At 63.6% G+C, this 57671-nt stretch carries 45 protein-coding genes and 5 tRNA genes (1 of these 50 only partly in view); 43 read left to right on the plus strand and 7 right to left on the minus strand.

The genetic code is table 11. The features are described 5' to 3' along the window. Window positions 1-135 precede the first annotated feature (135 nt). The gene (locus UCMB321_RS01590) at window positions 136-1560 is read right to left on the minus strand and encodes an aldehyde dehydrogenase family protein (protein ID WP_040063342.1); all 1425 of its coding nucleotides are present in this window, start codon (window positions 1558-1560) and stop codon (window positions 136-138) included. A gap of 103 nt (window positions 1561-1663) precedes the next feature. Here UCMB321_RS01590 and UCMB321_RS01595 point away from each other — a divergent pair, with 103 nt between their 5' ends. Next, window positions 1664-2563 (plus strand): LysR family transcriptional regulator, encoded by a 900-nt coding sequence (locus tag UCMB321_RS01595; RefSeq protein ID WP_040063343.1) that lies wholly within the window; start codon window positions 1664-1666, stop codon window positions 2561-2563. A gap of 31 nt (window positions 2564-2594) precedes the next feature. Here the strand turns inward: UCMB321_RS01595 and UCMB321_RS01600 are convergent, their stop codons facing one another. Both UCMB321_RS01600 and UCMB321_RS01605 read right to left on the minus strand, forming a co-directional pair. Then, window positions 2595-4145, minus strand: coding sequence for an MDR family MFS transporter (locus tag UCMB321_RS01600; RefSeq protein WP_040063345.1), 1551 nt, complete (start codon window positions 4143-4145; stop codon window positions 2595-2597). Further along, entirely contained in the window at window positions 4135-5181 is a 1047-nt protein-coding gene (locus UCMB321_RS01605; RefSeq protein WP_040063346.1) for an HlyD family secretion protein, read from the minus strand. The genes UCMB321_RS01600 and UCMB321_RS01605 overlap by 11 nt, the downstream gene beginning before the upstream one ends. 242 nt (window positions 5182-5423) lie before the next feature. On the opposite strand from UCMB321_RS01605, the gene gltX reads away from it, so the two are divergent. From gltX to UCMB321_RS01640, 7 genes are all read left to right on the plus strand, one after another. Then, window positions 5424-6905, plus strand: coding sequence for a glutamate--tRNA ligase (gltX, locus tag UCMB321_RS01610; RefSeq protein WP_040063347.1), 1482 nt, complete (start codon window positions 5424-5426; stop codon window positions 6903-6905). A gap of 250 nt (window positions 6906-7155) precedes the next feature. Continuing rightward, window positions 7156-7231, plus strand: a tRNA-Ala gene (locus tag UCMB321_RS01615). A 79-nt stretch (window positions 7232-7310) separates the two neighbouring features. Then, a tRNA-Glu gene (locus UCMB321_RS01620) sits at window positions 7311-7386 on the plus strand. 220 nt (window positions 7387-7606) lie between these two features. Next, the gene (locus UCMB321_RS01625) at window positions 7607-8146 is read left to right on the plus strand and encodes a TetR/AcrR family transcriptional regulator (RefSeq protein WP_040063348.1); all 540 of its coding nucleotides are present in this window, start codon (window positions 7607-7609) and stop codon (window positions 8144-8146) included. A 50-nt stretch (window positions 8147-8196) separates the two neighbouring features. Continuing rightward, entirely contained in the window at window positions 8197-8631 is a 435-nt protein-coding gene (locus UCMB321_RS01630; RefSeq protein WP_040063349.1) for an acyl-CoA thioesterase, read from the plus strand. Window positions 8632-8723: 92 nt separating this feature from the next. Continuing rightward, window positions 8724-9683, plus strand: coding sequence for a tRNA dihydrouridine synthase (locus tag UCMB321_RS01635; protein WP_040063350.1), 960 nt, complete (start codon window positions 8724-8726; stop codon window positions 9681-9683). Between the two features lie 111 nt (window positions 9684-9794). Further along, window positions 9795-10244 (plus strand): Hsp20 family protein, encoded by a 450-nt coding sequence (locus tag UCMB321_RS01640; RefSeq protein WP_040063351.1) that lies wholly within the window; start codon window positions 9795-9797, stop codon window positions 10242-10244. Window positions 10245-10318: 74 nt separating this feature from the next. On the opposite strand, the gene UCMB321_RS01645 is transcribed toward UCMB321_RS01640, so the two are convergent. After that, entirely contained in the window at window positions 10319-13594 is a 3276-nt protein-coding gene (locus tag UCMB321_RS01645; RefSeq protein ID WP_040063352.1) for a PAS domain S-box protein, read from the minus strand. A gap of 69 nt (window positions 13595-13663) precedes the next feature. Next, window positions 13664-14554, minus strand: coding sequence for a LysR family transcriptional regulator (locus tag UCMB321_RS01650; RefSeq protein ID WP_040063353.1), 891 nt, complete (start codon window positions 14552-14554; stop codon window positions 13664-13666). Between the two features lie 167 nt (window positions 14555-14721). On the opposite strand from UCMB321_RS01650, the gene leuC reads away from it, so the two are divergent. The 34 genes from leuC (at window position 14722) to UCMB321_RS01825 (ending at window position 51838) form a co-directional block, all read left to right on the plus strand. Beyond that, on the plus strand, window positions 14722-16140 hold the full coding sequence (gene leuC / locus UCMB321_RS01655) for a 3-isopropylmalate dehydratase large subunit (RefSeq protein ID WP_040063356.1): 1419 nt from the start codon (window positions 14722-14724) through the stop codon (window positions 16138-16140). A gap of 10 nt (window positions 16141-16150) precedes the next feature. After that, window positions 16151-16795 (plus strand): 3-isopropylmalate dehydratase small subunit, encoded by a 645-nt coding sequence (leuD, locus tag UCMB321_RS01660; RefSeq protein WP_040063357.1) that lies wholly within the window; start codon window positions 16151-16153, stop codon window positions 16793-16795. 175 nt (window positions 16796-16970) lie between these two features. Next, on the plus strand, window positions 16971-17735 hold the full coding sequence (locus tag UCMB321_RS01665) for a class I SAM-dependent methyltransferase (protein WP_040063358.1): 765 nt from the start codon (window positions 16971-16973) through the stop codon (window positions 17733-17735). Between the two features lie 57 nt (window positions 17736-17792). Further along, window positions 17793-18875, plus strand: a complete 1083-nt coding sequence (leuB, locus tag UCMB321_RS01670; protein WP_040063359.1) for a 3-isopropylmalate dehydrogenase — start codon at window positions 17793-17795, stop codon at window positions 18873-18875. A 68-nt stretch (window positions 18876-18943) separates the two neighbouring features. After that, entirely contained in the window at window positions 18944-20056 is a 1113-nt protein-coding gene (gene asd, locus UCMB321_RS01675; RefSeq protein WP_040063360.1) for an aspartate-semialdehyde dehydrogenase, read from the plus strand. A 144-nt stretch (window positions 20057-20200) separates the two neighbouring features. Next, window positions 20201-21199 (plus strand): aspartate-semialdehyde dehydrogenase, encoded by a 999-nt coding sequence (locus UCMB321_RS01680; protein ID WP_040063361.1) that lies wholly within the window; start codon window positions 20201-20203, stop codon window positions 21197-21199. A 208-nt stretch (window positions 21200-21407) separates the two neighbouring features. Continuing rightward, on the plus strand, window positions 21408-24062 hold the full coding sequence (locus tag UCMB321_RS01685) for a motility hub landmark protein FimV (RefSeq protein ID WP_040063362.1): 2655 nt from the start codon (window positions 21408-21410) through the stop codon (window positions 24060-24062). A 168-nt stretch (window positions 24063-24230) separates the two neighbouring features. Next, complete coding sequence (gene truA / locus UCMB321_RS01690; RefSeq protein WP_040063363.1) at window positions 24231-25055, plus strand: tRNA pseudouridine(38-40) synthase TruA; 825 nt, start codon at window positions 24231-24233, stop codon at window positions 25053-25055. A 64-nt stretch (window positions 25056-25119) separates the two neighbouring features. After that, window positions 25120-25752, plus strand: coding sequence for a phosphoribosylanthranilate isomerase (locus UCMB321_RS01695; protein ID WP_040063365.1), 633 nt, complete (start codon window positions 25120-25122; stop codon window positions 25750-25752). A gap of 94 nt (window positions 25753-25846) precedes the next feature. Then, window positions 25847-26767, plus strand: a complete 921-nt coding sequence (gene accD / locus UCMB321_RS01700; protein ID WP_040063367.1) for an acetyl-CoA carboxylase, carboxyltransferase subunit beta — start codon at window positions 25847-25849, stop codon at window positions 26765-26767. Then, window positions 26764-28071 (plus strand): bifunctional tetrahydrofolate synthase/dihydrofolate synthase, encoded by a 1308-nt coding sequence (gene folC, locus UCMB321_RS01705; protein WP_040063368.1) that lies wholly within the window; start codon window positions 26764-26766, stop codon window positions 28069-28071. The genes accD and folC overlap by 4 nt, the downstream gene beginning before the upstream one ends. Then, complete coding sequence (locus tag UCMB321_RS01710; protein ID WP_040063369.1) at window positions 28055-28729, plus strand: SPOR domain-containing protein; 675 nt, start codon at window positions 28055-28057, stop codon at window positions 28727-28729. The genes folC and UCMB321_RS01710 overlap by 17 nt, the downstream gene beginning before the upstream one ends. Window positions 28730-28825: 96 nt before the next feature. Beyond that, window positions 28826-29383: a CvpA family protein gene (locus tag UCMB321_RS01715; RefSeq protein WP_040063371.1), complete on the plus strand. Its 558-nt coding sequence runs from the start codon at window positions 28826-28828 to the stop codon at window positions 29381-29383. 41 nt (window positions 29384-29424) lie between these two features. Then, on the plus strand, window positions 29425-30930 hold the full coding sequence (gene purF / locus UCMB321_RS01720) for an amidophosphoribosyltransferase (protein ID WP_040063374.1): 1506 nt from the start codon (window positions 29425-29427) through the stop codon (window positions 30928-30930). 157 nt (window positions 30931-31087) lie between these two features. Beyond that, entirely contained in the window at window positions 31088-32299 is a 1212-nt protein-coding gene (locus UCMB321_RS01725) for an O-succinylhomoserine sulfhydrylase (RefSeq protein WP_040063376.1), read from the plus strand. Between the two features lie 11 nt (window positions 32300-32310). Then, a complete protein-coding gene (locus UCMB321_RS01730) occupies window positions 32311-33075 on the plus strand; it encodes an SDR family oxidoreductase (RefSeq protein ID WP_425338517.1) in 765 nt (254 codons plus the stop codon). 121 nt (window positions 33076-33196) lie between these two features. Next, window positions 33197-33272 (plus strand) — tRNA-Val (locus UCMB321_RS01735). A 57-nt stretch (window positions 33273-33329) separates the two neighbouring features. After that, window positions 33330-33406: transfer RNA gene (locus UCMB321_RS01740), tRNA-Asp, on the plus strand. Window positions 33407-33505: 99 nt separating this feature from the next. Next, window positions 33506-33582 (plus strand) — tRNA-Asp (locus UCMB321_RS01745). Window positions 33583-33992: 410 nt separating this feature from the next. Next, entirely contained in the window at window positions 33993-35009 is a 1017-nt protein-coding gene (gene tssA / locus UCMB321_RS01750) for a type VI secretion system protein TssA (protein WP_040063381.1), read from the plus strand. Between the two features lie 29 nt (window positions 35010-35038). Next, window positions 35039-35554, plus strand: a complete 516-nt coding sequence (gene tssB, locus UCMB321_RS01755) for a type VI secretion system contractile sheath small subunit (protein WP_040063384.1) — start codon at window positions 35039-35041, stop codon at window positions 35552-35554. Window positions 35555-35592: 38 nt separating this feature from the next. Continuing rightward, a complete protein-coding gene (gene tssC / locus UCMB321_RS01760) occupies window positions 35593-37083 on the plus strand; it encodes a type VI secretion system contractile sheath large subunit (RefSeq protein WP_084614752.1) in 1491 nt (496 codons plus the stop codon). A gap of 76 nt (window positions 37084-37159) precedes the next feature. After that, window positions 37160-37636, plus strand: coding sequence for an Hcp family type VI secretion system effector (locus tag UCMB321_RS01765; RefSeq protein WP_052451038.1), 477 nt, complete (start codon window positions 37160-37162; stop codon window positions 37634-37636). A 69-nt stretch (window positions 37637-37705) separates the two neighbouring features. Next, window positions 37706-38200, plus strand: coding sequence for a type VI secretion system baseplate subunit TssE (locus UCMB321_RS29385; protein WP_052451039.1), 495 nt, complete (start codon window positions 37706-37708; stop codon window positions 38198-38200). Beyond that, the gene (gene tssF, locus UCMB321_RS01775) at window positions 38193-40058 is read left to right on the plus strand and encodes a type VI secretion system baseplate subunit TssF (RefSeq protein WP_040063559.1); all 1866 of its coding nucleotides are present in this window, start codon (window positions 38193-38195) and stop codon (window positions 40056-40058) included. The genes UCMB321_RS29385 and tssF overlap by 8 nt, the downstream gene beginning before the upstream one ends. Next, window positions 40043-41020 (plus strand): type VI secretion system baseplate subunit TssG, encoded by a 978-nt coding sequence (tssG, locus tag UCMB321_RS01780; protein WP_157015835.1) that lies wholly within the window; start codon window positions 40043-40045, stop codon window positions 41018-41020. Before tssF ends, tssG begins: the two co-directional genes overlap by 16 nt. Window positions 41021-41112: 92 nt before the next feature. Beyond that, window positions 41113-41502 (plus strand): DUF4280 domain-containing protein, encoded by a 390-nt coding sequence (locus tag UCMB321_RS01785; RefSeq protein WP_040063388.1) that lies wholly within the window; start codon window positions 41113-41115, stop codon window positions 41500-41502. A gap of 16 nt (window positions 41503-41518) precedes the next feature. Further along, a complete protein-coding gene (locus UCMB321_RS01790) occupies window positions 41519-43456 on the plus strand; it encodes a type VI secretion system Vgr family protein (protein WP_040063390.1) in 1938 nt (645 codons plus the stop codon). Further along, the gene (tssJ, locus tag UCMB321_RS01795; RefSeq protein WP_052451040.1) at window positions 43443-43952 is read left to right on the plus strand and encodes a type VI secretion system lipoprotein TssJ; all 510 of its coding nucleotides are present in this window, start codon (window positions 43443-43445) and stop codon (window positions 43950-43952) included. Before UCMB321_RS01790 ends, tssJ begins: the two co-directional genes overlap by 14 nt. Continuing rightward, window positions 43945-45282 (plus strand): type VI secretion system baseplate subunit TssK, encoded by a 1338-nt coding sequence (tssK, locus tag UCMB321_RS01800; protein ID WP_040063391.1) that lies wholly within the window; start codon window positions 43945-43947, stop codon window positions 45280-45282. Before tssJ ends, tssK begins: the two co-directional genes overlap by 8 nt. Further along, window positions 45282-46487: a type IVB secretion system protein IcmH/DotU gene (gene icmH / locus UCMB321_RS01805; RefSeq protein WP_052451041.1), complete on the plus strand. Its 1206-nt coding sequence runs from the start codon at window positions 45282-45284 to the stop codon at window positions 46485-46487. Before tssK ends, icmH begins: the two co-directional genes overlap by 1 nt. Before the next feature lie 39 nt (window positions 46488-46526). Next, window positions 46527-49793, plus strand: coding sequence for an ImcF-related family protein (locus tag UCMB321_RS01815; RefSeq protein WP_052451042.1), 3267 nt, complete (start codon window positions 46527-46529; stop codon window positions 49791-49793). Between the two features lie 314 nt (window positions 49794-50107). Then, window positions 50108-50803 carry a response regulator gene (locus UCMB321_RS01820; RefSeq protein ID WP_040063396.1) on the plus strand — a complete coding sequence of 232 codons (696 nt, stop codon included), beginning with the start codon at window positions 50108-50110 and terminating at the stop codon, window positions 50801-50803. Window positions 50804-50908: 105 nt separating this feature from the next. Next, on the plus strand, window positions 50909-51838 hold the full coding sequence (locus UCMB321_RS01825; RefSeq protein WP_040063397.1) for a DUF2242 domain-containing protein: 930 nt from the start codon (window positions 50909-50911) through the stop codon (window positions 51836-51838). Between the two features lie 364 nt (window positions 51839-52202). On the opposite strand, the gene UCMB321_RS01830 is transcribed toward UCMB321_RS01825, so the two are convergent. Both UCMB321_RS01830 and UCMB321_RS01835 read right to left on the minus strand, forming a co-directional pair. Continuing rightward, on the minus strand, window positions 52203-53243 hold the full coding sequence (locus tag UCMB321_RS01830) for an AraC family transcriptional regulator (protein WP_040063398.1): 1041 nt from the start codon (window positions 53241-53243) through the stop codon (window positions 52203-52205). Further along, window positions 53240-54379, minus strand: a complete 1140-nt coding sequence (locus UCMB321_RS01835) for a nitrilase-related carbon-nitrogen hydrolase (protein ID WP_040063399.1) — start codon at window positions 54377-54379, stop codon at window positions 53240-53242. Before UCMB321_RS01835 ends, UCMB321_RS01830 begins: the two co-directional genes overlap by 4 nt. 638 nt (window positions 54380-55017) lie before the next feature. Between UCMB321_RS01835 and UCMB321_RS29390 the strand changes: the two genes are divergently transcribed. Continuing rightward, window positions 55018-57671: the 5' portion of an SDR family NAD(P)-dependent oxidoreductase gene (locus UCMB321_RS29390; RefSeq protein WP_167337408.1), read on the plus strand. Its footprint extends 4054 nt past the window's final position; the window shows 2654 of its 6708 coding nt (coding positions 1-2654); the start codon lies at window positions 55018-55020; its stop codon lies beyond the right edge, outside the window.

Here is a 57671-nt window from a genome sequence, read left to right on the forward strand (position 1 = left end):
GATCCTCCTTTGTGGGAGCCGGCTTGCTGGCGATGGCGGTCGTATAGTCGATGCAAGTCTTACGGGCCTCATCGCTGCGATGCGGCGTCCCGACAAGCCAGCTCCTACAGGGATCGGGTGTGCCGATATTGCCGGTTATCGAGCGCCGCCCAGGATCGATTTCGGCTCCAGGAACGCCTCCAGCCCGAAGGTCCCGTATTCCCGGCCGATGCCCGACTGCTTGAAGCCGCCGAAGGGCGCCGCCGGCTCGTGGGCCAGGGTGTTGATCAGCACGCGGCCGGCCTCGAGGCGGTCGGCGACCTGGCGGGCCCGCTCGGTATCGGCGGACAGCACATAGGCCTGCAGGCCATAGGGCGTGTCATTGGCGATGCGGATCGCTTCTTCCTGATCGCGGTAGCTGATGATCGACAGCACCGGACCGAAGATTTCCTCGCGGGCGATGGTCATGTCGTTGCTCACGCCACTGAATACCGTCGGCCGCACGAACCAGCCCTTGTCCACGCCCTGGGGCCGGCCTTCGCCGCCGACCAGCAGGCGCGCGCCGTCGTCGATACCGATGCGGATGTAGCGTTGCACCCGCTGCCATTGTTTTTCACTGACCATCGGCCCGATGCTGGTCCGGGGATCGTGGGGATCGCCGGCCGTGATGGTGTCGATAGCCTGGAGCACGGCGGCCTCGACCTCGGCCAGGCGCCCCTCCGGTACCAGTATCCGGGTGCCGGCGATGCACGCCTGGCCGTTGTTCATGAAGCCGGCTTGCAAGGCCAGGGGGATGGCCTGGCTAAGGTCGGCATCGTCGAGGATCACCACCGGCGATTTGCCGCCCAGTTCCAGGGTGACGCGCTTGAGTGTCTCGGCGGCGCTGCGCAGGATGCTCTTGCCCACCGGGGTGGAGCCGGTGAAGGAGATTTTCGCGATATCCGGATGGCTGCTGATAGTGGCGCCGACGGTTTCACCGCGACCGGTGACGATATTGAACAGCCCCGGCGGCAGGTCGGCCGCGTGCAGGGCCTCGGTGACGATACGGGTCTGGATCGCGCTCATTTCGCTGGGCTTGATCACGGCGGTGCAACCGGCGGCCAGGGCGGCGGCCAGCTTGCCGCAGATAAAGCCGGCGTCGTTGTTCCAGGGGGTGATCAGGCCAGCCACGCCGAGGGGCTGCATGATCACCTCGGCGGTTCCGGCACGGCGGGTGAAATCGTAGTGTTCGAGGACCTTCGCCGCGTCCAGCAACACGCTGGCGGCATGCTGGGCCATCCAGCGCGAGCGGGAGGCGGGGGCACCATATTCCTCGATCAGGGCGTCGTTGAGCTGGTCTTCCCGAGCGGCCATGGCCGCATGCATGCGCCGCAACATGGCCAGGCGTTCGGCCTTGGTGGTGCGGGAGAACGCCGGGAAGGCTGCCTTGGCGGCGGCAATCGCGTCGCGGGCATCCTGTTCGTCCGCCAGGCGCACCTGGCCGATGACCTGGCCGGTCGCCGGGTTGAACAGGTCGAACAGTTCCTGGCCGTGGGGGCTGACAAAGGCGCCATTGATATAGATCTGGTCGATGCGTTGCATGGTTGCTCCGAGGCGTGTGTCTGTGGTGCCAGTCAGGATAAGCGGCTAGGATTGACCTGATAAGCCGGATAAAACGGCATGGGTTAGTGAGTGATTCGGGATAATGCGCACATCAGGCCTGACAGAGTTGGAAGCGGTGCTGGCCGTGGCCCGGCATCGCAGTTTTCGTGCGGCGGCCACCGAACTGGATGTCTCGACATCGGCGTTGAGCCATGCGGTGTCGGCGCTGGAGGCGCGCATCGGTGCCCGCCTGTTCAATCGCACCACCCGCAGCGTGGCGCTGTCCGAGGCCGGGGCGCAGTTTGTCGAGAGCATCGCGCCGGCGCTGTCGAGCATTCGCGAGGCGATGGAACAGGCGGGCAACTACGGCGATGTGCCGACGGGCACCTTGCGCATCAATAGCGCCGTGGGCGCGGTGAAGCAGGCGATGCCGTTGTTCCTGGAATACATGCGGCGTTATCCGGACATGAAGGTGGATATCGTCACCGAGGGCAAGTTGATCGATATCGTCCTCGAGGGTTTCGATGCCGGAATTCGCCTGACCGAAAGCGTGCCCCAGGACATGATCGCCATTCCCCTAGGGCTGCCGTTGCGGCTGCTGGTGCTGGGCAGCCCGGAGTATTTTTCCCGACATCCGGTGCCGCAGACGCCCATGGACCTGCTGAACCACCGCTGCATTCGCCTGCGTCTGCCCAGCGGGCGGATCTATCACTGGGAATTCGAGCGCCATGGCGAGTCCTACGAGATCGATGTACCGGGCGTGTTGACCCTGGATGAGTCGACACTGATGCTGGAAGCGGCACGGGCCGGGTTGGGGCTGGCGTATGGCTCGCAATGGAGCGCCGCCGCCGATCTGGCGGCGGGGACCTTGGTGCCGGTGCTGGAGGAGTGGACGCCGCCTTACGGCGGTCTGTCACTGTATTACCCGGGGCGCCGACATGTGCCGGCGGGGTTGCGGGCATTGATCGAGTTGATTCGCGAGCGCAGCGGGCAGGGGCTTTAGAGCTGCCTTGCCCACGAAGAGGCCATCAGGATCAATGCGCCTCCCCGGCCTTGATCCCTGGTGGCAGCGCCTTGGTCAACAGCACCGACAACATGCTGATCGCCAGCGCGATCCCGACAAGATGGAAGGCGTCGTTATAGGCCATTATCGACGCCTGCTGATGGGTGATTTCGCTCAGCTTGCCCAGCGCCGCGCCGTCGCTGCCCAGCTTGTCCGCGAGTAGCGCCAGGCGTTCGGCCACCTGCGGATTGCCGGGCACCACCGCCTCGCGCAAATAGTCGAAATACACCTTGGTCCGCGCATCCAGCAGGGTGGCGAGCAGGGCGATGCCGATGGCCCCGCCGAGGTTGCGCAGGATGTTGAACAGGCTCGACGCCGACCCCGCGTCCTCGGGCTGGATATAGGCGGTGGCGATCAGCGAGATGGTCACCATGATCAGCGGCTGGCCCAGGGCGCGGATGATCTGGATCTGGTTGAACTGCTGGCCGGCGAAATCCGGGTTGAGCACCCCGGAGGAAAAACTCGCCAGGCCGAACAGGCCGAAACCCAGGGTGCAGAGCATCTTCGGCGAGACGAACTTCATCAGCTTGGGCACCAGCGGAATCAGGAACAGCTGCGGTACCCCCATCCACATGATCACTTCGCCGATCTGCAGGGCGTTGTAGTTCTGGATCTGCGCCAGGTACAGCGGCAGCAGGTAGATCGAGCCATACAGGCCCACGCCCATGCCCAGGCTGGCAATGCTGGAAAGGCCGAAGTTGCGATTCTGCAGGATGCGCAGGTTGATCAACGGATGGGGCTTGGACAGTTGCAGGATCACGAAGGTGATCAGGCTCAGCAGGGCGATGCTGCCCAGCGTCACGATCAGGTCCGACTCCAGCCAGTCCTTGCGATGGCCTTCCTCGAGGAACACCTGCAGGCAACCCAGGCCAATGCCGAGGCTGACGATCCCTGCGTAGTCGGTGCTCTTGAGCAGTTCCCAGTGGGCCTCTTTCTTTTCCAGGCCGTAGAGCAGGCCGCCGATCATGACCAGGCCGGGCGGGATGTTGATGTAGAAAATGTACTGCCAGCCCCAGTTCTCCGTGAGCCAGCCGCCGATGGTCGGGCCGATGGACGGGGCGAAGGTGGCGGTCATGGCGAACATGGCCATGCCCTTGGCGCGGTGGTGCTCCGGCAGCTTGATCAGGGTCAGGGTGAACGCCAGGGGGATCAGCGCGCCGCCGGTGAAGCCCTGCATCGCGCGGAACACGATCATGCTTTCCAGGCTCCAGGCCATGGAGCAGAGCAGCGATGAGACGAGGAAGCCCAGCGAAACCCAGACCGCCAACCGCCGCGCCGAGAGCAATTGCACCAGCCAGGCGGTCAGGGGAATCATGATGATTTCCGCCACCAGGTAGGAGGTGGAAATCCACGAGCCTTCTTCCAGGGTCGCCGACAGGGCGCCCTGGATGTCCTTGAGCGAGGAGTTGGTGATCTGGATATCGAGCACCGCCATGAAGGCGCCGAGCATCACGCTCATCACCGCGATCCAGTCCCGGCGGGTCGGTTCGCCCACCGGTCGGATCAGTTGATCACCGGCCATGCTGGGTGTCGCGCAGATCGACCTTGACGGTGACCGACATGCCCGGGCGGATCTTGCCCTGCAACGGGTTGTCGGCGGCAAAGGTCAGCTTGACCGGAATGCGTTGCACCACCTTGGTGAAGTTGCCGGTGGCGTTGTCCGGCGGCAGCAGGCTGAATTGCGCGCCGGAGGCGGCGAACAGGCTCTCGACCTTGCCCTGGATCGGCGTGTCCCCATAGGCATCGAAGGTCAGGGTTGCGCTCTGGCCCTGCTGCATGTGGCCGATCTGGGTTTCCTTGAAGTTGGCCTGGACCCAGATGTCCTGGTCCGGGACGATGGACAGCAGGTAGGCGCCGGCCTGTACATACTGGCCGTTGCGCGCCGCGCGCTGGCCGACCAGGCCGCTGATGGGCGCGTGGATTTCGCTGCGGGTCAGGTTCAGTTCGGCCTGGGCCAGGTCGGCGCGGGCATTGGCGATCTGCGCATCGAGGCGCTTGAGTTCGGCACTCAGGGCGCTGACCTGCTGGCGCTGGCCTTGCAGGTCGGCCTGGGCCTTGGCCACTTGCGAGCGGGCGATATGGTTGTCGGCGGAGAGCGTGGTGACCCGTTCCTCGGAGACGTAGCCGGGCTTGCGTAGCGCCTGCGCGCGGTTCAGGTCGAGCTGCGAACGGCCGAGGCTGGCCTGGCTGGAGGTCACCTGGGCGTCGGCGGCGGCGATCAGACTGGCTTGCTGGGTCAACTTGCTCTGGGCTTGCAGGCGTTCGGCTTCGCGGCTGGCGAGGGCGGCATTGGCGCGGTCGACGGCGAGCTGGAAGTCGGCACCCTCGAGGCGGACCAGCAACTGACCCTTTTCCACGTGCTGGTTGTCCGCCACCAGCACCTCGTCGATGCGTGCGCCCAGTTGGCTGGAGACCCGGGTGATCTCGCCCTGGACATAGGCGTTATCGGTGCTTTCATAAAAGCGTCCCCAGAAGAACCACTGGGCGAAAAAGCCCAGGGCGACCAGCAGGACCAGAAACAGGAAAATGAACAGTCGACGCTTGAGTTGAGCAGGCATGGGCGGTAACACATCAATGTGTAAGTGAATTTTACGGCAGATGAATCTGGCACAGCAGGGGTAATGGGTAAATGCCGGTCGCGGAGAAAGCCCGGCTTTCGCGGCCCGGAGCCATTTTTAGACCGAAGCTTGGCTTATATGCCCTCTGCCGGACGCCCTGCGCTGGAGCCCGGACGGCCGTGCCTGTTACCATTCGCCCCTTGTTTTTATTCGACTGTTTTATCTCGACAATGAGACCGCCCATGACCACCGTTCGCACGCGCATCGCGCCATCGCCCACCGGCGATCCCCACGTCGGCACCGCCTACATCGCCCTGTTCAACTACTGCTTCGCCAAGCAGCACGGCGGTGAGTTCATCCTGCGCATCGAAGACACCGATCAGTTGCGTTCGACCCGCGAATCCGAACAGCAGATTTTCGATGCCCTGAACTGGCTGGGTATCACCTGGGCCGAAGGCCCGGATGTCGGCGGCCCCCACGGTCCGTACCGGCAGAGCGAGCGCAGCGAGATCTACAAGCAGTACACCCAGCAACTGGTGGACATGGGCCACGCCTTCCCGTGTTTCTGCACCGCCGAAGAGCTGGACCAGATGCGTGCCGAACAGATGGCCCGCGGCGAGACCCCGCGCTATGACGGTCGCGCGCTGCTGCTGTCGAAGGAAGAAGTGGCCCGCCGCCTGGCGGCCGGCGAACCCCATGTGATCCGCATGAAGGTGCCGAGCGAAGGCGTCTGCGTGGTGCCGGACATGCTGCGTGGCGATGTCGAGATCCCGTGGGACCGCATGGACATGCAGGTGCTGATGAAGACCGATGGCCTGCCGACCTACTTCCTGGCCAACGTGGTCGACGACCACCTGATGGGCATCACTCACGTGCTGCGTGGCGAAGAATGGCTGCCGTCGGCACCGAAGCTGATCCTGCTCTACGAATACTTCGGCTGGGAAAAGCCGCAGCTGTGCTACATGCCGCTGCTGCGCAACCCGGACAAGAGCAAGCTGTCCAAGCGCAAGAACCCGACCTCGGTGACCTTCTACGAGCGCATGGGCTTCATGCCCGAGGCGATGCTCAACTACCTGGGGCGCATGGGCTGGTCCATGCCCGACGAGCGCGAGAAGTTCTCCCTGGAGGAAATGGTCGAGCACTTCGACCTGTCGCGCATCTCGCTGGGCGGGCCGATCTTCGACATCGAGAAGCTGTCCTGGCTCAACGGCCAGTGGCTGCGCGACCTGCCGCTGGAAGAGTTCGCCGCGCGGCTGCAGAAGTGGGCGTTCAATCCCGAGTACCTGATGAAGATCGCGCCGCTGGTCCAGGGGCGTGTGGAGACCTTCAGCCAGGTCGCGCCGCTGGCGAACTTCTTCTTTGCCGGTGGCTTGCCGCTGGATGCCAAGCTGTTCGAGCACAAGAAGCTCTCGGCCGATGACGTACGCAAGCTGATGCAGTTGCTCCTGTGGAAGCTGGAAAGCCTGCGCCAGTGGGAAAAGGACAGCATCACCGCGACCATCCAGGCGGTGGTCGACGCCCTGGAGTTGAAGCTGCGCGATGCCATGCCGCTGATGTTCGCCGCGATTACCGGGCAGGCCAGTTCGGTGTCGGTGCTCGATGCCATGGAAATCCTCGGACCGGACCTCACGCGTTTCCGTCTGCGCCAGGCCCTGGATTTGCTCGGTGGTGTGTCGAAGAAAGAAAACAAGGAATGGGAAAAGCTGCTGGGCACGATTGCCTGAGGCTTTCCTGTTTCCGTGGGCATGTGTGGGAGCGGCGCTTGCCGGGACACCGTCCGAGCCAGGTTCCGCTCCCACAAGACCGCGTGTTCTTTGGATCTGCTGTTTGTGCAAGGATGGGGTTTCATCCCCGGTTTTACCGGGGCAGGGTGGTAAGTGGTTGTTATGCCGACAAAAAATTTTCAAAATTTTTGAAAATAAGTTTGACAGCCTCCCGATACGCCCTTAAGATTCGCCCCGTCCTCACCGATGAGGGGCTATAGCTCAGCTGGGAGAGCGCTTGCATGGCATGCAAGAGGTCGACGGTTCGATCCCGTCTAGCTCCACCAATTTACACTTCAAGGTCTGGCCACACCGGCCTTGAAGCGATCAACACTCAGCGTTGATCATGTTGTTAGAAGGGTTTGCGTCCCCTTCGTCTAGTGGCCTAGGACACCGCCCTTTCACGGCGGTAACAGGGGTTCGAGTCCCCTAGGGGACGCCACGATTGCCCGCTCTGCGGGATTTTATAAGGGTCATTCAATTATTGAATGACCCTTTTGTTTGTCTGGCGTTTGGCCCTTGGCCCCTGTCATCCATTCTTCGATACCCATTCTTCGAGCTGCATGCTTTGATACCCAGGGCTCGGACCAGCGGTCAAAATAAAACCTTGCGGAAAAATATTATGCGAATAATATTTTCTGTATAGATGTCTGGAGGTGGCAATGAACGACAAGAAAGCGCAAACCCGTGAGCGCATCCTGCAGGCGGCCAGCAACGCCCTGATCCAGCGCGGCCCGGTCGAGCCGAGCGTGAGTGAGGTGATGGGGGCCGCCGGCTTGACCGTGGGCGGTTTCTACGCGCACTTCGAGAGCAAGGACGCGCTGATGCTGGAGGCGTTCAAGCAGTTGCTCGCCTTGCGTCGGGCCAAGATGGGCGAGGTCGACAGCGAGTTGCCGGGGGAGGAGCGGCGCGCCTTGTTCGCCGCGTTCTATCTGTCGCGCAAGCACCGTGACGCGGTCCAGCAGGCCTGTCCGATCCCGTCCATCGTCGGGGAGATGTGCAACCTGCCGGAGCCTTTTCGCCAAGCCTTGAACGAGCATGTGGAACTGATGGTTGCGCAGATGGTGGCCAGTCCCGAGGACACCGATAAAGCCCTGGCCGATATCGCCCTGATGGTCGGCGGCCTGGCCGTGGCCCGGGCGCTGGGCCCGGGCGAGTTGTCCGATCGGCTCTTGCGTGCCGCCAAAACGGCGGTGATCTGAGGGATGTTCCGTTACACTGCCCCGGTCTTTGATTTGACCGGGAGCGGTACATGAGCTGGGATCTGGCGACACCCTTCATCCTCGATCTGCAGGTGGCCGACGAGGACATCGATGGCCTCGGGCACGCCAACAATGCGGTGTATGTCACCTGGCTCGAGCGTTGCGCCTGGCGCCACTCGCAGCGCCTGGGCCTGGACCTCACCGAATATCGGCGCCTGGATCGGGCCATGGCGGTGGTTCGCCACGAGATCGACTACCTGGCCGCCGCCTACGAAGGTGACGAGCTGCAGTTGGCGACCTGGATCGTCGACTGGGACCAGCGCCTGAAAATGACCCGGCGCTTCCAGCTGATCCGCCCCAGCGACAACCTGACCCTGTTGCGCGCGCAAACCACCTTTGTCTGTATCGAGCTGTCCAGCGGCAAGCCCAAGCGCATGCCGGAGGAGTTCCTCGACGGTTACGGGCCTGCCGTGCAGTCGGTCTGAGGGCGTACCGGTTTTGTCCGGAACCCCGTAAACTGCTGCACTTTTTCAATGGTCGCGGTTTTTTGCCGACCGTTTTTTCGATGAGAGTACCCATGCAAATTGCCCTGGCACCCATGGAGGGGTTGGTCGACAACATCCTGCGTGATGTGCTGACCCGCGTCGGCGGTATCGACTGGTGTGTCACCGAGTTCATCCGGATCAATGACTCCCTGCTGACGCCAGCCTACTACCACAAGTTCGCCCCTGAACTGCTGACCGACGCCCGCACGGCGGCCGGTGTGCCGCTGCGGGTGCAACTGCTGGGTTCCGATCCGGTGTGCCTGGCGGAAAACGCGGCGCTGGCCTGCGAGTTGGGCTCGCAGGTCATCGACCTGAATTTCGGTTGCCCGGCCAAGACCGTGAACAAGTCCCGGGGCGGGGCGGTGTTGCTCAAGGAGCCGGAGTTGCTCAACGCCATTGTCGAGCAGGTGCGGCGCGCGGTGCCGGCGCATATCCCGGTGACGGCCAAGATGCGCCTGGGTTTCGACAGCCCGGACGGTGCGCTGGTCTGTGGTACGGCCTTGGCCGAAGGCGGCGCGTCACAGATCGTCGTGCACGCCCGGACCAAGGTCGACGGCTACAAGCCGCCGGCCCATTGGGAGTGGGTGGCGCGGGTGCAGGACGTGGTCAAGGTGCCGGTGTTCGCCAATGGCGATATCTGGTCCGTGGAGGACTGGCGGCGCTGTCGCGAGGTCAGCGGCGCCGAGGACATCATGCTCGGTCGCGGCCTGGTGTCGCGCCCGGACCTGGCCCGGCAGATCGCGGCGGCGCGGGCGGGCGAAGCCGTGGTGGAAATGACCTGGGCCGAGCTGCAACCGTTGATCCGCGACTTCTGGGCGCAAGCGGTGGCGCAGCTTACGCCACGCCAGGCCCCTGGCCGCTTGAAGCAGTGGCTGGCGATGTTGACGCGCAATTATCCCGAAGCGGTGGAGCTGTTCTCCATCATGCGCCGCGAGACCGATTGCGAGGCGGTCGGTCGCCTGCTGAATGCACCGCTGCCAGAAGCCGCCTGAAAAATTTCACGGCAATCTCTTGAAATGCGTGGGTGAGTTCCTATCTAGGGAATACGCGATGCCGAATTCGGGTCGCGGATCAAACTACTCGCTGAATTTCAGGAGATTGACATGACTAACGCATTTTCGCTGGCTCCGCTGTTCCGTTCTTCCGTCGGCTTCGATCGTTTCAACGATCTGTTCGAAACCGCACTGCGCAATGAGCCGGGCAGCAGCTATCCCCCCTACAACGTTGAAAAGCATGGCGACGACCAGTACCGCATCGTCGTGGCCGCGGCCGGTTTCCAGGAAGAAGACCTGGAACTGCAGGTCGAGAAGGGCGTATTGACCGTCAGTGGCGGCAAACGTGAACCCAAGACTGAAAACGTCAGCTACCTGCACCAGGGCATTGCCCAGCGGGCCTTCAAGCTGTCCTTCCGCCTGGCTGACCATATCGAGGTCAAGGCCGCGGGCCTGAGCAACGGCCTGTTGAATATCGACCTGCTGCGGGTCGTGCCGGAAGAAGCGAAAGCCAAGCGCATCCCGATCAATGGGGCGCAGAAACCGGCCTTGCAGCACTAAGCGCAAGCCCGCCAGAAAGAACCCCGCCTTGGCGGGGTTTTTCGTTTACGCGATGGCAAGGTTTGTGTGGCGGTTCAGATCAGGAGTTTTTTGAACTCGTCCAAAGGCAATGGCCGGCTGTGCAGGTAACCCTGGTACAGATGGCAGCCCAGGCCTTCCAGGAACACCAGTTGCTCCGGCAACTCCACCCCCTCGGCAATCACCGTCAACCCCAGGCTGCGGGCCATGGCGACGATGGCGCGGATGATTTCCGCGTCGTTGGGGTCATGGGTCGCGTCGCGCACGAACGACTGGTCGATCTTCAAGGCATCCACCGGCAGGCGCTTGAGGTAGGTCAACGACGAATAGCCGGTGCCGAAATCGTCCATGGCGAAACTGACGCCGAGCTTGTTCAGGCGCCGCATCTTGCTGATGGTGTCCTCCAGGTTCTGGATCACGATGCCTTCGGTGATTTCCAGTTTCAGCATCGAGGAGGGGACGTTGTAGCGGGCCAGCGTGTGCTCCACCCGTTCGACGAAGTCGGCCTGGCGGAACTGCCGGGGGCTGATGTTCACGCAGAGGCTGAAGGTGTGGTTGATCAGGCCGTCGCCCAGCAGTATGCCGAAGGCCTCGCAGGCATGGTCGAGAATCCAGGTGCCGACCTCCAGGATCAGCCCGCTGTCCTCCAGGACCTTGATGAATTCGGTCGGCGATTGCGCGCCGAGCTCCGGGTGGTGCCAGCGCACCAGGGCTTCGGCCCCGATGATGCTGTTGTCCCGGGCGTCCACCTGGGGCTGGAAATGCACGCTGAACTCGCCCCGGGAAAGGGCCTGGCGCAGGTCGTTTTCCATGCGCAGGCGTTCGCTGGCGGCTTTCTGCATGGTGCTGTGGAACAACTGGGTGATATTGCGCCCGGAATCCTTGGCTCGATACAGCGCGATATCGGCGCGCTTGAGCAGGTCGGCGGGGGTCGTGCCGTGGTCGGGAATCAGCGCCACGCCGATGCTCGGGGTCACTTGCAGGCGCTGGCCGTCGAGGAACATGGGTTCGGCCAGCAGCTCGCGAATGGTGTCCGCCAGTTCGCGGACCTTGTTCGTGACCTCGTTGCGTGAACCGCTCAGGCCGCTGAGCAGCACCACGAACTCGTCGCCGCCCAGGCGCGCCACGGTGTCCTCGGCGCGCACGCTGGCTTCCAGGCGGGCGGTCACCACCTTGAGCACGGTGTCGCCCACCGGGTGGCCGAGGGAGTCGTTGATGTGCTTGAAGTGGTCCAGGTCGAGGAACAACAAGGCACCGCGCAGGTTGTGGCGCTTGAGCAGGGCGATCTGCTGGCTCAGGCGGTCCATCAGCAGGGCGCGATTGGGCAGGTTGGTCAGCGGGTCGTGATAGGCCAGGTGGCGGATCTGCGCCTGGGCGTTCTTCAGCTGGCTGATGTCCCGGGCGGTGAGCAGCAGGCACGCGGTTTCATTGAGGATGATGGGTTCCACCGAGACTTCGACGGTGAGCACATCGCCGCGTTTGTTGCGCCCGAGCATGTCGCGGTGCGGGACATGGCCTTTTTCCTTCAACTCCGCCAGCAGCGCGGTGCGCTGCTTGTGGTCGGCCCAGACGCCGATTTCATACACCGTGCGCCCGATGACTTCACCGCTGGTGTAGCCGGTCAACCGGCAGAAGCCGTCATTGACCTCCAGGTAGCGCCCGCTGTCGCGCTCGGTGATGGTGATGGCATCGGGGCTGGAGTGGAACGCCTTGGCGAATTTTTCCTCGCTGGCCTTGAGCGCCGCCTCGGAGCGCTGTTGCTGGGTGATGTCGCGCAGGGTGGTGACGATGCAGGGCTGGTCCTCGACCACGATCTGCCGGCTGGCGATCACGCAGGTCAAGGCATGGCCGCGCTTGTGGTGAACGATGACCGCGACGTTGTTCAGGGCCTGGTCGCGGATGACCTGTTGAATACGCTGCAGGCGCTTGGCCGAGTCGTCCCACAGGCCGATCTGCTCGGCGCTGCGGTTGCGTACTTCGTCGATGCTCCAGCCGAACACCTGGGTGAAGGCCGGGTTGATTTCGATGAATTGTCCGGTTTCGTGGCGGGTCACGCAGATGGGGTCGGGACTGGCCTGGAACAGGCTGGCGAATTTCTCTTCCGAGGCTATCAGGCGCTGTTCGCGCTCCACCTGTTCGGTGATATCCAGCAGGGTGCCGGCCATGCGCAACGGGTTGCCCTGTTCGTCGCGGTAGAGGCGGGCACGGCTTTCCAGGTAGCGTGAGGTGCCGTTTTCCAACTGGACCCGATAGGTCAACTGATAGGCCCCTTCCGGACCTTCGCGCAGGCTGCGGTAGGCATGGCGCATGCTTTCGCGCTCGCTGGCGGGCACACCGTCGAAAAAGGCGTCGAAGGACTCATGGAACGGCTGCGGCTCCAGGCCGTGCAGTTGCGCGGCCCGCGCCGAGCCGTAGAGCATGCCGCTGGGGATATGCCAGTCCCAGGTGCCCAGTTGCGCCGAGTCCAGGGCCAGGTCAAGGCGTTCCTGGCTGTCCTTGAGGGCCAGCTCGGCATTTTTGCGTTCGGTGGTGTCGAGAAAGGTGCTCAGCAGATAGGCCTGGCCTTCCAGTTCGACCCGCTGGGCACTGAGGATGCCCACGCGGATCTGTCCGTTGCTGGCCCGCAGGCGGACCTCCTGGGTGACCGACTCGCCCTTGGGCCCCAGCGTTTCGATCAGTCGCCGGCGTTCCTCTGGGTCGACCCAGAGGCCCAGTTCCAGGGTGGTGCGTCCGATGACCTGGAGGACCGGCCAGCCGAACAGGTTTTCGAAGTATTGATTGGCCTCGCTGATCAGGCCGTCCTCCTCGCGGGTCAACAGCACCATGTTGGGGGAGAGGTGAAACAGGGTGGCGAAGCGTTTTTCCGAACTGCTGAGGGCATGTTCGCGCTGGCGCTGGTGGGTGATCTCGCGGATGACCCCGATCATCCGGGGCTTGCCATGCTTGTCCGGCAACAGGCTGCCATTGATTTCCAGCCAGTGCAGGCTGCCATCGGGCCAGCGGATGCGGTGATGCATGGCCTGTTCGAGGGGCTCGCCTTGCAGCACTGAGTGAAAGGCCCGCAAGGTCCGCGCGCGGTCCTCGATCGGCAGCAGGTCCAGGTAGTCGATGTCCTTGGGCAGTGGCTGGTGGGGATCGAAGCCGAACAATGCCTGGGTGCCACGGGACCAGCTGACCTGCCCGCTCTCGATATCCCAGCACCAGGCCCCGAGGCGCGCGCCATTGAGGGCGGCCAGCAGTTGCGAGGCGCTTTCCCAGCTCTGTTCCGACACGTGGGGGTCGAGTGCGTTGATCCGCGGCAGGGGTGGAATACGGCGGGCGTGCTTGGGCATTTACAGCTGTCCTTGGGATGAAAGGGACGTTTTGCCGCAAAAAGCTGTTTGGAATAAAGCAGGCTTGGCTTATGCCGTCAATCTCTGCATATCGCTCTGTGCATCCAGTAAAGCCATGAAAGCCCGCGCGGCATTCGACAGTGTCCGTTCGGTATGCAGGATATAGCCTAGCTGGCGAGTCAGCTGTATGCCCGGTAAAGGAATGCGGGCCACCTGATCATCGAGCATGGTGCGGGGCAGGACGCTCCAGGCCAGGCCGATGGAGACCATCATCTTGATGGTTTCCAGGTAGTTGGTGCTCATGGCGATGTTCGGCGTCAGGCCCTGGGCTTCGAACAGGCGCTGGACGATATGGTGGGTAAAGGTATTGCCGCCGGGGAACACCGCTGGATGATGGGCGATGTCCTTGAGGCTGACCGGGCCGTGGCTGACCAGCGGATGTTCGAGGGCAACGACGAAATCCAGCGGGTCGTCCCACACCGGCACGGCGCGCACCAGGCCGTGGGGCTCTGGCGCCAGGGTGATCACCGCCAGTTCGGCGCGCCCGTGGAGGATTTCCTCGTAGGCGACTTCCGAATCGAGGAACTGGATATCCAGCGCCACCTGCGGATAGCGCCGGGTAAAGGCGCGCAGCAGCGGAGGCAGGCGGTGCAGGCCGATGTGATGGCTGGTGGCCAGGGTCAGGCGCCCGCTGACTTCGCCGGTGAGGTTGGTCAGCGCCCGGCGGGTGTCATCCAGCACATTGAGAATCTGGTAGGCGCGCGGCAGCAGGGCCCGGCCGGCCTCGGTCAGGCTTATCTCGCGGCCCAGGCGGTCGAACAGGCGGACATTGAGTTGCTGCTCAAGGCCGGCGATGCGTTTGCTGATCGCCGGCTGCGTCAGGTGCAGGCGTTCCCCGGCGCCGGAAAAGCTGCCGGTCTCGGCGATGGCGATAAAGGCGTTGAGGTTGGCCAGGTCCATGTTCTGTATTCCGGATGGTTATCCAAAGCATAAAAAATATGAATTTGAGTTATTCACTCTAACCCCATAGCATCGACCTCACAAGCCAAAGGGTTATTGAGAACTGAGAGCTGAGAACAGTCATCAATAAACCGCGGCATAGAAACAAGTTGATGAGGAAACGTCTGATGGCCGGCAAAACGCTTTACGACAAGCTCTGGGATTCTCATGAGGTGAAACGGCGCGACGATGGGTCGTCGCTGATCTATATCGACCGTCACATCATCCATGAAGTGACTTCGCCCCAGGCTTTCGAAGGCCTGCGCCTGGCCGGGCGCAAGCCTTGGCGTGTCGACTCGATCATCGCCACCCCGGACCACAACGTGCCGACCACCCCTGAGCGCAAGGGCGGGATCGCGGCCATTGTCGACCAGGTGTCGCGTTTGCAGGTCCAGACCCTCGACGATTATTGCGATGAATATGGCATCACCGAATTCAAGATGAATGACGTGCGTCAAGGCATCGTGCACGTGATCGGCCCGGAGCAGGGCGCGACCTTGCCGGGCATGACCGTGGTCTGCGGTGACTCCCATACCTCGACCCATGGCGCCTTCGGTGCCCTGGCCCACGGTATCGGCACCTCCGAGGTCGAGCACGTGTTCGCCACCCAGTGCCTGGTGGCCAAGAAGATGAAGAACATGCTGGTGCGGGTCGAGGGTACCTTGCCGTTCGGCGTGACCGCCAAGGACATCGTCCTCGCCGTGATCGGCAAGATCGGCACCGCCGGCGGCAACGGCCATGCCATCGAGTTCGCCGGCAGTGCGATTCGCGACCTGTCCGTCGAAGGCCGCATGACCATCTGCAACATGTCTATCGAAGCCGGTGCCCGCGTTGGCCTGGTGGCGGCCGATGAAAAGACCGTGGCCTACGTCAAGGACCGTCCTTTCGCGCCGAAAGGCGCGGAGTGGGACCTGGCCGTCGAAGCCTGGAAAGACCTGGTGTCCGATGCCGACGCGGTGTTCGACACCGTGGTCGAGCTCGATGCCGCGCAGATCAAGCCGCAGGTCAGCTGGGGCACCTCGCCGGAAATGGTCCTGGCGGTTGACCAGAATGTGCCGGACCCGGCCCGCGAGCCGGATCTGGTCAAGCGCGGCTCCATCGAGCGGGCCTTGAAGTACATGGGGCTGACCGCCAACCAGGCGATCACCGACATCCAGCTGGACCGTGTCTTCATCGGTTCCTGCACCAACTCGCGGATCGAGGACCTGCGTGCGGCGGCGGCGATCGCCAAGGGCCGCAAGGTGGCCTCGACCATCAAGCAGGCCCTGGTCGTGCCGGGTTCGGGCCTGGTGAAAGCCCAGGCCGAAGCCGAAGGCCTGGACAAGATCTTCCTCGAGGCCGGTTTCGAATGGCGCGAGCCGGGCTGCTCGATGTGCCTGGCGATGAACCCGGACCGCCTGGAAAGCGGCGAGCACTGTGCCTCGACGTCCAACCGTAACTTCGAAGGGCGGCAGGGTGCCGGCGGTCGTACGCACCTGGTGAGCCCGGCCATGGCCGCCGCCGCCGCCGTGAGCGGTCGTTTTGTCGACGTTCGTGAATTGATCTGAGGAACGCAGCATGAAAGCCTTTACCCAGCACACCGGTCTTGTCGCGCCTCTGGATCGCGCCAACGTCGACACCGACCAGATCATTCCCAAGCAGTTCCTGAAGTCGATCAAGCGCACTGGCTTCGGCCCCAACCTGTTCGACGAGTGGCGCTACCTGGACGTGGGTTATGCCTACCAGGACAACTCCAAGCGTCCGTTGAACAAGGATTTCGTGTTGAACGCCGAGCGCTACCAGGGCGCCAGCGTATTGCTCGCCCGGGAGAACTTCGGTTGCGGTTCCAGCCGTGAGCATGCGCCGTGGGCCCTGGATGAATACGGCTTCCGCAGCATCATCGCGCCCAGCTACGCCGACATCTTCTTCAACAACAGCTTCAAGAACGGCCTGTTGCCGATCATCCTCAGCGACAGCGAAGTCGACGAGCTGTTCCAGCAGGTCGAGGCCACGCCGGGTTACCAGTTGACGGTCGACCTGCAAGCGCAGACCGTGACCCGTCCGGACGGCAAGGTCTACCACTTCGAAGTCGATGCGTTCCGCAAGCATTGCCTGCTCAACGGCCTGGACGATATCGGCCTGACCCTGCAGGATGGCGACGCGATTGCGGCGTTCGAAGCCAAGCATCGGGCCAGCCAGCCCTGGTTGTTTCGCGACGCCTGACCTGGCACGGACTGGACTTGAAATACGTACCTTGTAGGAGCCGGCTTGCTGGCGATGAGGCCAGTAAGTCTTGCATCGCCTGATCGGCCGCTATCGTCGGAACGCCGCCCGCAGCAAGCCGGCTCCCACAGGGTTGTGGTGCTTTTGATTTCCCCGCTATCCAGAGGATGGTTTCATGACCAGCAACGCCCATAGCCAAGTGGTACAGAAGCAGTTCGGCGAACAGGCCAGCGCCTACCTGAGCAGCGCCGTGCACGCCCAGGGCGCCGAATTCGCTCTGCTCCAGGCCGAGCTGGCCGGCCATGCCGGTGCCCGGGTCCTGGACCTGGGCTGCGGTGCCGGCCACGTGAGTTTTCATGTGGCCCCGCTGGTCAGCAAGGTGGCGGCCTACGACCTCTCGCAGCAAATGCTCGATGTGGTCGCCGCCGCCGCGGCGGAGCGCGGCCTGAGCAATATCGCCACGGTGTGCGGCGCGGCCGAGAGCCTGCCGTTCGCCGACGCCGAGTTCGACTTCGTTTTCAGCCGCTACTCGGCGCATCATTGGAGCGATCTGGGGCAGGCGCTGCGGGAAGTGCGGCGGGTACTCAAGCCCGGTGGCGTGGCGGCGTTCATCGACGTCATGTCCCCCGGCAGTCCGTTGCTCGACACCTACCTGCAAAGTGTCGAGGTGCTGCGCGACACCAGCCATGTCCGCGATTATTCGGCGGGCGAGTGGTTGCGCCAGGTCAGCGAGGCCGGGCTGCACGTGCGCAGCACCCAGCGTCAGCGCCTGCGCCTGGAGTTCGGCTCCTGGGTCGAGCGCATGCGCACCCCGCAACCGTTGCGGGTGGCGATTCGCGACCTGCAGCAGGCGATGGGCGCGGAAGTGCGAGAATATTTCGAGATCGAGGCCGATGGTTCGTTCAGTACCGATGTACTGGTGCTGTGGGCCGAGCGATAGACTTTTTCCAGGCGCGGCCGTGACCACGGACGCGCCGACAGATGACATGAGGAAAGCATGAGCAAGCAGATTCTGATTCTTCCAGGCGACGGTATCGGTCCGGAAATCATGGCCGAAGCGGTCAAGGTGCTGGAGCTGGCCAACGAGAAGTACAGCCTCGGTTTCGAGCTGAGCCACGACGTGATCGGCGGCGCGGCCATCGACAAGCACGGCGTACCCCTGGCCGACGAGACCCTGGACCGCGCCCGCGCTGCCGATGCCGTGCTGCTGGGCGCCGTCGGCGGGCCGAAGTGGGACAAAATCGAGCGGGATATCCGCCCGGAGCGCGGCCTGCTGAAAATCCGCGCGCAACTGGGCCTGTTCGGCAACCTGCGTCCGGCGATTCTCTACCCGCAATTGGCCGACGCTTCGAGCCTGAAGCCGGAAATCGTCTCCGGCCTGGATATCCTGATCGTCCGTGAGCTGACCGGCGGTATCTATTTCGGCGCGCCACGCGGCACCCGCGAGCTGGATAATGGCGAGCGCCAGTCCTACGACACCCTGCCGTACAGCGAAAGCGAGATCCGCCGCATTGCCCGGGTCGGCTTCGACATGGCGCGGGTGCGCGGCAAGAAGCTCTGCTCAGTGGACAAGGCCAACGTCCTGGTGTCCAGCCAGTTGTGGCGTGAAGTGGTGGAGCAGGTTGCCCTGGATTACCCGGACATCGAGCTGAGCCACATGTACGTCGACAACGCCGCCATGCAACTGGTGCGCGCGCCGAAGCAGTTCGACGTGATCGTCACCGACAACATGTTCGGCGACATCCTGTCCGACGAAGCGTCGATGCTCACCGGCTCCATCGGCATGCTGCCGTCGGCGTCCCTGGATTCCCACAACAAAGGCATGTACGAGCCGTGCCACGGCTCTGCGCCGGACATTGCCGGGCAGGGCATCGCCAACCCGCTGGCGACCATCCTGTCGGTGTCGATGATGCTGCGCTACAGCTTCAATCTGCACGACGCGGCGCAGGCGATCGAGACCGCGGTGAGCCGCGTGCTGGACCAGGGCCTGCGCACGGGAGACATCTGGTCGGCCGGTTGCACCAAAGTCGGTACGCAGGAAATGGGCGACGCAGTAGTCGCCGCGCTGCGGAATCTGTAATCTCTCGGGCCCACCACCTCTTTCATCCCTGGAGGCGGTGACCCACTTTTGTAAAAGGTGTAGTTGCGATGAAACGTGTAGGTCTGATCGGTTGGCGCGGTATGGTCGGTTCCGTGCTCATGCAGCGGATGCTGGAAGAGCAGGACTTCGACCTGATTGAGCCGGTGTTTTTCACCACCTCCAATGTCGGCGGCCAAGGCCCGTCCGTGGGCAAGGACATTGCTCCGCTGAAGGATGCCTACAGCATTGAAGAGCTCAAGACCCTCGACGTGATCCTGACCTGCCAGGGTGGCGACTACACCAGCGAGGTCTTCCCCAAGCTGCGCGAAGCCGGCTGGCAGGGCTACTGGATCGACGCGGCGTCCAGCCTGCGCATGCAGGACGATGCGGTGATCATCCTCGACCCGGTGAACCGCAAGGTCATCGACCAGCAGCTGGATGCTGGCACCAAGAACTACATCGGCGGCAACTGCACCGTCAGCCTGATGCTGATGGGCCTGGGTGGCCTGTTCGAGGCCGGCCTGGTGGAGTGGATGAGCGCCATGACCTACCAGGCGGCGTCCGGTGCCGGCGCGCAGAACATGCGTGAGCTGATCAAGCAGATGGGCGCGACCCATGCGTCGGTCGCCGATGAACTGGCCAATCCGGCCAGCGCCATCCTCGACATCGACCGCAAGGTGGCCGAAGTCATGCGCAGCGATGCCTACCCGACCGAGAACTTCGGCGTGCCGCTGGCTGGCAGCCTGATCCCGTGGATCGACAAGGAACTGCCGAACGGCCAGAGCCGTGAAGAGTGGAAGGCCCAGGCCGAGACCAACAAGATCCTCGGTCGCTTCAAGAGCCCGATTCCGGTGGACGGCATCTGCGTGCGCATCGGCGCCATGCGTTGCCACAGCCAGGCGCTGACCATCAAGCTGAACAAGGACGTGCCGATCGCCGATATCGAAGGGTTGATCAGCCAGCACAACCCTTGGGTCAAGCTGGTGCCGAACCAGCGTGAAATCAGCATTCAGGAGCTGAGCCCGACCAAGGTGACCGGTACCCTGAACATTCCGGTGGGGCGTCTGCGCAAGCTGAACATGGGCTCGCAGTTCCTCGGTGCCTTCACCGTGGGCGACCAGTTGCTGTGGGGCGCGGCCGAGCCGCTGCGGCGCATGCTGCGTATCCTGCTGGAACGCTGATTCGCTGAAGCCTTGAAAAACCCGCGTCTCGTCAGAGTCGCGGGTTTTTTTATGCGCCGATTGTCCGTAACCTCGGCGTGCAATTGCCTGACCGCCTGGTCACGGGTAAAGTGCCGCTCCCCCCGTTTTACCTGAGATCATCCCATGAGCCAGTCCCTTGATATTGCCGTGATCGGCGCCACCGGCACCGTCGGTGAGACCCTGGTACAGATCCTCGAAGAACGCGATTTTCCCATCGCCAACCTGCACCTGCTGGCCAGCAGCGAGTCGGCGGGGCACTCGGTGCCGTTCCGGGGCAAGAACGTGCGGGTGCGCGAAGTCGATGAATTCGACTTCGGCAAAGTCCAGCTGGTGTTTTTTGCCGCCGGTCCGGCCGTCACCCTCAGCTTTGCGCCGCGTGCCACGGCGGCGGGCTGCGCGATTATCGACCTGTCCGGCGCCTTGCCCGCACCCCACGTCGTGCCGGAGGCCAACGCCCCGGTGCTGAAGACGCTGGGCAAGCCGGTGCAGGTCAGCAGCCCGAGCGCCGCGGCCACGGCGCTGGCGGTGGTGCTGGCGCCGCTCAAGGGTCTGGACATCCAGCGGGTGAACCTGACGGCCTGTCTGGCGGTATCGAGCCAGGGCCGTGAGGCGGTGACCGAACTGGCCCGACAAACGGCGGAGTTGTTGAACGCCCGTCCGCTGGAGCCGCGCTTTTTTGATCGACAGATGGCATTCAACCTGCTGGCCCAGGTCGGCAAGCCGGACGCCGACGGGCATGGGGTACTGGAAAAGCGCCTGGTCAGCGAACTGCGTGAGCTGCTGGCAGCACCTTTGCTAAAAATTTCAGTGACTTGCATTCAAGCGCCAGTGTTTTTCGGCGATAGCTATAGTGTGTCTTTGCAAACCGCCGCCGAGGTTGACCTGGCGGCGGTGAACGCTACGCTGGAGGCGGCGCAGGGTATCGAGTTGGTGGAAACCGGTGATTATCCGACGGCCGTGGGTGACGCCGTGGGCCAGGATGTGGTTTATGTCGGGCGGGTGCGTGGCGGTGTTGACGACCCGTGCGAACTGAATCTGTGGCTGACAGCCGACAATGTCCGCAAGGGGGCGGCATTGAACGCGGTGCAGCTGGCAGAGCTGTTGATAAAAGACCTGCTGTAAAAGATACTTGGCGACAATTTGCAGAATGATTCTAGCCTGGCGCCATGCCCAGGCTGGTTGCTGGAGGTGAACCTGTCCTCGGGCATTTGCAAGGGCGTCGGCTGAAACCGCGCGCTACGGTCATGTTTTCAAAGGCGCGCACACTGCCACAAGGCAGGCGACACCACCTTCTCGCTAGCCGAGGAATGCACAAACAAAGGAAGAGGCTATGGTTCAAGTTCGCAAACTGGTGTTAGCAATAGCGGCCGCTTCGGCGCTGTCTTCCGGTATGGCACACGCGCTTGGGCTGGGGGAAGTGACCCTCAAGTCAACTCCGAACCAGCCGTTGCTGGCGGAAATCGAATTGCAGGATGTCAGCGGCCTGAGCGCCTCCGATATCGTCCCGAGCCTCGCCTCGCCCCAGGCCTTCGCGGATGCCGGGGTCAGCCGCCAGGACTTTCTCAACGACCTGACCTTCACGCCGGTGATCAACCCCAACGGTCGCAGCGTGGTGCGTGTCACCTCGAACAAACCGTTGTCCGAAGCCTATGTGCGCTTCCTGGTGCAGGTGCAGTGGCCCAATGGCCGGCTGATGCGCGACTACAGCGTGCTGCTCGATCCGTCGAAATACACCCAGGCACCCGATGCCGCCAAGCCCGCCGCCGCGGCCCCGGCCAACGCGGCGGCCGCGCCTGTGGCGCCGGTGACCGCGCCGACCAAGGCCAAGCAATACACCACCGGACCCAGGGACACCTTGTGGGAAATCGCCGCCAAGGAGAGTAATGGTGGCTCCGTGCAGCAGACCATGCTGGCGATCCAGGCGCTGAACCCGGGTGCCTTCCTCGATGGCAACATCAACCGCCTGAAGACCGGCCAGGTGCTGCGTCTGCCTGATCATGCGCAAAGCACCGCGTTGCCACAATCCAAGGCCATCGCCGAAGTTGCCGCGCAGAATGCCGCCTGGCGTTCGGGGCGGCGCCTGGTCCATGGCGGCAAGCAACAGATCGATGCTACCCGGCACAAGGGTAGCGAGGGCGCGCCGGCCAAGGCCGCCGGCAAGGACAACCTGAGCCTGGTTTCCGCCACGTCCGGCAGGAAACACGGCAAAGGTGCCGCCGGTGACAGCAAGGCCTTGAACAACAAGCTGGCAGTGACCCAGGAAAGCCTGGATACCACTCGTCGCGACAACGCCGAGCTGAAGAGCCGGATGGAAGACCTGCAAAGTCAGTTGGACAAGTTGCAGCGCCTGATCCAGCTCAAGAACGACCAGTTGGCCAAGTTGCAGGCCGAAGGCTCGGGCGCCGCGCCGGCGACCGGGCAGCCGGCCAATGCCATGTCCGCCCAGTTGGCCGCCAAGCCGGAGGCGGCCCCGGCCCCGGTCGCGCCGGCCCCGGTCGCGCCGGCTCCTGTCGTTCCGGCGGCAGAAGTGGCCAAGCCGACGCCGGTTGAAGCGCCGATCCAGCCCGACGCCGCCGTGCCGCAGGAGCGCAAGCTCGACGACCTGCTCTCCAGTCCGATTCTGATGGGGCTGCTGGCCGGTTCCGCGGTGCTGGTGTTCCTCTTGCTCCTGCTGTTCCTGGTGCGTCGCCGCAAGGCCAAGCAGGAAGCGGAAAAACACCAGCGCATGGCTCGGGCGCTGTCCGAGGAAAGCGGTTTCTCCGAAGAACTGGATCTGCCTGAAAGCAGCTTCGAGGGCCTGGAGGTCCCTCCGCCGAGCGTAAAGCTGGCACCCGCTCCGGCCCCGGTCCCGGCCGCTGAGCGTCCTGTCGATGCATTGGACCAGGCCAACCTGCATATCCAGCGCGGTCACCTGAACCAGGCGGCCGGTGTGCTGGAAGAGGCGGTGAAGTTCGAGCCACAGCGTACTGACTTGCGCCTGAAACTGATGGAGGTCTACGGCCAGCAGGGCGATCGTGATGCGTTCATCGCCCAGGAGAAGCAGTTGCCTGCCGGTCGGCATCAGGCTGAAGTGGAGCAGCTCAAGAGTCGCTTCCCGTCGATGATCGTCGTGGCGGCAGGTCTGGGGGCGGCGGCCGTGGCGGCCGAGCTGAGCGAGGATTTCGTCAAGGAGTTGCTGTCTGACGAACCGCCTGCCCCGGCTCCGGTCCCGGCTCCAGCTCCGGCGGCGCCGGAGGTGCCCGTGGTCGCGGCGGCGGATGATGTCTTCGATAACGACTTCGACCTGAGCCTGGATGATCTCGAGGCGGCCTCGCCGACGCTGGTGGCGCCGTCCACGATGGACCTGGATGACCTGCAGCTGGATGACGACCTGAGTTTCGAGTCGGTCCTGGCGCAGCAGGCCGAGGCCAAGCCGAGCCTGGATGACGACTTGAGCTTCGAGTCGGTCCTGGAACAGCAGCCCCAGGCCAAGCCGGCCCTGGACGACCTGGCGGATTTCGATCTGGACCTGGGTGGGGACGCGCCGCTGTCCACTTCGGCGGACGAGGACTTCCTGCTGAGCCTGACCGAAGACCTGAAGGATTCGGATGCCGAGGTCCCGACCCTGGGGGCGGGTGGCCTGGATGACCTGGGGCTGCCGGCGGATTTCGATCTGTCCCTGGCGGATGAACTGGAGGCGCACTCCGGTCCCAATGCGTTCACCGACGAGCTGGATGACGTCAACGCCGAACTCGATCGTCTGTCCCAGAGCCTGGAGCAACCTCCGCTCGCCACGCCGAGCCTGGTGGCGGACGAGTTGCCCGAAGACGAGTCGTTCGACTTCCTGTCGGGAACCGATGAGGCGGCCACCAAGCTCGACCTGGCCCAGGCCTACATGGACATGGACGACCGCGACGGGGCTCGGGATATCCTCGCCGAGGTGATGAACGAAGGCAGCGAGGCGCAGAAGAACGAAGCGCGGGAGATGCTCAAGCGTTTGGCTTGATCGGCGTTTCAACAAAAACGGCAGCCCTGGGGCTGCCGTTTTTGTTTATGGGGCTAACTAAAAGTCCCGTGCGCATGGCGTCTCGGCCAGCTGGCCTTATAATGCACGCCTTTGCGCAAACCAGCAGGCTGTAAGTTCTTGGCAAACATAGATAACCCGGCCGCCGAAATGGCGGCCGACGGCTTCTTCCGGATCGCCCTCGGCGTCGAGTACAAGGGTTCCCGCTATCGGGGCTGGCAACGTCAGGCGTCCGGCGTGCCGACGGTTCAGCAGACCCTGGAAGAGGCGCTGTCGAAAGTGGCGGATTCGCCGGTTTCCCTGATGTGCGCCGGGCGTACCGATGCCGGCGTGCATGCCTGCGGCCAGGTGGTGCACTTCGATACCCAGGCCGAGCGCTCGCTGAAGGCCTGGGTCATGGGCGCCAATATCAATCTGCCCCATGACGTCAGCGTCAGTTGGGCGCAGGTGATGCCGGCGCATTTCCATGCGCGTTTCAAGGCCATCGCCCGGCGTTATCGCTATGTGATCTACAACGACCAGATCCGCCCGGCCCATCTGAACGAAGAAATCACCTGGAACCACCGTCCGCTGGATGTGGAACGCATGGCCGAGGCCGCCCGCTACCTGGTCGGTACCCATGATTTCAGCGCGTTCCGTGCCGGCCAGTGCCAGGCCAAGTCGCCGATCAAGGAAGTCCATCACCTGCGGGTTACCCGGCACGGCAAGATGATCGTCATCGATATCCGCGCCGGGGCCTTCCTGCATCACATGGTGCGCAATATCGCCGGGGTGCTGATGACCATCGGCGCCGGTGAGCGCCCGGTGGAGTGGGCCAGGGAAGTCCTGGAAAGTCGTATCCGGCGCACCGGCGGCGTCACGGCCCATCCGTTCGGCCTGTATCTGGTGCAGGTGGAGTACCGTGACGAGTTCGCGCTGCCGGAACGTTACATCGGGCCGCATTTTCTCACCGGCTTCTCGGAACTTGACGGCTGACGCCCGGAAAAGCATTTGCTACCATCCGGGACTTTCTCGGAAAAACACCTGGGGTCTTTACGACATGTCCGCCGTTCGCAGCAAAATCTGCGGGATTACCCGCATTGAAGATGCGTTGGCTGCCGTCGACGCCGGGGCCGATGCCATTGGTCTTGTGTTCTACGCCAAAAGCCCACGGGCGGTGACGGTCCAGCAGGCGCGGGCGATCATCGCCGCCTTGCCGCCGTTCGTGACCACCGTCGGCCTGTTCGTCAATGCCAGTCGCTGCGAGCTGGGGGAAATCCTCGACGCGGTGCCGCTGGACCTGCTGCAGTTCCATGGCGATGAAACCAGCGAGCAGTGCGAGGGTTATCACCGCCCCTACATCAAGGCGTTGCGGGTCAAGGCCGGCGATGACATCGCCGCGGCCTGCAAGGCTTACCCCGGTGCCAGCGGCATCCTCCTCGATACCTATGTGGAAGGCGTTCCCGGGGGAACCGGTGCCGCGTTCGACTGGTCTCTGGTACCGCAGGGCCTGAGCAAGCCGATTATCCTGGCCGGCGGCCTGACCGCCGACAACGTGGCCGAGGCGATTGCCCGGGTCAAACCCTATGCCGTGGATGTCAGCGGCGGGGTGGAGCAGAGCAAGGGCATCAAGGATCGTACCAAGATCGAGGCGTTCATGCGGGCCGTACGCGCCTGCCGAGCGCCGATGTGACGGCTGGCAGCCTGCCGCCGTCCATGCATACCGCCACAGAAAATAGGCGGGCCCGGTTGTCCGACGGGCCGAAAACGAATTGGAGAAAGAAAGCATGAGCAACTGGTTAGTAGACAAACTGATCCCTTCGATCATGCGTTCCGAGGTGAAGAAAAGCTCGGTGCCTGAAGGTCTGTGGCACAAGTGCCCATCGTGCGATGCGGTGCTCTATCGTCCTGAGCTGGAAAAGACCCTGGACGTCTGCCCCAAGTGCAACCATCACATGCGCATTGGTGCCCGTGCCCGTATCGATATCTTCCTGGACGCCGAAGGCCGCGTCGAGCTGGGTGCTGACCTGGAGCCGGTGGACCGTCTGAAATTCCGTGACGGCAAGAAGTACAAGGACCGCCTGAGCGCGGCCCAGAAGCAGACCGGCGAAAAAGATGCGCTGGTGTCCATGAGCGGTACCCTGCTGGGCATGCCGGTGGTGGTTTCGGCATTCGAGTTCTCGTTCATGGGTGGTTCCATGGGCGCCATCGTCGGCGAGCGTTTCGTGCGTGCCGCCAACTACGCCCTGGAAAACCGTTGCCCGATGGTCTGTTTCTCCGCTTCCGGTGGCGCGCGGATGCAGGAAGCGCTGATTTCCCTGATGCAGATGGCCAAGACCTCGGCGGTGCTGGCGCGCCTGCGTGAAGAAGGCCTGCCGTTCATCTCGGTGCTGACCGACCCGGTCTACGGCGGTGTTTCCGCCAGCCTGGCGATGCTCGGCGACGTGATCGTCGGCGAACCCAAGGCGCTGATCGGTTTCGCCGGCCCACGGGTGATCGAGCAGACCGTGCGCGAGAAGCTGCCGGAAGGCTTCCAGCGTAGCGAGTTCCTGTTGGAGCACGGCGCCATCGACATGATCATTGCCCGTCAGGAACTGCGCCCACGCCTGGGCAACCTGCTGGCACAGATGATGGGCCTGCCGACGCCCGAGTATATCGCCACGCCGGTTGAAGCTGTCATTGTCCCGCCGGTGCCTGCAAGCCTATGACCGAACGTACCCTGGGCGAATGGCTCGCCTACCTGGAGCAATTGCACCCATCGGCCATCGACATGGGGTTGGCGCGCTCGCAAGAGGTAGCGAACCGTATGGGGCTGGGCAAGCCGGCGCCTCGGGTAGTGACCGTGACCGGCACCAACGGCAAGGGTTCGACCTGTGCCTTTGTTGCCGCCTTGCTGCAAGCGCAGGGGCTCAAGGTGGGCGTCTATAGCTCGCCGCACCTGTTGCGCTACAACGAGCGGGTGCAGATCAACGGTGTCGAGGCGACGGACGCGCAGCTGTGCGAAGCCTTCGTCGCGCTCGAGGCCGGGCGTGGCGAGACCTCCCTGACCTATTTCGAGATGGGCACCCTGGCCGCCCTCTGGCTGTTCGAGCGCGCGGGCCTGGATGTCGTGGTGCTGGAAGTCGGTCTTGGCGGCCGCCTGGACACGGTCAATGTGGTGGATGCCGACCTCGCGGTGGTGACCAGTATCGGTGTCGATCATGCCGAATACCTGGGCAATACCCGCGAATCGGTGGCGTTCGAAAAAGCCGGGATCTTCCGCCCGGGCGCGCCCGCGCTGTGTGGCGACCTGAACCCGCCGCAGCCGCTGCTGGACAAGGCCCGCGAGCTGGGCAGCCCGTTCTTCCTGCGCGGTCGGGATTTCGATCTCGGTATTACCGACCTGAACTGGCAGTGGCGGGGTGTTGACCGCCGGGGCCAGGTGGTCGAGCTGCACGATCTGCCGCTGCTTGACCTGCCCATGGAAAACGCCGCCCTGGCGCTGCAGGCCTATCTGCTGATGGATCTGCCCTGGCAGCCGGAGCGGATCGCCCAGGCGCTGCAGGGCACCCGTATCGCCGGTCGACTGGATCGGCGCAAGCTGAACTGGCAAGGCAAGTCGCTCAGCCTGATGCTGGATGTCGGGCACAATCCCCATGCCGCCGAATACCTGGCCGAGCGTCTGGCGTGCAGTCCCTTGAAGGGGCGGCGCCTGGCGGTGTTTGGGCTGTTGTCGGACAAGGATCTGGAGGGGGTGGTTGCACCCCTCGCGCGAGATATTCAGCACTGGGCGGTCACACCGTTGCAGACGCCGCGCAGTCGCCCGGCCACTGAATTGCAAGCCGTCCTGGCGGCGCGTGGTGCACCGGTGAGCGTTTACGACAGTGTCGCCGCGGCGCTGGAAGGGCAGTGTGCCCAGGCCACGGCCGATGACGAGATTCTGTTGTTCGGATCGTTTTTTTGTGTTGCCGAGGCGCTGGAGTGGCTGGCCCGGCGCGCCACGGAGGAGGCTGCCAATGGCAATGCTGGATAAGGCGTACAAGCAACGGATGGTTGGCGCGCTGGTGCTGGTGGCGCTGGCGGTGATTTTCCTGCCGATGCTGTTTTCCCGCCAGGACGAGCAGCGGCAGGTTCGCGTCGATGCGCCGGCGGCTCCCCAGGCTTCGGCGCTGCCGCAGGTCAAGGTCGAGCGGGTGCCGGTTCCCGAGCCGCAAGCACTGCCTCAGGAGTCGGCTCCAGGCGCGGACCCGGTCGCCGAGACCCCGGTGCCGCTCGCTCCGGCTCCGGTTTCAGCTCCGGCGCCTGCACCCAAGCCTGTCGCAGCGGCCAAGCCTGCGGCGCCGGCTCCGGTGGCCAAGCCGGCCCCCGCACCGGCGCAAACGCCGGCCCAGGTGGTCGCGGTGGCGCCGTCCAAGCTCGATACCACGCAAAATCGCGTGGACCCCAACGGCCTGCCGATCAGTTGGGCGGTGCAGCTGGCCAGCCTGTCCAGCCGCGACAGTGCCGAAAGCCTGCAAAAGACCCTGCGCAGCCAGGGTTACAACGCCTATATCCGTTCCTCCGATGGCAAGAACCGGGTATTTGTCGGTCCGCTGATCGAGCGTGCCGAGGCCGATCGCCTGCGTGACCTGCTGGGTCGACAGCAGAATCTGAAGGGCTTTGTCGTGCGTTTCCAGCCGGAACGCGGTTAAGCGCGCGGCTTTGTATCGAAATGCTCTGACAATCGCCTTACCAGTGAGGCGGCGCTCTGCTAAAATGCGCCGCCTTATCCGTCTATAGGCTGCACTGTGCCATTTACCTGGGTTGACTGGGCGATTATTGCGGTAATCGTCGTTTCCGCGTTGATCAGCTTGAGCCGTGGTTTCGTCAAGGAAGCCTTGTCCCTGCTCACCTGGATCATTGCCGGCGGGGTCGCCTGGATGTTCGGTGGCTCGTTGTCCGTGTACCTGACCGACTATATCCAGACACCTTCGGCTCGCGTGATCGCGGGCTGTGCGATCATGTTCGTCGCCACCCTGCTGGTGGGCGCCATGATCAATTATCTTATTGGCGAACTGGTTCGCGTCACCGGACTGTCCGGGACCGATCGCTTCCTGGGCATGGCCTTCGGTGCCGCCCGCGGCGGGCTGCTGGTGGTGGTGGCCGTCGGGCTGCTGAGCCTGGGGCCGGTCCAGCAGGATTCGTGGTGGCAGGAGTCTCAGCTCGTGCCAAAATTTCTATTGGTTGCCGACTGGTCCAAGAACCTCATCCTGGGGTGGAGCAGTCGGTGGCTCGCCAGCGGAATCAGCGTACCCGCTGATCTTCCGTTCAAGGAACATCTCTTGCCGGCCAAAACGCCGCAGTAAGTGCTGTTCAGTTCAGATTCATTAAGTAGGGGTTGCGTCGCATGTGTGGCATCGTCGGTATCGTCGGTAAGTCGAACGTCAATCAGGCGCTGTATGACGCGCTAACCGTGCTCCAGCACCGCGGCCAGGACGCTGCCGGTATCGTGACCAGCCATGACGGCCGGTTATTCCTGCGCAAGGACAACGGCCTGGTCCGCGATGTGTTCCAGCAGCGGCACATGCAGCGTCTGGTCGGACACATGGGCATTGGCCATGTGCGCTACCCGACCGCCGGCAGCTCGACTTCGGCTGAAGCCCAGCCGTTCTATGTCAACTCGCCGTATGGCATCACCCTGGCGCACAACGGCAACCTGACCAACGTCGAACAGTTGGCCAAGGAGATCTACGAGTCCGATCTGCGCCACGTCAACACCAGCTCCGACTCGGAAGTGTTGCTCAACGTGTTCGCCCACGAGCTGGCCCAGCGCGGCAAGCTGCAACCGACCGAAGAAGACATATTCGCCGCGGTGACCGACGTGCACAACCGTTGCGTCGGCGGCTACGCGGTGGTGGCGATGGTGACCGGCTACGGCATCGTCGGTTTCCGCGACCCCCACGGTATCCGTCCGATCGTGTTCGGCCAGCGTCACACCGATGAAGGCGTCGAGTACATGATCGCCTCCGAGAGCGTGTCCCTGGACGTGCTCGGCTTCACCCTGATCCGCGACCTGGCACCGGGCGAAGCGGTCTACATCACCGAAGAGGGCAAGCTGCACACCCGTCAGTGCGCGACCAATCCGTCGTTGACCCCGTGCCTCTTCGAACACGTCTACCTGGCGCGTCCGGATTCGATCATCGACGGCGTGTCGGTGTACAAGGCGCGCCTGCGCATGGGTGAGAAGCTGGCGGAGAAGATCCTGCGCGAGCGTCCGCAGCACGACATCGACGTGGTCATCCCGATCCCGGACACCAGCCGTACCGCGGCCCTGGAACTGGCGAACCACCTCGGCGTGAAGTTCCGCGAAGGCTTCGTGAAGAACCGCTATATCGGCCGTACCTTCATCATGCCGGGCCAGGCGGCACGGAAGAAATCCGTGCGCCAGAAGCTCAACGCCATCGAACTTGAGTTCCGTGGCAAGAACGTCATGCTGGTGGACGACTCCATCGTGCGCGGTACCACCTGCAAGCAGATCATCCAGATGGCCCGCGAAGCCGGCGCCAAGAGCGTCTACTTCTGCTCGGCGGCGCCGGCGGTACGTTACCCGAACGTCTACGGCATCGACATGCCGAGCGCCCACGAGCTGATCGCGCACAACCGTACGACCCAGGACGTGGCCGACCTGATCGGTGCCGACTGGCTGATCTACCAGGACCTGCCGGACCTGATCGAGGCCGTCGGCGGTGGCAAGATCAAGATTGAACACTTCGATTGCTCGGTGTTCGACGGCAAGTACGTCACCGGCGACGTCGACGAGCATTACCTGGCCAAGATCGAACAGGCGCGCAACGATGCGTCCAAGGCCAAGACCCAGGCGGTCAGCGCGATCATCGACCTGTACAACAACTGAGTAAGAACCGGCTCTCGGGGCCAACCCTGTAGGAGCCGGCTTGCTGGCGATGGCGATGCAGGATTCACCATCGCTATCGCTGGCAAGCCAGCTCCTACAGGACCTCATCGCCCCCAGTGGTTTGTATCCTCCAGAGAATCGAGCAAGGAGTGGCAGCATGAGTCAGGAATGGGATGCCGGTCGGCTGGACAGCGATCTCGAGGGCGTTGCCTTCGACACCCTGGCCGTCCGTGCCGGTCAGCACCGCACACCGGAAAGCGAGCACGGCGACCCGATGTTCTTCACCTCCAGCTACGTGTTCCGCACCGCCGCCGATGCGGCGGCGCGTTTCGCCGGGGAAGTGCCGGGCAACGTCTATTCGCGCTACACCAACCCCACCGTGCGTTCGTTCGAAGAGCGCATCGCGGCCCTGGAAGGGGCCGAGCAGGCGGTGGCCACCGCCACCGGCATGGCCGCCATCATGGCCGTGGTCATGAGCCTGTGCAGTGCCGGCGATCACGTGCTGGTCTCGCGCAGTGTGTTCGGCTCCACCATCAGCCTGTTCGAGAAGTACTTCAAGCGTTTCGGCGTCGAGGTCGACTACGTACCCCTGGCCGAGCTGTCGGGCTGGGACGCGGCGATCCGGCCGAATACCAAGCTGCTGTTCGTCGAATCGCCGTCCAACCCGCTGGCCGAACTGGTGGATATCGCCGCCCTGGCTGAAATCGCCCATGCCAAGGGCGCAATGCTGGTGGTGGACAACTGCTTCTGCACACCGGCCCTGCAACAGCCGTTGAAGCTGGGCGCGGACATCGTGGTGCATTCGGCGACCAAGTTCATCGACGGCCAGGGCCGTTGCATGGGCGGCGTGGTGGCCGGTCGTGGCGAGCAGATGAAGGAAGTCGTCGGTTTCCTGCGTACCGCCGGGCCGACCCTCAGCCCGTTCAACGCCTGGATCTTCCTCAAGGGCCTGGAGACCCTGAACCTGCGCATGCGCGCCCACTGCGCCAACGCCCAGGCCCTGGCCGAGTGGCTGGAGCAGCAGGACGGCATCGAGAAGGTGCATTACGCCGGTCTCAAGAGCCATCCGCAGCACGAACTCGCCCAGCGTCAGCAGCGCGGTTTCGGCGCGGTGGTGAGTTTCGAGGTCAAGGGCGGGAAAGAGGGCGCCTGGCGCTTTATCGACGCCACCCGGTTGATCTCCATCACCGCCAACCTGGGTGACAGCAAGACCACCATCACCCACCCGAGCACCACTTCCCACGGTCGTCTGGCACCGCAGGAACGTGAGGCAGCGGGGATTCGCGACAGCCTGATCCGTGTCGCCGTCGGCCTCGAAGACGTTGCCGACCTGCAAGCCGACCTGGCCCGCGGGTTGGCGGCCTTGTGATCGAGTGGTCCCTGGACACGGCCGTTGGCAACAATGGTCGTGTCGCCCTGGTGACGGGCGCGGCCCGTGGTATCGGCCTGGGGATCGCGGCCTGGCTGATCAGCGAAGGCTGGCAGGTGGTGCTCACCGATCTCGATCATGTCCGGGGTGGCAAGGTTGCCCGGGTACTGGGCGAGAATGCCTGTTTCATTGCCATGGACGTCTCCGACGAGGCCCAGGTGGCCCAGGGGGTCGCCGAGGTATTGGGGCGTTTCGGTCGGGTCGATGCCCTGGTGTGCAACGCGGCGATTGCCGATCCGCACAATATCACCCTGGAGAGCCTCGACCTGGCGCACTGGAACCGTGTGCTGGCGGTCAATCTCAGTGGGCCGATGTTGCTGGCCAAGCACTGTGCGCCTTACCTGCGCGCCCACTGCGGGGCGATCGTCAACCTGGCCTCTACCCGTGCGGCGCAGTCGGAACCCGACAGCGAGGCCTATGCCGCGAGCAAGGGCGGCCTGCTGGCGCTGACTCATGCCCTGGCCATCAGTCTCGGCCCGGAGATCCGGGTCAATGCGGTCAGCCCGGGCTGGATCGATGCGCGTGATCCGTCGGTGCGCCGGGCCGAGCCCTTGAGCGACGCCGATCATGCCCAGCATCCGGCGGGAAGGGTAGGGACGGTGGAGGATGTGGCGGCGCTGGTGGCGTGGCTGTTGTCGAGGAACGCGGGGTTCGTCACGGGCCAGGAATTCGTGGTGGACGGCGGCATGACCCGCAAGATGATCTACCACGTGTAGGTGCGAGCAGGGTTTCATGGCTGCACGTGTGACACGATTTTGTCTTTTTCTGAAAAACTTCAAGCAGGCTATTGACTTAGGTCCGCTACCTGCGTAAATTTCGCGGCCTCAACGCAGCAAAGGGTGATTAGCTCAGCCGGGAGAGCATCTGCCTTACAAGCAGAGGGTCGGCGGTTCGATCCCGTCATCACCCACCACTCGTTGAGCTTCTCGCAAGAGAATCGGATGTTCCGCAAGGAGCTTCCAACCGACGCGCAGCGGTAGTTCAGTCGGTTAGAATACCGGCCTGTCACGCCGGGGGTCGCGGGTTCGAGTCCCGTCCGCTGCGCCATATTTGTACAGATCGCTTCGCGCGGTCTGCGATCGAAAAGCACCGAAGCTGATCGATCACGGGTTTCACGGTTTCAACGGACGCAAGTCCGAGCGATACGCAGCGGTAGTTCAGTCGGTTAGAATACCGGCCTGTCACGCCGGGGGTCGCGGGTTCGAGTCCCGTCCGCTGCGCCATACACCGCTTCAAGGCCCTTGAACTCCTTGAAGCAAAAGAAAATGCCCCGGCTTGCCGGGGCTTTTTTTGCCTGTTTTTCGTCAACGGCTATCTGAATGTGTTGGCCTGACTGGAAGCCGTCCCCGCCTATTGCGTTATTACGCCTTCAGCGTCCTGTAGACGTTTTAATCCTGTAATAAAACGCTTCTCCTTGCATGTTCTTCCAAACTTGCAAACTTTCGTTATTCATCTTCTTTACCCGTGATCTTCGGTGTTATCCGATCTAGGACTATTCCTATGTTTTCGGCCCACCCCTTTGACTAGAGTGAATTCCAGCAGCGCCTTGCCTGCCACGTGCACAAGGCTTTGGCGTTTAAAGGCTTTCATTGGGGGCGAGCGTGCCTGAGGGCATTAGTCATGGGGGTGGAATATGTCGATAAAAGAACTGATTCCTTATATTGATAGCCTGTATGACCGACCCTGTGGTCCGAACTTGGAATACCGGGCTGACTTCATTCAACTGTTGCAAGAAATAGACGGCGGCAACGAAGTTCAATACGGCGACCATTTATATCCCGCCACACCGGTGGACTGGAAACGGGTACGGTCGCTGTGCCTGACGCTGCTGGAAGATTCCCTCGACCTGCGGGTTGCGGTCTGCCTGGCGCGTGCCTTGCTGGAGTTGCAGGGGCTGTCCGGCTTTGTCGAAGGACTGCGGCTGATCGACCGCCTGCTGCGCGAGCGTTGGGAGGATATCCACCCACAGCTCCTGGCTGAGGAAGGGCACGATCCGCTGGTGCGCCTCAATACGCTGGCCGAGCTGGCGGTGCCCACCAGCGTGGTCCTGGTGCTCAAGCGCCAGCCCCTGGGGAGCGCCGCGGGCCTTGAGCCGCTGTGCGTGGCCGATTTGGCGTGTATCGCCGAGTCCGCGCAGGAGGAAGCCCGGACGCAAGGGCTGGCGCACTTGGCGAGCCTGATCGAATCTCCCGCCCGCGCCGAGTTGATCGAGGGGCTTCGCACACTCAGGAGCCTGGTGGAGCTGATCGCACAGATCGGTGTTTGCCTCGAGGAAAAAACCGCAGCGCCTGGTGTTTCCCCGTTAGGCGGGCTCGGGCGGGCTCTGGACAAGTGGTGTCGCGTCGCCGAGGAGCGTTGCAGCGCCGTCTTGCCAGCGCTTGCCGACGACTCGCCGCCGGCAGTCACTGCCAGTGCGGCAACGGCCGGCGCGGCCGCCTGGAGCGGCGTCTGCCAGTCGCGCGAAGACGTGGTCCGTGCCCTGGATGCCATTTGCGCCTACTACGCCCACCACGAGCCTTCGAGTCCGGTGCCCCTGCTGGCGGCCAGGACGCGCCGGCTCGCCACCATGAGTTTTCTCGAAGCGATCGCCGAACTGGTGCCGGGCAGTCTCGCCGACCTGCACGCCCTGGGCGGTATCGCCAATGACTAACCTTTCTCTCGCTGCTCAGGTTGATCTTTATGTCCAGTAACAACAGCCAGAAATTCATTGGGCGCAACCGCGCGCCACGGGTCCAGATCGAATATGACGTCGAGTTGTACGGCGCCGAAAAGACCATCGAGATTCCCTTCGTCAACGGCGTGTTTGCCGACCTCTCGGGCGCCAACCGGGCCGACCTGCCGCCATTGGCCGAGCGCAAGTTCCTGGAGATCGATATCGACAACTTCGATGAGCGCATGGCCGCCATCGAACCCCAGGTCCGCATCAGTGTGCCCAATCAACTGACGGGGGAAGGGCAGATGGCGGTGTCGCTCGCCTTCAAGAGCATGGACGACTTCTCGCCCGGGGCGGTGGCCCGCAATGTCGAGCCCCTGCGCGAGTTGCTGGAGGCGCGCAATCAACTGGCCAACCTGCTGACCTACATGGACGGCAAGAGCGGTGCCGAGCAACTGATGGCCCGCTTGCTGGAAAACCCGGCCCTGATGCAGTCGCTGCTGGCCCAGGCCAAGCCGGCCGCCACCGAGTCCGAAGACTGATGCCTTCGATGATCGCTCCCTGAAACAGGTAAATACCCGTGTCCGTCACTACTCAGAATCAGCCCGGTATCGATCCGGCGGCCGAACTGTCGCCCAGTGAATTCAATGACCTGCTGCAACGCGAGTTCAAGCCGCGCGGCGAGCCGGTGCGCGAAGCCATCGAGCATGCGGTGCAGACCCTGGCCCAGCAGGCGCTGCGTACGACCCACCTGATCGCCCATGACACCCTCGGCACCATTCAGGCGCTGATCGGCGAAATCGATGCCAGGTTGTCCGCGCAGGTCAACGACATCCTCCATCACCCGGACTTCCAGGCGGTCGAATCGGCTTGGCGCGGTCTCGACTATCTGGTGAGCAACACCGAAACCGACGAGAAACTCAAGATCCGCTTTCTCAACGTCGCCAAGGACGAAGTGGCCCGCGAACTGAAGAAGTTCAAGGGCGCGGCCTGGGACCAGAGCCCGCTGTTCAAGAAAATCTACGAGCATGAGTACGGGCAACTGGGCGGTGAGCCGTTCGGCGTGCTGATCGCCGATTACTATTTCGACAACAGCCCGCCGGATGTGGAGCTGCTGGGATCACTGGCGAAGATTGCCGCGGCGGCTCATGCGCCGTTGATCAGCGCGGTGTCACCGGCGGTGATGCTGATGGACTCCTGGCGCGAAGTCGCCAACCCCCGCGACCTGAGCAAGCTGTTCCTCACCCCCGAGCACGCCGCCTGGCGCAATCTGCGGCGCTCCGAGGACTCGCGCTACATCGGCCTGACCATGCCGCGTTTCCTCGGGCGTATTCCCTACGGTGCGCGTACCGCGCCGGTGGAGGCGTTCGCCTTCGAGGAGGTCACCGAAGGCCAGGCGCAGAACTACCTGTGGGCCAACGCCGCCTATGCCATGGGCATCAATATCAACCGCTCCTTCAAGGAGTACGGCTGGTGCTCGCGGATTCGCGGCATCGAGTCCGGCGGCGCCATCAGCGGCTTGCCCGTGCACACCTATCCGACCGAGGAGGGCGGTGTGGACATGACCTGTCCGACCGAGGTCGCCATCAGCGATCGGCGCGAGGTGGAGTTGGCGAAGAACGGCTTCATGCCCCTGGTGCATTGCAAGAACACCTCGCTGGCCGCGTTTATCGGCGCGCAGTCCTTGCACAGTCCCCAGGAGTACGACGATCCCGACGCCACCGCCAACGCGCAGTTGGCCGCCCGTCTGCCGTACCTGTTCGCCACCTGCCGCTTTGCGCATTACCTCAAGTGCATCGTGCGCGACAAGATCGGCTCCTTCAGTGAGCGCGAGGACATGGAAATCTGGCTCAACAACTGGATCGTCAAGTACGTCGAACATAACCCGGCGACCGCCAGTGACGCCGACAAGGCGCGCAAGCCCCTGGCGGGTGCCGAAGTGGTGGTGCAGGAAGTGGAAGGCAACCCGGGCTTTTACCAGGCCAAGTTTTTCCTGCGTCCCCACTATCAATTGGAAGGCCTGAGCGTGTCCCTGCGACTGGTCTCCCAACTGCCCTCGGTCAAAGGCTGAGGGGTTCACGCCCGACCGGGGCTGCGCTCCGGGAAAGGTGCTTAACCATTCAAATAAATAGACGTTGGAGTCCCGCATGATTTTACTGAAATTCAAAACCGAGATTAAGGGCAATAGCCAGGAGACGAATCACAAGGACTGGATCGTCATCGACTCCTGGTCGTTCAGCAGCGGTCGTCCCATCTCGTTTGACAATGACCGTGAAGTGGGCGTCGGGCACGTCAGCGATATGGCTTTCAGCAAGACCACCGACATTGCCTCGCCCAATCTGTTTATCGAGTCGATCACTGGCAAGTCCCTGGAGGAGGCGACCTTGCGGATTATCCAGACCAGTGGCAGTTCGACGGGCAAGAACGAACCCTACGTCGAGTTCACGCTGCAGAATCCGATCATCTGCCACTACTCCATCAACAACGGCAGCGGCGATCGCCCGACCGAGAACTTCCTGATCAACTTCACGGGCATCACGTACAAGTACAAACATTTCGTGAACGGCAATGTGAAGGCCGAGGTTGAAAAGAGCTTCAGCCGGATTACAGAAACCACCGTGTGATCGAACGCCAGCGGATCCCGTAGCGTGCTGCGGGACCCGTCGGCGCCTGGGGTTTTCGGGAGGATTTTGATGAGCACCGCCATGACACCGCTGCTCGAGCGTCTGATGAGGCCCGCCAGCCCTGGCGAGGGGATGACCCGTCGCCAGGCTGGAGGTGGTTCGCAGCAAGAGCTGGAACACCTGTGCCGGGATCTCACGCTGCTGTTCAATGCCACCGGACTGGGGGCGGTCTGTCCGTTGGGCAGGCAGCCCCATGTCACGCGATCGGTGCTCAACTACGGCCTGGGCAACCTGGCGGGGGTGGTGCTATCGAGCATCGATACGCAGAAGCTCGAGAACCGTATCCGTGAAATCGTCCTGGACTTCGAGCCGCGCATCCTGCGTTACAGCGTCGAGGTGCAACTCCTGCCTGCGACGCCCGGCAGTGCCAGCCTGAATTTCCTCATCGAAGGTGAGATCCGTGGCCTCGATGCGTTGCACGCGTTCCGCCTGGAGTCGGCCTGGAACACCGAGAGTGGTGAAGTTCGAGTTCGGCCCTACGTTCGCCCGCGCGCCCATGGATGAACGACTGCTGCGCCATTACGAGCGTGAACTGCGTTTCCTGCGTGAAGCCGGTGCCGAGTTTGCCGAGGACTACCCCAAGATTGCCGCCACCCTGGGGCTGCGCCCCGAGGAGGTGACCGACCCATCGGTGGAGCGCTTGCTGGAGGGCTTGAGTTTTCTCACCGCCCGTGTGCAACTGCAGATGGAGGCCGAATTCCCGCGTTTCACCGAGAGCCTCCTGGAGTTGGTGCAACCGCAGCAGTTGCTGCCGGTTCCGTCCATGGCGGTGTTGCAGTTTTCCCCGGACTTGCAGGAGGGTTCGCTCGCCTCGGGGTTCACCCTGCCGGCCGATAGCGTGGTGCGCTCGCTGGGCGAGGCGGGCGGGCAAGGACCGCGTTGCGAGTTCCGTAGCCTGCGTCCAGTAACGCTCTGGCCCCTGGCCCTGGAGTCAGCCGAGTACCTGCCCAGTGCGGGGCTGCTCAAGGGCTTGCCGCCCAGCGTGCTCAAACAGGACGGTGGCGCCTTGCGCCTGCGTCTGCGCACTACGGCCGGGGTGTCTTTCGATCAATTGGCGCTGCAGGAACTGACGCTGTTCCTGCGCGGCGATGGCTCGTTGCCCCTGGCCGTTCAGGAAGCCCTGCTGACCCGCGCCGAGGGCATGTTTGCCCGCTGCGGCGAAGGCGAGGGGCGCTGGAGCCCGCGGATCGACCCCGGGCAGATCCGTCAGCCGGAGCCGCGTCCCGCCGCCCGCCAGCAGGCACGTTCGTTGAACAGTGACGCGGTGTGCGCACAGCTCAAGACCTTTCTCGCGTTTGCCGAGGGTGAGCGTTTTGTCAGCCTGGGTGGCCTGGGGCCGGCGCTGCGCGGGTGCCAATCGCGCAGCCTGGAGTTGGTGGTGGTGTTCGCGCCGCTGTCGCAACCCTTGTCGGCACTGCTCGATGCCAGCCACTTCGGCTTGTTCTGCGCGCCGGTGATCAACCTGTTCAACAAGCGTATCGAGCGTATCGTCATTGATCCTTACCGTCATGAATTGCCCCTGGTGGTCGACAAGGCGCGGCCACTGGCCTATGAGATCCAGGAGGTGCTGGCGGTCCATGGGTATGCCGCCGGCTCCAAGGAGCGCCAACTCCTCCTGCCGCTGTATGCCCCGCCACGGTTGGACGACAGTGATTTGCGTCCGGTGGGTTTCTACCAGATGCAGCGCACGCCCAGCCGTGTCCCCCAGCGCTTCGTCGACGGGCAGCGGCGTTACCGTGGCTGTGACGCCAGCCTGGTCCTGGCGCTGGAGGCGGACGCCCAGCTGCAGCGCCTGGCGGTGGACGTATTGTGTTCCAACCGCGATCTACCGTTGAGCCTGCCCCTGGGGGCCGGTAATACCGACTTCGTCCTGGATGTGAGTGCCCCGGTGTTGGCGATCCGTTGCGTGGCGGGACCCTCGCGCCCGCTACCCGCGCCATCCCAGGGCGATCGGCAATGGCAGGTGGTCCGGCAACTGTCGCGTAACTACCTGCCCCTGGCTCACCGCGAGGGGGCTGCCGGGGCGCAGGCCTTGCGCGAGTTGTTGGCGCATTACCTGCCCGAGGACGACAGCAGCGGGCACAAGTTGCTGCAAGGCATCGTCTCCTTGCGTGCCGAGGTCGTCACCCGGCGGCTGCCCGGTGCTGGCCCGGTGGCCTTCGGTCGCGGCCTGAACCTGACCCTGCTGCTGGACGACGCCGCCTGCGAAGGGACCGGAGCCTATCTGTTCGGGGCCGCCCTGGAGCGGTTCTTTGTCCGTTATGCCGCGCTCAATGCCTTTGTCGAGACCGAGTTGCACAGTGTGAGCCGGGGGCCTATCAAGACCTGGCGGGCGAGGGCGGGGCAATGCATGATCTGGTAGCGCCACCGCCCGAGTTGGTCGCGCATCCCTGGCGCTACGACTTTTTCGCCGCGCTGCGCCTGCTGGAGCGCACTTACCCCCACGCGCCGCGCTGGGGCACGGCGCAACGCCTGGGCGACGATCCGTTGCGTCTGGCGCAGCACGTCTCGCTGGCGTTCGAACCGGCGATGATCGCCCAACTGCGCCTTCGCGAAGGCCGCGCGGCGCTGCTGGCGGTGAACTTCTTCGGCCTGACGGGGGCGAACGGGCCGATGCCCCTGCATTTCAGCGAAGATGTGCTGTCGCGCCAGATCAATCATGGCGACAGCACCCTGGCGCACTTTCTCGATGTGTTTCACCACCGCCTGCTGAGCCTGCTCTACCGAAGCTGGGCGCGGGTGCGGCCGGTGGTCTGGGCCGATCGTCCGGCCGACGACCGTTTCGCCGACTATGTGTCGGCGTTTTCACCGGGCGAGATGAGTGCGTTGCCCAATGGCGCGCGTTTCTATGCGCCGCAGTTCATCGATCAACGCCGCAGTGCCGCCGGTTTGTTGGCCCTGGTCCAGGATCTGCTGCGCTTGCCTGTGAGCCTGAGCAGCCTGGGCCGACACCGGGCCGTCCTGGCGTCCGGCGAGCGTTTGCAACTGGGCCGGCAGAGCGAGTCGGCACGGCTGGGCGGGGCCGCGTTGCTGGGGCGCCGCCTGTGGAATATCCAGCACAGTTTCAGCCTGCACCTGGGGCCGTTGTCCTGGCCCGACTATCAGCACCTGCTGCCCGGCGGGCGCTACTTGGAGCCGCTCTGCCAACTGGTCGAGTGTTATGTCGGCCCGACCTTTCAATGGGACCTCGACTTGCAGCTGGATCCGGCGCAGCGGCCAGGCCTGCGCCTGGGCGCGCGGCAGGGCCTGGGGCGGGCCTGCTGGCTGGGGCACAAGTGCGCGGCTGCGCCGGGATGGCGCTTCGAGCCCGCGCGTTTTCAATGACCCGCGCTGCTTTTAGGAGTTATCCGATACCCCACGGGGCACCCTTGACTGACACTGCGCGGGCTTTCCATGGATGTCTGTCTGGAGCACGCATGAATCAGCAAGTTGTAATGGGTGCCTTGCTCTCCTGTTCGTTTGGCACCGTATCGGCCCCCCTGAGTGTCCTGCCGCTGGGGCGGGTCACGGTCGAAGGTCAGCCGGCGGCGAATATTCTCGATCATCAACCCCAGGCCAATATCCCGACCTTCGGCCTCTGCCGCAGCCCGGCCAACCCCCAGGTCGCGGCGGCGACGGCCGCCGCCATGGGCGTGCTGACGCCGATGCCCTGCGTGCCCGCCACGCTCACGCCCTGGCAGCCCGGCGCGCCGCGCACGCGGATTGCCAAGCTGCCGGCGCTGGACAATCGCTGTACCTGCCTGTGCAACTGGGGCGGCCAGATCCGCGTCGATGCCAGCGCCACCCTCAAGACCACGATTGCCTGAGCGAGCCCTTGTCACCATGTCCGAGAACACCTTCCACCGTCTCCAGGTGCCTGACGTCGATGCCAAGCTGTCGCTGCTCGAGTTGACGGGCCGGGAAGGGCTGAGCCAGCTCTTCGAATACCAGTTGACGGTCTCCTGTGCCAACGATGGCTTGCAGGTCGATGATCTGCTGGGACGTCCGTTGGCACTGAGCCTCGGTGTCGAGGCGCCACAGGAGCCACAGGTGCGGCATATCCACGGCTATATCACCGCCTTCAGTGCCACGGGCTGGGTCAAGCGCCAGGCGTGCTACCGGCTTTCGCTCAGGCCCTGGTTGTGGTTGCTTACGCAGTCCCGGCGCCAGCGTATTTTCCAGAACCTGACGCTCAAACAGATACTCGAGGAGGTCTTCAGCGACTACCCCGCCAGCATCGACTGGCAGGTCGAATGCCTGGAGCCGATGGAGTACTGCGTGCAGTTCGACGAAAGCGACTTTGCTTTTTTCAGTCGTTTGCTGGAGGAAGCGGGGTTCTACTACTTCTTCGATCATCAGCCTAAAGACCACCTGTTGGTGATCGCCGACTCGATGGACGCCCATAAACCGGTGCGGCACTTGGCTGAAATGAGCTACCGGCCCAACCAGGACAAGGTCCCGGGCAGCATGCAGCGCTGGGAGTCCCACGGTGAACTGCGGCCCGGGGTGTTCAGCCTGGTGGATTTCGATTTCACCAAGGCCAGCAATCGTGAGGCCAGCGTCCTCTCGGTGAGTCAGGCGGCTGCGGCGACACCTCGCCACGGCAACTTTCGACAGGAAGGTTTTCCGGGGCGCTTCAGCAGTGGCAAATCTGTCGAAGCGCTGGCGCAGATCCAGCTCGAAGCCGCGCACGCCCGCCAGCAGTGGCGACAGGGCGTCAGCCAGTCGCTGTATCTGGTACCCGGACAGTGGTTCACCTTGGTCGATCACCCACGGGCCGAGCAGAACGGCGATTACCTGATCGTTGCGACGACCTTGCAGTTCGATACAACGACTGAGCCGCGCTGCGAGGTCGAGGCGATTCCGACCACCCAGGTGTTTCGCGCGCCGCTCCAGACGGTGCGACCGCTGATCGCCGGGCCACAGACGGCCTTCGTGGTGGGCAAGGAAGGCGATCCGATCTGGGTCGATAAATACGGTCGGATCAAGGTGCAGTTTCACTGGGACAGCAGCGAGCGGCGCAACGAGGATTGTTCCTGCTGGGTCCGGGTCGCCCAGCCGCTGGCCGGCAAGCGTTGGGGCGCGCTGTTCGTGCCGCGGGTCGGGCAGGAGGTGGTGGTGGAGTTCCTCGGCGGCAACCCCGACCGGCCCGTGGTCACCGCCGGGCTCTATAACGCCGGGCACCGGCCACCCTGGGAGCTGCCGGCCGAGGCGGCCCGCAGTGGTCTCAAGTCGCAGTCGCTGGGCGAGGAAGGGGTGTACAACGAGCTGCGCTTCGACGACAAGGCGGGCCGCGAGCAGTTGCTGATCCATGCGGGCCGCAACCAGGACCTGACGGTGCGCAACGATGCGTTCGCCAGCATCGGCAACGACTGGCACCTGACGGTCGGCGCCAATCAGTTGCTCAAGGTCAAGAACGATCTCCATGAGTCCGTCGGCGGGAGCCGCAACAGTCGGGTCGACGCCGATCAATCGCTGGATATCGGGGGCGATAGCCATTGCAAGGTTGCCGGTCAATGGCAGTCGACGGCGACCGACATGGATTTCAAGGCCCACGGCGAGCTGGTGCTGGAGGCCGGCAAGAGCCTGACCCTCAAGGTCGGCGCCAGCACCCTGGTGCTCAGCGCCTCGGGCGTGGCGATCAACGGCAAGACCGTGACCCTCGATGGGGTAGCCTCGGTTGACATCAATGGCGGTGCCGCGCCTGCCTCGACCTCGGCCAAGGCGGCGAAACCGGCGAAGGTCAAGCAGCCTAAGGAAGCTGACGATGGTCGCGATTAAGCAGGTGTTTCGACACGCCATGTTCCTGCTGCTGGTGCTGACGCTCCCAGGCTGTACCTGGTTTTGGGCGGACGAACCGGCACCGCCCGAACCGCGTATCGCGTTGTCCCTGGAGGCGGCACTGGACAGCAATCCCGACCTGCATGGCCGGCCTTCGCCGGTGATCGTCAGGCTCCTGCAACTGGCGGACAGCAAGCGCCTGGAGCAGGTCGAGCTGTTCCAGTCCGAAGCCGCCGCCGAGCAGGCCCTGGGGCGCGACCTGCTGCGGCAGGAGTCGCTGCTGCTGCGCCCTGGCCAGCAGCAGCAGCAGGGTTTTATTCCGGAGCCCGGCACCCGCTTTGTTGCGATCGTGGCCGAGTACCGGAATATCGACCATGCCCAGTGGTGGGCCTGGGCCGAAATCGACCCGACGCGCTCCTCGCGACTGACGGCCCTGATCGGTCGTGAGCGCGTAGTGTTGACGTCGGCGCCCGCGGAGGAGAAGGCCGATGAGTAGTCACGACAGCGTCGTGTGGTCAGAAGGCATGTTTCTGCTGCCGCAGCATTTCCAGCAGCAGGAGCGCCATCACCGGGCCCGGCTGGCGCAGGTCCTGCGGGCGTTGCAACCCCATGGCTGGGGCTTTTCCGCGCTGAAAATCGATGCGGGGCAACTGGCTCTGGGCACGCTGGCCCTGAGCGCCTGTGAAGGGATCATGCCCGATGGCAGCCCCTTCGCCCTGACGGACGAGGAGCTGGCCCGGCTGCGTTATCCGGTGGCCGACAGCGAGCGCGATGTACAACTGGTGCTGGCCCTGGCGGTCAATCGCCCGGGCGTTCCGGACACCGAAACCGCCCCCCGGGACGATAGCCTGGCCCGCCACCGGGTCAGCGAAGTCATGGTGGCCGACACCCATGCCGAGGGCGCCGAACCGGCCTGCTTGCAGGTGAGCCGCTTGAACCTGAAGCTGGCGCGCGAAGCGGAGGTGGCCGCTTCCCATGTGTTCCTGCGGGTGGCCCGGGTGGTGGAGCGAACGGTCGCCGGCCTGGTGGTGCTCGACCGGCAACAGGTGGCGCCGCTGCTGGCCTGGCGTTGTTCGCCGGTGCTGGCGCGCTCCGTCGACGAACTGATCGCCCGGGCCCGGCAACGCGGTGCGGCCCTGGCCGAGGGGCTGGGCCAGGGTGGCCTCGGCGGGATGACGGAAATCCAGCAATACGTGATGCTGCAAAGCGTCAACCGCGCCGAAAGCCTGTTGTTGCACCTGGCCAGCCAGGCGGCGCTGCATCCGGAACTGCTGTACCGCGAGCTGGTGCGGCTGGCCGGCGAGCTGGCGATTTTCCATCCGGACCGCAAGCGTCCCAAGGCGTACCCGGTGTACCGCCATGACCGCCTGGGTGAGACCTTTGTGCCGCTGATCCAGGACCTGCTGCAGTCGTTGAGTGCCACGGCCACGGCCGATGTGGTTGCCCTGGCCCTCAAGAGTGGCGCCTTCGGCTTTCGCTTCGCCCAGGTGCCGGACATCAATCTGTATCAATCGGCGCGTTTCATTCTCGCGGTTCGCGCGCAGGTGCCCGACGAGGAACTGCGTAAAAGCTTTCCCAGCCGCTTGAAGATCGGCCCGGCCGAGCGCCTGCACGACCTGGTGAACCTGCAATTGCCGGGTCTGGCGATCCAGGTGTTGCCGACGGCGCCCAGGGAGCTGCCTTACTATCCCGGCTTCAGCTATTTCCAGGTGTCGAGCGACCACGCCTTGTGGGCCGACCTGGTGGACACCAGCGGCTTCGGCCTGCATGTAGCCGGTTCGTTTCCGGGCCTGCAACTGGCGTTCTGGGCCATCAGGGAGCCGTGATGGCGCTTGCCAAGGCGGTTCCAGGATCACGAAAAGATGCCCGCGCGATTGCCCGCGAGCCTGTCCGGGCCCGGCCGGCGGCCGCCGACGAACAGCTGTGCCCGTTGGCCGATGATCTGCTGCATGAGGTCGTGGTTTTCCAACGCCTGACGCGCCGGCCCGACCTGGCGGCGCTGCGCCTGCGCCTGATTGCCCGGGTGCGGACCTTTCAGCGTCAGGCCCTGGCCTGCGGTATCGAGCAGCGGATCGTGTGGCGCGCCCGCTATGCCCTGTGCACCTTGCTCGACGAAGTCATTGCCAGCAGCGAATGGGCCCGGGGTGCCTGGTCGCGGCACAGCCTGTTGATGACCTTTCACCAGGAAACCGAGGGCGGCGAAGGCTTCTTCGCCTATCTGGACGAGGCGCAGCTCAAGCCGGTGGAGCACCTGGCGCTGCTTGAACTGATGTACCTGTGCCTGGCGTTGGGCCTGGAGGGGCGTTATCGAATCCAGCGCGAAGGCCGTTCGATCCTCGCCCTCAAGCGCAGCCAGCTCTACGAAATCCTGCGCCTGCACCGCGAGCGTTATCCGCGTCCGCTACTGAAGCGTGTGCCGACGGGGCAGCGGCTCCGGCGGGCGCTGCGCTGGGCCTTGTGCGGTCTGGTGCTGCTGACGATCGTCCTCGTGGTCGTGGGTGCGTACGATCTGCAGAGGCGCTCTGCCCAGCAGTTGCCGGGCCTGTCGCAGTTGGCGTCGCCCAGGGCAACGGTCCCCGCGACGCGGCCTTCGTTGGCCGAACGTCTGGCCGAGGATCTCCAGGCCGGGCGCGTGATGCTGCTCAATGAGGCGGGCGAAGTGCGACTCCTGCTCGGTGCCAGGCAATGGTTTTCACCTGGCGGCAGCGCGCTCGCGCCACAGCATCGGGTGACCTTGCAGCGGATCGCCGCGGTGCTGGCGGATTGGCCGGGACGTATCCGGATCATCGGCCATAGCGACGATACGCCGGTCGGCAAGGGTAGGGTCTCCAACCAGGAACTCTCGCTGCGACGCGCTCGTGCGGTGGCGTTCGAAATGTTCGGTGAGGCGGCCGACCCCGGGCGTATCCAGGTCCTGGGGCGTGGCGCCGGTGAGCCACGGGTCGCCAATGACAGCGCGGACAACCGCGCGCGCAATCGCCGGGTGGAGATCGTGCTCGAACTGCTCGTGACCGCCGCCGCCCTGCCGTAGGGCGCTTCACCTATTTGCCCTCGCTGGATGACTGCCACCATGTTCCTGAGATTGCTGAAAAACCTGCTGCGGGCGCTGCCGCTGACGGCGGGCCTTTACCTGTTGACCCTGCTGGTACGCAGCCAGGGGCCGCGGTTGTCCATCGACGGTGTTGCTCCGCTGGCGCACGACTGGCAGCAATGGCTGCTGCTGGTGCCGTTGTACCTGTGTGGGTTGGTTTTTCTCTGGTGGGCCCGGCGACGGCGCAAGCGCCGGGAGTTGCTTCAGGCAGAAGCGGCGCAGTTGGCGTTGCAGGCGCTGGAGCAACCCGGTGCCCGAGAGCGGCGCTTGCGTGAGCGTTTGGAGCGCTGGCGCCTGGAAGGCCAGGCCAGTGCCAGCGGTCCGGTGTTCCTGCTGCTGGGCGGGGCAGGCGCCGGCAAGCGCAGTCTGATGGGGGAGAAAGGGCGCCGCGCGCGCGGAGGCGACGAGTCACCGCCCGATGATGTGCACCCGGGGCGTGTCGGGGCTTTTTCCGTCATGGCGGTGAGTGCGGCGCTGTTGACCCAGGCAGACCCTGAGTGCGTACGGTTGTGGCGTTGCCTGCTCGATGAACTGAAACGCTCGCGCCGCCACGGGTTGGGTGTCGCCGGGGCGGTGCTGGTGCTCAATGCGGTGCATCTGCTACGCCTGGCCCCTGCTGCCCGCGATGCCCAGGCGCTGATCCTGAGGGCACGCCTGGAAGAGCTGGCCGCTCAGTTCGGGCACGGCTTGTCGGTGCAGGTGATCGTCACCCACTGTGATCGCTTGCCGGGATTCGAACCCTCGTTGCTGGCGTTGCCGACCGAGCAAAGAGACCTGGCGTTGGCCTTTGTCCGTGGGCGCAACCGGCAGAACCTGGCGGGGCTGGCCGAGCGTGTTGTCGGCCTCTTCGCGACCTTGCAGGACGGACTCCCAGAGCGCTTGCAGAAGGAAGTGCAGACCTCGGCCCGGGTTCAACTCTACGGTTTCGCGCGATTATGGCGACAGTTCGGCGAGATCTTGCAGCCTTATCTGCAGACAGCGTTTTTCGAGCAGCCGCGGGTCTCGCAGGTCCACCTGCAATCGCTGCGTTGCAGCGGTCACTTACGGGTCGAGCCCGGCACTCGGGCCGCCACTCAGCGGCTGGTCCGCTGCCTGCAACAGAGTCGACGCCACACGCGTTGGCCTGCATTCTTGCCGCCGGGTGCGGGCGGGCGGCGCTGGCTGCTTGCACTCGGTGCGGCTGCCTTGGTCATGTTGTTGGCAGCGCTGCTCGGCAACAGTTACTGGCAGCAGACCCGGCAGTTGCAGTGGCTGGCCGAGCAACAAGCGTTGCTGGCGGCGTTGCCGGCCAGCGCTGCCGGGACGGGCCTGACGCCGGCGCTGCTCGAGCGCCTGGCACGCTTCAGGAGCCTGGCCTATCCCTCCACGGATGGCTGGCCGCAGCCGGCGTTCTGGTCAAGCGAATATCAGCGATTGCTGGACCATACCCATGGCCTTTACCAGCGGGCGTTGCTCGATGAGTGGCTGCCTGGCGTTGTGCAAGTCTTGCAGCGCCCTGCGCCAGATGGGCTGTACAGCGAGAGCCAGGAGCGCTTGCGCTTTTACCTGATGCTGGGCGGCCAGGGCCGATTCGAATCGGCCGCCTTTGAAGACTGGTTGTCGGCCCAGGTGCAGGGCGATCTCGGTCAGGCGCTGGCTCCGGAGCAACGCGAGCAATTGCAGGGGCATGTCCAGGCGCTGATACCACTGCTGGCGCAGGGGCCGGTGCTGAGTGTCGATTCGCAGTGGGTAGAGCGGGTGCGTCGACAATTGCGCAGCGAGCCGCAACAGCAGCGTCTGTACGCTCGACTGAGCGCGACATTGGCCAGTGCCGACGCGGAGGATTTCAGTGTCGTCGCCGCCAGCGGCAGCGAGGGTCTGCTGAGCCTGGCCCGCCGTAGCGGCGAGCCCTTGAACCGAGGCGTTCCTGCACGCTTCAGCCCCAAGGGGTATGAGCAGCTGCGGGTCCGCTTGCCGTTATTGGTGGCCGAGGCGCTCAAGGATGAAGACTGGGTCATGGGGCCGGGGCTTCGACTGGACGCGGCGACCTTGCACAACGAAGTGTCCGCGCTTTATACGCGGGACTATATCCGCCACTGGGAGCAGTTCTTCGCGGACCTGCGGCTGGTTGGCCTCGACCAGCCCGAGTCCCTGGCCCTCAGGCTGGAGCGGCTGTCGCGGGCCGACTCGGCGCTGTTCAGCTTGCTGCGCGCGGCAGGGCGTGAGACCCGCCTTGGGCTCAGCGAGGCCCCGCAGCGTCTGGTCGACCGGGCGCGCCAGCAGGTTTCGTCACTGGCCTCCAGTCTCTCCTCCGATCTGGCCAAGACGCTTCCCGGCACGCTGGCCGCCGAGGAGCACCCGGTCAACCGGCACTTTGCGGCGCTGCGACAGTTGACCGAAGGCACCGCCGCCCCGCTTGAGGGGCTACGCGAAGCCCTGGCCCAGGCCACGATTTACCTCCAGGCCCGGGAGCAGTCCCTGGCGATGGGCTTGCCGAGCCCGCCGGTGGACAGCCTGGAGCCACTGAAGCGGCAGATCGACGGGCTGCCGCCGATGCTGCAACCGCTGTTCGCCGATATCGTCGGCGTTGCCCGGCAACACTTGCGCCAGCAGACGGTGGCGACGGTCGGCGCCAGCCTGGACCGTCAACTGGGCCCTGAATGCTCGCGCCTGCTCGCCCAGCGCTATCCCTTTGACCCACAGGCCAGGGAGCAGCTCTCGCTGGCCGATTTCAACCGCTTGTTCGCCCCTTCCGGGCTGCTGCAGGATTTTCAACAGCGTCATCCGGACACCGCGCTACTGGAGGGCGCGCCGGCGGCACAGTTCCAGCGCGCGGAGCAGATTCGCCGGGCGTTTTTTCCCGGCACGTCCGACGTCGCGCGGGTCGATTTCGAGCTCAGCCCTGTGACCATGGATGAAAACATCGCCCAGGTGCGCCTGACCCTGGACGAGCTGCAACTCGACTATGCCCACGGCCCCATCCGGCCCAGTCTGTTCACCTGGCCGACCCGGGCCTTGGGCAGCCAGCTCAAGATGGTGGTCACGCTGATCGACGGGCGCACCCTGGTACGCTCGGCCGAAGGTCCCTGGGCCTGGTTTCGTTTCATGGAGCAGGGCCGCCTGGGGCCGGCGCCGAGCGGGGAGGGTTACTGGTTGACCCTGAACTTCGAGGCTTTCGAGGTGGTGCTGCAATTGCGTAGCGCCAGCCTCGATCACCCCTTCGGTCGCAAGATCCTGAGCGATTTCCGATGCCCATCGACAGGGTGACTGTAGGTATTTGGCCTGTCCCTCAATGTGAAGGTCAGTTTCGTAACGAGCCTGGGGAAACGTCCTATGTCGGTTGACGGGACGACTGTTTAGCATGACAACACATAGCCCGCTGCAGGGTCGCGGTCGCCCTGGCGGCCCGGCTGGCCAGGTGGAGTTATCTGGCGTAGGGAGAGGGGCCCTGCGAATCAGGGGGATCATCGGTTGGGCAGGATGCCATTGTGAAGCGGTGGCGGTCCGCACAACGATTTTGCGTCGGTCGGACCTGACCACTGCCGAGTCAGTTTTTCATTGGCAGTTGTGCAGGAGAGTCCATGCTCGAGAAAAAGCCTACCCGCCTCATGATTCTGGATGACCACAGCCTGGTCCTGTGCGGCATGGAGATCAAGATCCAGGCCGAGACCGATCTTCTGTTGCTGGGCAGCTTCACCCGTGGCTCGGCGCTGATGGCAGCCTTGCGCGAGCAGGAGGTCGACCTGGTGGTGATGGACTACTCCCTGCGTTCGGGCGAGGTGGACGGCCTGAACCTGATTCGCACCTTGAGGATCCGCTTTCCCAAGTTGCGACTGCTGGTCATCTCGTCCCTGTACGTGCCCGCGACGGTCGCCTTGGCGCTGCGTTGCGGGGCCAGTGGCTTCATCGGCAAGGAGCTGAATTCCGGCGAGTTGGTGCTGGCCATTCGTCAGGTGGCGGCCGGTAAGGTCTACCTGCATCCGGACATGGTCGAGGCGTTGCAGGTGCATGAGGTCTCGCGGCTGGATATCGCCACGCCGGCCTCGGAGTCCGAGCTCGCCAGCCTGGACGAACTGGCCAGGACCTCGGCGTTGACGGTCCGCGAGCACGAGGTGCTGCGCTGTTGCCTGGACGGTCTGTCGGTGAGCCACATTGCGCGCAAGTTCTCGCGCAGTATCAAGACCATCAGTACCCAGAAACAGGCCGCGTTTCGCAAGCTGGGCCTGCGTGGCGACAACGAGTTGTACAAGGTGCGTTATCAGATGGAGGGGCGCTGAAGTGCATTTTCCTGAAAATTCGCTGTCAGAACCTGATCAGCGTGCGCTCAGTGACGCCGATCTGATGCACAATACGCCCCGGACCGTTTTTCCTCAGGATTTTCAATGTCGACATCATTCCACTTGCGTGCCGTTGCATTGGCACTGATGCTGGCGGGCGCCGCGGGCTGCTCGTCGCCCTCCAAGACCGCCGTTTACGAACGGGAGAATTTCGACGACGCCGGCACGTTCTCGCGCAACTACGGCGTGAGCGACACGGCGTCCTGTGAAGCGGCCCGGCGTGCCTTGCTCAGCCAGGGCTACATCATCACCAGCAGCGACCCGAAGCTGGTCACCGGCAACAAGAGCTTCCAGCAGACCGGCGACACCCACATGCAGATCAGCTTCAGCGTGGTCTGTGCGGCGGATGGCAGCGCCAATCATCGCTCGACCATGTTCGCCAACGCCCTGCAGGACCGCTATGCCCTGAAGAAGGTCAACAACTCCGCCAGCCTGGGCGTGGGTGTGCTGGGGTCGGTGTCGATGCCGATCGGCTCGACGGACGACTCGATGGTCAAGGTCGCCAGCGAGACCGTGTCCTCGGCGACCTTCTATGACCGTTTCTTCACCTTGGTGGAATTGTTCCTGCCACCTGAAGTGAAGAAGGAGCAACATACCGACGAGAAACCCAAGGCGGACCTGGGCGTGCCCGACGCGACGCCGGCCAAGGCCCATGCGGACAAGCCGACGGAACCCAAGGTGGCAGAAACCAAGCCGGCGCAACCGACGCCTGCACCGGTGCCCGTGCCGGCACCGAAGGCCGCGGAGCCGGTGAATAACGCACCCGTCACGCCTGCCACTTCCGAGCCGGTTGCCGCGCCGCCTGCGGCCGTGCCGGTCACACCGCTCGAGAAGGCCCCCGCAGCCCCTGGCGTCTCGGCGACCCCGACAGTCCCTGCCGCCCCTGCGGTCTCGGTGACCTCGACCGCCCCGGCAACCCCGGAAAAGCCCGCCGAGCCGACGTCCACCCCGGCCCCGGCGACTCCGGCGCAGTAACCACGACACAGGGCGGCGGGAGCGGGTTTGTCGACCTCGATCCCGTGGCCCTGTGGTGGGGACGCCACCGGCAAAATAAAAGTGGGTAAATTCTGACCGTTCTGCTAGTTTTTTATTTCAGGTCCTTACTCAGGAGCCTGGGGCAGACGGGGTGCTTCATTTTTCCTTCACACGGGACCCCTATGCTGGACCCGGCCCGCTCCTACAGGAATGGCCAGCAAGACAGCGGTTTTAACCTTGAACGAAAAAAGGAGCTTCACAATGGATGACTATCAAGAAGAACTGCTGGAGTCCCGTGCTTTCGAGCTGGACCCTGTTGAACCGGCTGAAGACGCGACCGAGCTGTAAGCGGTCGTTTTTCGGCTCAGGCCGAATGCCGCTGGCTGCGGCGGAACTCGCCAGGCGTCTGGCCGTTCCAGCGTTTGAAAGCCCGTTGAAAGGCCTCTGCTGAGGCAAAACCGAGCAGGTAGGCGATTTCGCCAAAGGCCAGTTCGGTGTCGCGAATGTAGGTCATTGCCAGGTCACGGCGAGTGTCATTGAGAATGGCGCGAAACTGTGTCCCTTCCTCGGCCAGTTTGCGACGCAATGTCCAGGTCGGCAGCTTCAGGCGTGCCGCCACTTCTTCCAGGTCGGGTTCCCGGCCGCCATTGAGCAAAGGCCCCAGCAACTGAGTGATACGTTCACGCAGGCTGCGGGTGCGCGTCAGTTGTTCCAGTTCCCGTTCGCATAATTGCAGCAGGTACCGCCAGGTGCTGGGGCAATGTTCCGGGTTGCGCAGGCCCAGGCTGGCCTGGCCGAGGCGCAGCTGATTGTGCTCGGCGGCGAAGTGCACCTGGCAGTCTCCCAGGCCCTTGTAGGCCGCGGCGTAGTCCGGTTCGGCGAATTCGATGTCGATGCGCTCGGCCTGCAGCGGCTCGCCGCCGACGCTACCCAGTTGCTGCAACCAACCGGCGATGATCGAGTCCACCACGAAGCGGTTGTAGGCGTTGTACGGGCTGATGGAGTAGAAGCGCAGCCAGGCGCCGTCGGCGTCTTCGTGGAAACTCGACTGCCCGCGATAGTTGGAGCCGTAGAGCGCCTCGAAGCGGGTCAGGGTTCTCGCCGCCTCGCGTACCGTCGGGGCCTGGGCGGCGGTCACACCGGCCAGGCCCGCCTGGCTGAGCCGACTGAGCCGGCCCATGCGCAAGCCCAGGGCCGGGTCACCAGTCAGCTGGATCGCCGCGTGCCCCAGGCGCATGTAGCGCGGAATCGACAGTCGGGCGTTGGGCTCGGCCAGGCGCGCCGGGTCCAGCCCGTATTGCGCCAGCAGGCCCTCGGGGTCCTGGCCATGACTGCGTACCGCATCGGCGAGGCTGTGGACGAAGCCCACGGACAGATCGCCCAGGCGCATCGGCAGCGGCTTCATGGCAGCCACAGGTTCAGCAGGCGGGCGCCGTGATCGCTGGCGTCCGCTTCGGCGATGGAGCGCCCATCCTGGCTGATGAAGCTCCGGCCCGAATAACGCTGGTTCCAGAACTGGCCGTGCAGGAACACGGTCATACCGGCCAGGGCCTGGCTGGAGGGCGCGCGGCTGATCAGGGTCAGGCGATGCCAGGCGTCGCCTTCGCCGAGTTCGCCGGGCCTGAGGCTGATGTTCGCCGGTGTGGCCGCACTCTTGAAACCGCGCCAGGGCAGCTCCCAGCTGTTCTTGCCGGGCAGGGAGGCCGTCACGGCAATCAGCGACACGCCCAGTTCGTCAAACCTGCTGTAGTTGTCCGGGTACCAGCTGTCACTGCCGACCAGCACGCCCAGGCGCCCGGCCGGGGTCTGCACGGCATTCAGTTCCTGGCGCCCGCTGCCCTTGATATAGCCGCGTTCGTCGAAGGTCGGGTAGAGCTTGCGTTGGGGCTGGCCCAGGGGGCGCCCGTCGGCGGCGAAAACCAGGCTGACGTTGTACAGGGCGCCCTGGCCGATTTTCAGGGTGCATTGCTCGACGCTGGGGTCCGGCAGGACGATGGAACCGGCGACCAGGGTGACAGCGAACTCTTTTGCCAGGCCGCCGAACACCGCCTGGTAGTCCTGGGCCATGGTCCTGGCCTTCATGCGCAGGCGGGCGTCTTCCAGGAAGCTGCGGCCCTTGGCGTTGAAGAGGGCGCCGAGCAGCTTCAGCGGGTTGCCGAGCATCAGCCAGTTCATCGCCTCCTGCTGGTCGAGGGCCTGGTAGAGGTCGTCTTTTTCGCCGCGCAACAGCAGCCAGGTGCCGATGTGCTCGGGCAGCACCACGATGGTTTTCTCGTTCAGCAGGCCCAGGCTGCGCGCCTGTTGCAGATAGGCCGCCAGCTTCCGGTGCAGGCGCGCCGGGCTCTGGTAGTCGTTGGGAAACAGCTCCGGTTGCACGCCCAGCAGATTGCCGTGATCAGCGGCCACGCCCTGGTTCACGACCAGGCGGATGCGCAGGTCCGAGAGGTAGTGACCGTTGCTGCGCTGTTGGGTCCATACGCCATAGCCGGTGACGGCGGCAAGCAGCAGGACCAGCAAGGAGAAGACAATGAATTTGCGCATGGGAGCGGATAACGAACGACCGTCTGCGGGAGTCTTGCATTTTCTCTGAAATTTGTAGCCAAGGTACGAAAAAACAATGATTTGGCACGAAAATTTCGCATCGCTTGATATTATTTTTTCGCGACGAGCTGAATTTCGGCCTCATTCATCACTGGGGATGCGTTGGGGCGTTACAACGAGGGGTGATTGAGTTGATGGATGCAGGCGTAAGCCTAGCACTTGACGAGATCAAATACGGAACGCTCCGTCCTGGGAGGTAGAAGCAACACCGTATTTCTCTCGGTACCTATCCAGAATTGGTTTGAAGAATGCGGGCGTGTACGTGATGTTGCCACGCCCATCGTGGAGATTGGTTTTGAGACCAATCCGGCCACAGACCTCGATATTGCGGCACCAGCACAGTCTTCCGTTGACGAGAAGTCCTGCTCGCCTTCTTGCTTAAGAACACCAATTTCATCAGGACTTTCCTTGACGCTGTTGGAAGCACTGCTACATTCATTCGCGGCGATGACTGACCGGTCGCAGGTATGCGAGCGGATTGACAGTCGACCGTTTCAGCCGCTGGTGCGCGAATTGTGTACGGCGATCTCAAACGGTATGCGTAGACGGGACGGCAGGAGGCCGAGGTGTTGGGTGAAATGGATTTTACTGAAAGCGCTCGTCAACACGCGGCGTATTTTGAGGCTCTGCACGAGATTGTGCTGTCGATCTTCGATCGGATGCCTGTCGAAAACCAACCTGCCTACATTGTTCATACAGGATGTGGTGATGCCTCATTACTGAAGTCGCTGTATGAATTTGTTGAAGCACGCTCAGCGCGAGGACGATTGCTAGACAGCCATCCGCTACGTTTGATTGGCATCGATTCCGATCGGACAATGTTGGAATGCGCTGCCGCCGGCCTCGCCAACCTTGATCATCTGCTCATTCAGGCGTCTATCGACGACCCACGGGAGGTGTCAAGTCAACTTCGTAGCCACGGCATCGATGACGTCGACGCCGTCTTGTATGTGCGATGGCCAGAATACCCGGACAGTTCCAGCTTGACCCCCGAAGGCATCACTAGGTCCTGGGTCGAGTACATGGGGCGATGGGCCGACGGCGTGGGTCGCTGCGGACTGATCCAACTGGCTGAATGCTCCATGGGGTCGGACGTTGCAGGTGAAGCTTCCCCCAGGGGGGATCTGCCTTGCGACTCCAGTCATGGGCCTTCGTCAAGACTACCCGACTGGGCAGAACGCCACCTGATGGGGGCGGCAGCAGTCGGGCTGTTTGCGCAGATGCATTCTTTTCACAAATTCCCGCAACAGAAATTGTTTGCGCAGGCAGTGCTGAGCCTTCTTGAACGTCGTGCCTACATAATCCGTTATGCCCGCGAGAGCGATGTGCCGGCGCTCATGGTCCTGGAAGAACAGTGCTGGGCCGCGGGAATCCGGGTGAGCGAAGAGGCCATTCGGGAGCGAGTTATTCAGTACGCGCAAGGGCAGTTGGTTCTCGAAGTCAACGGTGTAGTCAAAGGTTGCATCTATTCACAGCGCATTGAGCATGCGCAATTGCTAGACGATGCAACCTTTGAGACGGCGTGGCGGCTCCATGCACCGCAGGGGCCGATTGTTCAGTTACTTGCGCTCAATATTTCGTCAGATGCACAGGACCAACAGTTTGGCGATCAGCTCCTGGAGTTCATGCTTCAACGTTGCTCGCTTCTGACCGGTGTGGGCAGTGTCGTGGGGGTTACGCGGTGCAAGGACCACGGCAAGCATGAACAGATACCCATGTTCGATTACATTGGACTGCGCAATGGCCGCGGCGAATTGATCGATACAGTGTTGCGGTTTCATGAGCGACATGGCGCGACTATCCGTAAGCTTATGCCAGGATATCGTCCAGCAGACGACGTCAATAATGGTAATGGTGTTCTGGTCCATTATGACCTCGCCAACCGGCTGCTCCTGGGCAACCTTCAGTCACGACTAGTCACGCCGGCCGCCGTATCGAGTGGCGAGAATGATCGTACGGGCCACGTCGGCCAGTACGTGAGCCGTTTGATACGTTCGCGGCTGCAACTCGACAATGACGTACCACTCGATCTTGATCAGCCGTTGATGGAGATGGGGCTGGATTCGGCGGATTTGCTGGAACTGGCGACAAGCATCAGTGGTGAATTCAATGTCACGCTGACGGCGATGTTCTTCTTTGAAAACAACACGTGCAACAAAGTGATCGTGGCGGTGGGCGAACGTGCGGACGCATCGCAAGTCGTGGTGCAGTCGCACAAATCCGACCATCAATCAGTCCCGGTCCCACGGGTTGGCCTTGATATCGCCATTGTCGGTGCCGCCTGTCGACTCCCGTTCGATATCGAAACCCTTGATGGGTTCTGGCAATTACTGCTGAACGGCGAGGAGGTGATCGGAACCGTACCGGAAGGCCGTTGGCAATGGCCGGTCGATATCGAACCGCACACGAAGCATCGCGGTATTGATCAAGGCGCATTCCTCAGCGATGTTGCGCGATTCGATGGGGCATTTTTCCGGATTTCCCCGCACGAAGCCGAACTCATGGACCCACAGCAACGCATTTTGCTGGAGCTCAGTTGGCAATGCCTTGAGGATGCGGGTTACTGCCCGTCGTCGTTGGCGGGATCACGAACGGGTGTATATGTCGGTGCCAGCGGATCGGATTATCGGCTGCTCGTCGATCGGACAGGTGCCGGGATAGAGGGGCATTCGGGACTCGGGACGTCAATGTCGATTCTGCCGAACCGCATCTCCTATTTCTATGATTTCTGCGGGCCGAGCATGCTGATCGATACGGCCTGTTCGAGTTCGCTGGTGGCGGTGCATCAAGCGATAGAGTCTTTGCGCGCAGGCAATTGCACGCAAGCCATGGTCGCCGGGATCAACATCATGTGCGATCCGTCGACTACGGTCGCGTATTACCGGGCGGGCATGTTGTCTACGGATGGACGGTGCCGGACTTTCGATGCGTCAGCCAACGGCTATGTGCGCGCAGAGGGCGCGGTGATGCTGCTACTCAAGCCATATGAGTATGCACTGCGCGATAACGACAATATCTATGCGGTGCTCAAAGGAAGCGCAGTCAACCATGGAGGACTGGCGGGTGGTTTGACCGTTCCAAACCCGCGTGCGCAAGCTGAGCTGGTCATGGGCGCATGTCGCAACGCCGACATCGACATCAACTCGCTCGGATATATAGAAGCCCACGGTACCGGCACATCGCTCGGTGATCCGATCGAAGTGGCCGGACTCAAGTCCGCATTCGAGAGGTT

The sequence above is a fragment of the Pseudomonas batumici genome, assembly GCF_000820515.1.
In the GTDB taxonomy this organism is placed as follows: domain Bacteria; phylum Pseudomonadota; class Gammaproteobacteria; order Pseudomonadales; family Pseudomonadaceae; genus Aquipseudomonas; species Aquipseudomonas batumici.

Coding starts and splice junctions, on each gene's coding strand:
- UCMB321_RS01590 (WP_040063342.1), bottom strand. CDS start 1,560: ATGCAACGCATCGACCAGATCTATATCAATGGCGCCTTTGTCAGCCCC.
- UCMB321_RS01595 (WP_040063343.1), top strand. CDS start 1,664: ATGCGCACATCAGGCCTGACAGAGTTGGAAGCGGTGCTGGCCGTGGCC.
- UCMB321_RS01600 (WP_040063345.1), bottom strand. CDS start 4,145: ATGGCCGGTGATCAACTGATCCGACCGGTGGGCGAACCGACCCGCCGG.
- UCMB321_RS01605 (WP_040063346.1), bottom strand. CDS start 5,181: ATGCCTGCTCAACTCAAGCGTCGACTGTTCATTTTCCTGTTTCTGGTC.
- gltX (WP_040063347.1), top strand. CDS start 5,424: ATGACCACCGTTCGCACGCGCATCGCGCCATCGCCCACCGGCGATCCC.
- UCMB321_RS01625 (WP_040063348.1), top strand. CDS start 7,607: ATGAACGACAAGAAAGCGCAAACCCGTGAGCGCATCCTGCAGGCGGCC.
- UCMB321_RS01630 (WP_040063349.1), top strand. CDS start 8,197: ATGAGCTGGGATCTGGCGACACCCTTCATCCTCGATCTGCAGGTGGCC.
- UCMB321_RS01635 (WP_040063350.1), top strand. CDS start 8,724: ATGCAAATTGCCCTGGCACCCATGGAGGGGTTGGTCGACAACATCCTG.
- UCMB321_RS01640 (WP_040063351.1), top strand. CDS start 9,795: ATGACTAACGCATTTTCGCTGGCTCCGCTGTTCCGTTCTTCCGTCGGC.
- UCMB321_RS01645 (WP_040063352.1), bottom strand. CDS start 13,594: ATGCCCAAGCACGCCCGCCGTATTCCACCCCTGCCGCGGATCAACGCA.
- UCMB321_RS01650 (WP_040063353.1), bottom strand. CDS start 14,554: ATGGACCTGGCCAACCTCAACGCCTTTATCGCCATCGCCGAGACCGGC.
- leuC (WP_040063356.1), top strand. CDS start 14,722: ATGGCCGGCAAAACGCTTTACGACAAGCTCTGGGATTCTCATGAGGTG.
- leuD (WP_040063357.1), top strand. CDS start 16,151: ATGAAAGCCTTTACCCAGCACACCGGTCTTGTCGCGCCTCTGGATCGC.
- UCMB321_RS01665 (WP_040063358.1), top strand. CDS start 16,971: ATGACCAGCAACGCCCATAGCCAAGTGGTACAGAAGCAGTTCGGCGAA.
- leuB (WP_040063359.1), top strand. CDS start 17,793: ATGAGCAAGCAGATTCTGATTCTTCCAGGCGACGGTATCGGTCCGGAA.
- asd (WP_040063360.1), top strand. CDS start 18,944: ATGAAACGTGTAGGTCTGATCGGTTGGCGCGGTATGGTCGGTTCCGTG.
- UCMB321_RS01680 (WP_040063361.1), top strand. CDS start 20,201: ATGAGCCAGTCCCTTGATATTGCCGTGATCGGCGCCACCGGCACCGTC.
- UCMB321_RS01685 (WP_040063362.1), top strand. CDS start 21,408: ATGGTTCAAGTTCGCAAACTGGTGTTAGCAATAGCGGCCGCTTCGGCG.
- truA (WP_040063363.1), top strand. CDS start 24,231: ATGGCGGCCGACGGCTTCTTCCGGATCGCCCTCGGCGTCGAGTACAAG.
- UCMB321_RS01695 (WP_040063365.1), top strand. CDS start 25,120: ATGTCCGCCGTTCGCAGCAAAATCTGCGGGATTACCCGCATTGAAGAT.
- accD (WP_040063367.1), top strand. CDS start 25,847: ATGAGCAACTGGTTAGTAGACAAACTGATCCCTTCGATCATGCGTTCC.
- folC (WP_040063368.1), top strand. CDS start 26,764: ATGACCGAACGTACCCTGGGCGAATGGCTCGCCTACCTGGAGCAATTG.
- UCMB321_RS01710 (WP_040063369.1), top strand. CDS start 28,055: ATGGCAATGCTGGATAAGGCGTACAAGCAACGGATGGTTGGCGCGCTG.
- purF (WP_040063374.1), top strand. CDS start 29,425: ATGTGTGGCATCGTCGGTATCGTCGGTAAGTCGAACGTCAATCAGGCG.
- UCMB321_RS01725 (WP_040063376.1), top strand. CDS start 31,088: ATGAGTCAGGAATGGGATGCCGGTCGGCTGGACAGCGATCTCGAGGGC.
- tssA (WP_040063381.1), top strand. CDS start 33,993: ATGTCGATAAAAGAACTGATTCCTTATATTGATAGCCTGTATGACCGA.
- tssB (WP_040063384.1), top strand. CDS start 35,039: ATGTCCAGTAACAACAGCCAGAAATTCATTGGGCGCAACCGCGCGCCA.
- UCMB321_RS01765 (WP_052451038.1), top strand. CDS start 37,160: ATGATTTTACTGAAATTCAAAACCGAGATTAAGGGCAATAGCCAGGAG.
- UCMB321_RS29385 (WP_052451039.1), top strand. CDS start 37,706: ATGAGCACCGCCATGACACCGCTGCTCGAGCGTCTGATGAGGCCCGCC.
- tssF (WP_040063559.1), top strand. CDS start 38,193: ATGGATGAACGACTGCTGCGCCATTACGAGCGTGAACTGCGTTTCCTG.
- tssG (WP_157015835.1), top strand. CDS start 40,043: ATGCATGATCTGGTAGCGCCACCGCCCGAGTTGGTCGCGCATCCCTGG.
- UCMB321_RS01785 (WP_040063388.1), top strand. CDS start 41,113: ATGAATCAGCAAGTTGTAATGGGTGCCTTGCTCTCCTGTTCGTTTGGC.
- UCMB321_RS01790 (WP_040063390.1), top strand. CDS start 41,519: ATGTCCGAGAACACCTTCCACCGTCTCCAGGTGCCTGACGTCGATGCC.
- tssJ (WP_052451040.1), top strand. CDS start 43,443: ATGGTCGCGATTAAGCAGGTGTTTCGACACGCCATGTTCCTGCTGCTG.
- tssK (WP_040063391.1), top strand. CDS start 43,945: ATGAGTAGTCACGACAGCGTCGTGTGGTCAGAAGGCATGTTTCTGCTG.
- icmH (WP_052451041.1), top strand. CDS start 45,282: ATGGCGCTTGCCAAGGCGGTTCCAGGATCACGAAAAGATGCCCGCGCG.
- UCMB321_RS01815 (WP_052451042.1), top strand. CDS start 46,527: ATGTTCCTGAGATTGCTGAAAAACCTGCTGCGGGCGCTGCCGCTGACG.
- UCMB321_RS01820 (WP_040063396.1), top strand. CDS start 50,108: ATGCTCGAGAAAAAGCCTACCCGCCTCATGATTCTGGATGACCACAGC.
- UCMB321_RS01825 (WP_040063397.1), top strand. CDS start 50,909: ATGTCGACATCATTCCACTTGCGTGCCGTTGCATTGGCACTGATGCTG.
- UCMB321_RS01830 (WP_040063398.1), bottom strand. CDS start 53,243: ATGAAGCCGCTGCCGATGCGCCTGGGCGATCTGTCCGTGGGCTTCGTC.
- UCMB321_RS01835 (WP_040063399.1), bottom strand. CDS start 54,379: ATGCGCAAATTCATTGTCTTCTCCTTGCTGGTCCTGCTGCTTGCCGCC.